Consider the following 57,671-nt stretch of genomic DNA (forward strand, 5'->3'; position numbering starts at 1 on the left):
CGTCCTCCCGTGGCGTCCTCGCCGCCCGACGGCGTACCGGCCCCGACGCCGGGCCCCGGTGTGCCTTGCCCCCTGCGGTTCGCCGAGACGACCAGCGCCGCGAGCAGCGTTGTCAGCGGCACCGAGGCGACCAGGCCGATGCTGCCCACCAGCGTGCGCACGATCTCGGTTGCGACCACCTCGCTCGACGCGACCGTACCGACGGTGCTCTGTGCGATGGAGAACAGCAAAAGCAACGGCAACGCCGCGCCCGCATAGGCCAGTACGAGAGTGTTCACGACCGATGCGATGTGATCCCGTCCGATCCGCATCGCCGCGCCGTACAGCTTGCGCCAACTCGCCGACGGATCCGCCTCCTTCAGCTCCCACACCGCGGCGGTCTGGGTCACCGTCACATCGTCGAGCACACCCAGCGATCCGATGATGATGCTCGCCAGCAGGAGACCGCGGATCTCGATGTCCGGGTACAGGCCGTGCACCAGCCCCGTCGTGTCGTCGACATTGCCGGTCAGCAACGCCCAGCCGATGAACACCGACCCGAGCAGGCCGATCAGCAGCAGTGACGCGAGCGTGCCGAGTACCGCCACCGAAGTCCGGGCCGTCAGACCGTGGCACAAATACAGCGCGATCAGCATGATCGCGCTGCCTCCGACCATCGCCACCACCAGCGGATTGGAGCCCTGCAGGATGGCCGGGAGGATGAACAGCGTCAGCACCCCGAAGCTCGCTGTCAGCGCCACCAGCGCGAGCACCCCGCGCAGCCGGCCGACGATCACGACGGCGAACGCGAAGATCGCGGCCAGCACCCACATCGGGAAGGACCGGTCCACATCGGTGACCGCGTACTGCAGATCCTTGGGGGCCTTTGGGGAGTATGCGACCACCACCTCCTGCCCGCTTGTGTAGTGCCGCGTGGCGTCGGGTGTCACCACGGTCTGGAAGGTCCGACCGGTGTCCTTCCCGGTGGTGACCTTGATCGTCGCCTGCTGGCAGTCCTTGCCCTGTGCCGCTCCCCCGGTCGGCGGTTGTCCCTGGGGCGGCGTCGGCTGTGGCTGTTGTTCGGCATGGACGTCGGCGCAGTTCACCTGCTCCACCTTGACCACGGTGGCTCGTTCGGTGGGCTGGTCGAAGCCGACGCCGGACGGCTTGTGCGAGGGCGCGCCGCCTGGCCACAGCACGACCAGACCGACCACCACCGCGGCGGCGAAGGGGATCAGTACCGCCGCGATGACCTTGCGCAGATGCCGGGAAACGGGCGCAGCGGGCCCATGGCCGTGCGCATGAGAGTGCGAGTGCGAGTGCGGATGCGTCTGGTGCTCGGGGCTGCTCACCGCCCGATCATCGCAAGAAGTCCTGGGGCCCCCTGTTCACCTCGCCACGCCGGCCGCTACCGTGGTGCCACCTTTGCAATCGCGGGAGCTCGGAGCACCGGGCTGAGAGGGCGCTGACCTCCATCCCAGCAATGTTTCACGTGGAACATCGCCGGATGGAAGCGGCTGCGTCGACCGCCGAACCTGTTACCGGGTAATGCCGGCGTAGGGAGTTGGGTCTTATGACTCTGCAGGATGCACGCACGCCCGAAAACGTGCCGACCGACCGGAAGATCGGCTGGCACAAGGGCTATGTCTCCGGTTCGCGCCCCGATCTTCGGGTCCCGGTCCGGAGGGTGCACCTCACCAACGGCAAGGACGTGACGCTCTACGACACGTCAGGGCCGTACACCGACCCCAGTATCGAAACCGACGTCCGCCGCGGTCTCGCCCCGCTGCGCGAGAACTGGATCATCGCCCGGGGCGACACCGAGGAGTACGCGGGCCGCCCGCTGCGGCCGGAGGACGACGGCGTCAAGCACACCTCGCCGCGCGGTGGCCTCAAGAACCTCGATGCGGTCTTCCCCGGCCGCCCCCGCCAGCCGCGCCGCGGCCGGGACGGCGCCGCGGTCACCCAGCTCGCCTACGCCCGGCGCGGCGAGATCACCGCGGAGATGGAGTACGTCGCGATCCGCGAGAACGTCACGCCCGAGTTCGTGCGCGACGAGATCGCGGCCGGGCGTGCGGTGCTTCCCGCCAACGTCAACCACCCGGAGATCGAGCCGATGATCATCGGCAAGAACTTCCTGGTGAAGGTGAACGCCAACATCGGTAACTCCGCGGTCACCTCCTCCATCGAGGAGGAGGTCGACAAGATGACCTGGGCGACCCAGTGGGGCGCCGACACGGTCATGGACCTCTCGACCGGCCGCAACATCCACACCACCCGCGAATGGGTGCTGCGCAACTCCCCCGTCCCCATCGGCACCGTCCCCCTCTACCAGGCGCTGGAGAAGGTCGACGGCAAGGCCGAGGAACTGACCTGGGAGATCTACAAGGACACGGTCATCGAGCAGGCCGAACAGGGCGTCGACTACATGACGGTGCATGCCGGTGTGCTGCTCCGCTACGTCCCCCTCACGGCCCGCCGCAAGACCGGCATCGTCTCGCGCGGTGGATCGATCATGGCCGCCTGGTGCCTCGCGCACCATGAGGAGTCCTTCCTCTACACGCACTTCGAGGAGCTCTGCGAGATCCTCGCCTCCTACGACGTCACCTACTCCCTCGGCGACGGCCTGCGCCCCGGCTCCATCGCGGACGCCAACGACGAGGCGCAGTTCGCGGAGCTGCGGACGCTCGGCGAGCTGAACACCATCGCCAAGCGGCATGGCGTCCAGACGATGATCGAGGGCCCGGGACACGTCCCGATGCACAAGATCAAGGAGAACATCGACCTCCAGCAGGAGATCTGCGAAGAGGCCCCGTTCTACACGCTCGGCCCGCTCACCACCGACATCGCGCCCGCCTACGACCACATCACCTCCGGCATCGGCGCCGCGATGATCGCCTGGTGGGGCACCGCGATGCTCTGCTACGTCACGCCCAAGGAGCACCTGGGCCTGCCGGACCGCGACGACGTCAAGACCGGCGTCATCACGTACAAGATCGCGGCCCATGCGGCGGACCTGGCCAAGGGGCACCCGGGCGCCCAGGAGTGGGACGACGCGCTGTCCGACGCCCGCTTCGAGTTCCGCTGGGAGGACCAGTTCAACCTGGCCCTCGACCCGGACACGGCCCGCGCCTTCCACGACGAGACGCTGCCGGCCGAACCGGCGAAGACGGCGCACTTCTGCTCCATGTGCGGCCCGAAGTTCTGCTCGATGAAGATCAGCCGCAGCATCACCGAACAGTTCGCCCCTGACCTGGCCGGCCCGGCCAGCGCCGAGGAGATCGAGGCCGGAATGCTGGAGAAGTCCAAGGAGTTCGCGGCGAGCGGGAACCGGGTGTATCTGCCGCTGGCCGACTGAGCCGAAACCGTGCGGCGCTGTCCCGGAACGGCCTTCCCGGGGCAGCGGCGCACGGGTCCGGTGGGCGATGAGGCGCGTACGCCGGCGCCCGCGCCTGGCCGGAAGGCGCACTGCCGCGGCGGCGGGGGGTGGGCCACGATGACCGCATGTCAGATCACCCGATCTCGCCTCTCTCACCTCGCCGTATAGCCGATGAGTACGTGGAACGGGTCGCCGCACTCGACCCGATGACCTCAGTGCGGCTGGGGCTGCATCCGGGGGACGACCGGCAGCCGGACCTGTCGCCCGAGGGTTTCGAGGCCCTCGCCGATCTCGGCCGCCGTACCCTCGCGGCTCTCGACACCGCGCCCACCTCCGAGACGCCGACTGAACAGGCCGGTGCCAAGCTGCTGCGGGAGCGGCTCACCGCCGAGCTCGCCGTGCACGAGGCCGGCGACAACTTCCGCCAACTGCGCAATGTCGATGCGCCCATTCACCGGCTGCGGGGGATCTTCACCCTGATGCCGACGGACACCGCCGAGGACTGGGAGGCGGTGGCCGGACGGCTGCGCAACCTGCCCGGCGCGCTGGACCGTTACCGTGCCACGCTCACCGAGGGGATCTCCCGGAGCCTGCTCTCCGCTCCCCGCCAGGCCCTCGCGGTGATCGGCCAGCTCGATGCCTGGACCGCGCGGGGCACCGGCGGCCCCGGCTGGTTCGCCGACTTCGTCTCGGACGGCCCCGAGCGCCTGCGTCCCGAACTGGACGCGGCAGCACTCCGGGCCACCGCCGCCATCGCCGAGTTCCGCGACTGGCTGCGGGACACCTACGTCCCCGCCGCGGTGGGCACCCCGGATGCCGTCGGCCGTGAGCGCTATCTGCGCGCCGCCCGCCACTCCACCGGTGCCGACCTCGACGTGGACGACGCCTACGCATGGGCCTGGGACGAGTTCCACCGGACGGCCGCCGAGATGCGGGCCGAGGCCGATCGCGTTCTGCCCGGCGCGACCGTCCTGGAAGCCATGCACCACCTCGACGCGCACGGCCACGCGATCAAGGGCGAGGAGGAGATCCGCGACTGGCTGCAGCACATCATGGACGAGGCGATCGACGCTCTCGACGGCCGGCACTTCGACATCACCGGGCCCCTCCGCAACGTCGAATCCTGTATCGCGCCGCCGGGAAGCTCCACGGCGCCGCACTACGCGAGCCCCAGCCTCGACTTCAGCCGCCCCGGCCGCACCTACCTCCCGACCCTCGGCCGGCAGATCTTCCCGACCTGGCAGATCGTCAGCACCTGGTACCACGAGGGCGTCCCCGGCCACCATCTGCAGCTCTCCCAGTGGGTCGCGGCCGCCGACCGGCTCGGCCGCTACCGGGTCACCCTGGGCAAGGTCACCGCCAACATCGAGGGCTGGGCTCTGTACGCCGAACGCCTCATGGACGAACTGGGCTTCCACGCCGACGACCCCGGCCGCCGACTCGGCTACCTGGACAAACAGATGCTGCGGATCATCCGGGTGATCATCGACATCGGTATGCACCTCCGTCTCGCCATCCCCGCCGACTCCGGTTTCCACCCCGGCGAGCGCTGGACCCCGGCGCTGGCCACCGAGTTCATGGCCGCCCACCACGGCAGCCCGGTCGAGCGGCGCAACGGCGAGATCAACCGCTACCTCGGCTGGCCAGGCCAGGCCATCAGTTACAAACTCGGCGAACGTGCCTGGCTACAGGGCCGCGAAGCGGCCCGGCGCCGACACGGCACCGCCTTCGACCTCAAGGCCTGGCACATGAAGGCACTCGCTCAGGGGTCATTCGGTCTGGACGATCTGGCGGACAACCTGGCGGGGTTGTAGGGCGGAGCGGGGCCGGGATGCCCTGAAAGGGGAGCCGCGTTCCGGCATGTGCTCGTGTATCGGTGCTCGCCGACCGATGAACCGCTACGGTTGGGCCTGGCCCGAAGCCGCAAGTTCTGGTTGCGACTTCGGGCCGGCCTGTCTTCAGTGAAGCCGCACTACACGCTCAACCGCGCGGGCGTCGGGGCACCCGCCGCGGTGACCGGTGCGGCGGCAACTCCACCTCGTACACCGGACTCCCATCCGGTGCCAGCCCGCACTGGCGGATGCACCGGTGCTTCTGCAGAAAGCGCAGGCAGGAGTGCACCTTCTGCTGCGTCAGGCCCGTCTTGGCGGCGAGTGACTCCAACGACTCCTCGGTCTGCCCGTCCTGGGCCATGGCAGGCAGGATGGAGATGGCCACGGCCCACACGTCCTCGGTGATGCTCAGCCGGGACTTCCACTGATCGAAGAGCTCTTCGGTCCTGACGCGTAACTCGCGTTTCCCGGGCCCGGGTTCATCGTCTGCCGGGCTCCGCAAGGCGTCGGCGATCTGTGACCATGCGTGCTCCGAGCGCCGCAGCGTGGCCAGCAGCTCGGTCTGGAAGCGCTCGTTCTGCACCTCCAAGCGCGTGATCGCGTTCACGATCTCGCCGGGAGACTCGGCCGGCCGGGGGACCGGTGGAGCCGGGGGCTGCGGGGCGGCGATTTCGGAGGGCTCCAGGGCGTAGGCGCCGTCGCGTTGGACGGTGGCGATCACCCTCGACACCCACTGCTTGAAGGGAAGACATGATGGTTTTGTGCAGCCGTTGACGAGCAGGATGAGCCCTTGCAGATCGACCATCTGTAAGTCTCGGCGCCACTCGCGACCTGCGGGAATGGTGAGACTGTGACTTCCAGTCACAGTCTCGAGAAACTCTCGGCGCCCCTCCGGAACATGATCGAGAAGAGCCTTGCGGGTCGTGGTGTAGCCGAGTTCGCGGCAGACGTCCGAGGCCGGGAACCAGTGTTCTCCGTTTGGCAGGGTGACTCTTCGGACACGGGCCCCCGTAGCCGCATAAACGAAATCATTGACGTCCATCGCATCCCGCCGGGCCGGATGTTCCGGCGGCACACTGTGTTCGCGCATATGCGCATCACCTCCGCCATGGAACGTATGCACCCCAGAGTGCGAAGTGCCGTGCAAAGAGCGGAAGTTCACCAGTTCGGGTCGGGCTCGGGCATTCCGCTACAACTCGGCACGTACGCCGCCGGTGCCCCTACTCCGCCCCATGATCCGGGCCCCCGTAATCCGGGCTGGTGAAGTCCGGGCTGGAGTAGCGGGGGCGGGACGCCGAGCGGCCGGTGTCGGGGCTGGTGAAGTCGGGGCGGGTGTAGCCGAGGGTGGGGATGCGGCTTTCGGGGGTGGAGGTGCGGCGGGGGACGTAGCGGGCCGGGTCCTCGTCCGGGGCGGGGGCGGGGTTGGTGAGGGCCTCGCGGAAGAACGGGAGCAGGCCGCGTTCCAGGAGGGCGTGCCGCCAGGCGTCGTGGGCGCGGTCGAGGTCCTCGGCCAGTTCGCCCGCTCTGGTGGACCGGGAGGACGAGCCGTTGCGCAGGGCGGTGATGACGAGGCAGGCCATGGCGACGAGGGTGCCCGCCGCGGCCAGGGCGGCGAAGATCCAGCCGACGCTGATCATCGGCCGCGCGACGGTCTGTTCGGGGCTGATGGTGCGCAGGACGTAGCCGATGAGGAGGAAGAGGACGGCGGCGATACCGGCGAGGACCGGTGCGAGGACGGTGATCATGGCGGCCAGTCCGGCGCCGGCCGCTTCCGTCGCCTCGCCCTCGGCCATGGCCGGTCCTGGGCTTTCGCCGGACGCAGCGTCCTGCTCCCCGCCACCCGCGTCGGCGCCGTACGAGGCGGACGACGGCGTACGCAGTTCGGCACGGAGCTGTACATAGCGCTCGTATTCGGCCGTGGCGCAGGCGGCGATCGCGGTGGTGGCGCTGAGGGCCATCGTGCGCAGTTGCTCGGTGCTGAGGTGGTTTCCTTCGCCGGAGTCGAGATCGTCCGGACGGTGTGCGGCGGTACGCAGCGCCTCATCAAGGATCCGCGCGAATTCCTCGCGGTCCTCGTTCAGCAGGTGCGGAGCGCTGTTCATGTGCATCCCCCGATGCTCCGTAGGGCCGTACGGCCGGCTGTGGCCGGGCGGTGGGCGGAAACGGAGGAGAGCCTGCTACGGATAGCCCGATGGTAGAGCGCCTCCGGCAGGGGGTGACAGGGAGTTTGCGGAAATTGAGTCCTGCCATGACCGGAATCCGCCCGGCCGCCGGCCCGCCGCCCCGCCCTCCGGCCTGGCGTACACCTGCCCGGAGAACGCTCAGCCAGTCAGCGGAAGTTGAACGACCAGCAACTTTCCGGCCATCGTGATCCCGCCGTCCATCGCGATGGCGAGGCCGTCGGCGTAGACATGCGGTCCTTCGACGGCGATACCGTCGCCCTCGCCGTCCTCCGTGCCGACCTCGCCCAGCAGATACGGGATCGGGCTGTGGCCGTGCACGACGCGCTCGCCGCCGTAGGCACCCAGGAGCTCGCGCGCGGCGTCCGAGCCGGACTCGTCCCGGAAGGCGAAGCGCTTGGTGAACTTGCGGAAGAGATCCCAGACTTCGTCGGCGTCGCTGCGCGTCAGTACGTCGTGGACGGTGTCGTTGACGGCCTCGATGGAGTCGCCGTATTCGAGGTAGGCGGTGGTGTCGGAGTGCACGAGCAGATGCCCGTCCTCCTCCATCACGGCGTCCAGGCGGGCCATCCACTGGAGATGGTGGTCCTCCAGACGGTCCATGTCGGTCTTCTGGCCGCCGTTGAGCAACCAGGCGGCCTGGAAGGAGGCGGTGCCGGCGCCGGACTGGACCGGGGTGTCGCCGAACCGTTTGGCACCCAGCAGCAGCAGTTCGTGGTTGCCCATCAGGGCCTTGCAGTAGCCGCCGGCCGCCGCGGCCTGTGCGGAGAGCTGCATGACGAGGTCGATGACGCCGATGCCGTCCGGGCCACGGTCGGTGAAGTCGCCGAGGAACCACAGCCGGGCGTTGCCGGCCGCCCAGTTGCCGTCGCCGTCGATCAGTCCTTCGACGGCGAGTGCCTCGCGCAGCTCGTCGTAGTAGCCGTGCACATCGCCGACGACGTACAACGGGCCCATGCCTTCGGGCGCGTCGGAGTCGGGCTCGGGCGCCGGCACGAAGCCGGCGGCCGGGCGGTCGATGAGGGTGTCCGTACGGCCGGCGCCGATGACCGGGAGGTCACGCGCGGTCGGGGTGTACTCCTCGGGCAGCTCGACCGGAGGGGCGGGCGGCGGCACCACAGGGGGCGCGGCGGGCGGCGCTGCCGGGGGCCCCGCGGGCAGGTGGATCGGCGGACCCATCGGCGGCATCGGGGGCGGCCCCGCGGGCGCGCCCGAGGGCGGTCCGGGCGGAGGAGGAGACGCCGGAGTTGGTCCTGCCATGGTCCACACCATGGATCCCTGACTGGCCCCCTGAGTCATCGACCCCTCCACCGTCGCGCCGCCGTGCACCTCTCGGACCTTTGCCTGGTCGACGGCGGTCCGCGGTGTCGTGCGCCCATCATAGGAATGCCGCTCGCGGGTTGTGACGCACCCGGGGGTGGTCAATCACACGGAGCCCGGCGTTCGCGGCTGATTTCTCCCGGGATCACCCTGTATTTTCCTGACGGAAGGGGGCGCCCGGCCGCCGCCGGTACGGCCGGTCCTTCGCTCACAGGGCACGCTCACTCCCCGGCAGGTCCCCGCGGCGGGCTGATGGTGGTCCGCGGGGACCGTCGCTGGGACGAGGTCCGGACGATCAGATCGGTCGGTATCACCTGTTCGACGGGCCGGCCGTTGTCGAGTCCCTCGATGGCATCGATGAGGATCTGGACGACGGCGGTGCCGATGCGGCGCGGCTTGAGGGACAGGGTGGTGATGGGCGGTTCGGTGGTGGCGTAGCCGGTGGACTCGCTGCAGCAGACCAGCAGCAGATCCTCGGGAACGCGCAGGCCGTAGCGCCGGGCGGCGGCGAGCAGGTCGGTGCCGTTGGGGTCGAAGAGCCCGTAGACGGCGTCCGGCCGGTCCGGGCGGGCCAGTAGCCGGTCGGCGGCGATGGCGCCCGCGCACGGGTCGTGTGCCGGGTAGGACTCGTACACCGGATCCTGGCCCACTCGGTCGCACCACCGCAGATAGGCGGTGGTCGACAGCCGGGTGTAGGTGTCGGTGGTGGTGCCGGTGAGCAGGCCGATACGGCGGGCGCCGGCGTCGGCGAGATGGTCGAGCAGGCCGAGGACGGCCGCTTCGTGATCGTTGTCGACCCAGCCGGTGACCGGGAGGGTGCCGCCGGGGCGGCCGTCGGAGACGACGGGGATGCCGTGCCGGACGAGTTCGGTCACCACGGGGTCGCCGTCGGCGGGGTCGATGACGACGGTGCCGTCCAGGGCGACGTTGGACCACACGTCGTGGCGGGAGGTCGCGGGGAGGATGACCAGCGCATAGCCGCGGGCCAGCGCCGCGGAGGTGGCGGCTCTGGCCATCTCCGCGAAGTACGCGAATTCGGTGAAGGTGAAAGGTTCATCCCCGTACGTGGTCACGGTCAGACCGATGAGTCCTGACTTGCCGGTACGGAGCGTGCGGGCGGCTGCGGACGGGCGGTAGCCCAGCCGGTCGGCCACCTCGCGGACATGGCTACGGGTGGCATCCGGAAGCCGGCCCTTGCCGTTGAGCGCGTCGGAGACAGTCGTGATCGATACACCGGCTGCGGCGGCCACGTCCCGGATGCCCGCGCGCCCCAGCCGGCGACCCGTCGACCGGCTCACCTGGTGCTTCCTTGCTGCTGTCATGGCGAGCCGATAGTAGGGCTCGGCAGAGCCATTCGCGGGGGCCCTCAGGCGCCTGTTGAGAGTCACGTTTCTGCATGGTGATATCCCGTCAATTTCCTTGGGATTGAAGGGAGTTACGGTGTGAAGCGTTCGTTTGATGGGTGGTTGATCGCCTTCGCCTGTCGATGGGTCCAGGTCTCGAAGCGGTCTCAAGTCACCTTCACGAGGGATGCGCGCCACGGCGCCCGCCACCGGCGCACGCCATGGTGAGGGGCGCCCCGTCGTTCCCACGCGCGGGGTTCCGGGAGCGGTCGGCGCCCGAGTGCGCCGGGGGCCGGTGCGTCCAGGACCGGTTGCCGGGCAGGGGCTGACACCCGGCGGGGGAATCCTCATAAGGTGTGCAGTATTGGAGTCGAGCGGGACGGTCGAGGAGGACCTGCGGTGAGCGAGAAGACCCCGAAGCTGCGTGCTGCGCTGGACGGCATTCCCACCTATAAGCCGGGGAAGCCGGCGGCCGACGGCCCCGCCGCGTACAAGCTGTCCTCCAACGAGAACCCCTATCCGCCCCTGCCGGGCGTCCTGGAGAGCGCGGTGACCGCCGCCGGGTCCTTCAATCGTTACCCCGACATGGCCTGCACGGGCCTGATGGCGGAGCTGTCCGAGCACTTCTCGGTGCCGGTGGAGCATCTGGCGACGGGCACCGGATCGGTGGGGGTGGCCCAGCAGCTGATCCAGTCGACGGCCGGGCCCGGCGATGAAGTGATCTACGCCTGGCGGTCGTTCGAGGCGTACCCGATCATCGCCCAGGTCTCCGGGGCCACCTCCATAAAGGTGCCGCTGACCTCCGGTGAGGTGCACGACCTGGATGCAATGCTCGCCGCGATCACCGACCGGACGCGGCTGATCTTCGTCTGCAACCCCAACAACCCCACCGGCACCGTCGTACGCCGTGCCGAGCTGGAGGCCTTCCTGGACCGGGTGCCGAGCGATGTGCTCGTCGTCCTGGACGAGGCGTACCGCGAGTTCATCCGCGACGCCGAGGTGCCGGACGGCATCGACATCTACCGTGACCGCCCCAATGTGTGCGTGCTGCGGACCTTCTCCAAGGCGTACGGCCTGGCGGGGCTACGGGTCGGCTTCGCAGTGGCGCATGAGCCGGTGGCGGCCGCGCTGCGCAAGACGGCGGTGCCGTTCGGGGTGAGCCAGCTGGCGCAGGAGGCGGCGGTGGCCTCGCTGCGCAGTGAGGCGGCGCTGATGGAGCGGGTCGACGCGCTGGTCGCCGAGCGGGCCCGGGTGTACGAGGGCCTGGTCGGGCAGGGCTGGACGGTCCCCGAGTCGCAGGCCAACTTCGTGTGGCTGCGGCTGGGGGACCGTACGTCGGACTTCGCGGCGGCGTGCGAGCGTGCCGGGGTCGTCGTGCGGCCGTTCCCCGGTGAGGGCGTGCGGGTGACGATCGGCGAGAGCGCGGCGATGGATCTGTTCCTGGAGGCCGCGGAGGAGTTCCGCAAGGCGCTCTGAGGCTCGTTCCTTCCTGAGGCCGTGGGTCTGCTGACCTGCGGCCTCAGGCTTTTTCGACGCGGATCGGGTCGCCGCTGCTGATGGTGGCGAGCGTGCGGGCGTCGCCGTCGATCCGGCCCAGCACATTGCAGGGGGAGGCGAGGCGGCACTCGTCTCCCCGGGATATCGGGGTGGGGCCGTACGGGAGCGCGAGGGCACTGCCCTCGGTCCAGAAGGCGACCGTGCCGGGTTCGACGACCTGGCGGGCGCCGGCCTCCAGAGCGGGCGTCAGCCCGGTGTCGAAGTAGACCTCCTCGCCCCAGGTGTGGGCGGTGCTGCCGAGCGGCAGTGCGGCGGTGAGCGCCGCGGCGGTCGGGGTGTCGTCGAGCGTGGCGGTCAGCTGCCCCGCGGGCCATGAGATCCGTATCTTCATGGCGCCGAATTCAACAATATGTTGAAGCGCGGGGGAAGGGGGTGCGTGCCATGGATTCCGGCGTGACCGCAGTCACGTACCCCCCGTAGGGAAGGCGGAACAGCCATAGGAGATAATTGCTTGTGAATGTGAACGCGTTCACAAGCGCGTCCCGGTATGTGCCGTTCTGTGCGGTGCAAAGGGGACAACTGCCGTAGTGCAACGGCGACGTAAGGAGAGCTCGACGTGGAACTGGCGTTGGCGCCAGAGACTCTGGCGCGATGGCAATTCGGCATCACGACCGTCTACCACTACCTGTTCGTTCCCCTGACGATCTCCCTCGCCGCTCTGGTGGCCGGACTTGAGACCGCATGGGTGCGAACGGCCAAGCAGAAGTACCTCAAGGCCACCAAGTTCTGGGGCAAGCTGTTTCTGATCAATATCGCGATGGGTGTCGTCACCGGCATCGTCCAGGAGTTCCAGTTCGGCATGAACTGGTCCGACTACTCGCGGTTCGTCGGTGACGTCTTCGGTGCCCCGCTCGCCTTCGAGGCGCTCATCGCGTTCTTCTTCGAGTCCACCTTCATCGGCCTCTGGATCTTCGGCTGGGACAAGCTGCCCAAGAAGATCCACTGCTTCTGCATGTGGATGGTCTCGATCGGCACGATCCTGTCCGCCTACTTCATCCTCGCGGCCAACTCCTGGATGCAGCACCCGGTCGGCTACAAGTACAACGCCGCCAACGGCCGCGCCGAGCTCACCGACTTCTGGAAGGTGCTGACCCAGGACACCACCCTGGTCGTCGTCTTCCACACGCTGACCGCCGCCTTCCTGACCGGCGCCGCGTTCATGGTCGGCATCTCCGCGTACCACCTGATGCGCAAGAAGCACGTCAAGGTCATGCGGACATCGCTGCGGCTCGGGCTGATCACTCTCGTCATCGCCGGCATCATGACCGCGATCAGCGGCGATGAGCTCGGCAAGGTCATGTTCAAGCAGCAGCCGATGAAGATGGCCGCTGCCGAGGCGCTGTGGGAGACGGAACAGCCGGCGCCGTTCTCCGTCTTCGCGTACGGCGATGTCGACAGGGGCCACAACAAGGTCGCCATCGAGATCCCCGGACTGCTCTCCTTCCTCGCCCACAACGACTTCAGCTCGCCGGTGCCCGGCATCAACGACGTCAACAAGGCCGAGCAGCAGCAGTTCGGGCCCGGCGACTACCGGCCCAATATCCCCGTCGCCTACTGGGGCTTCCGCTGGATGATCGGCTTCGGCATGACGTCCTTCGCCATCGGACTGGCCGGGCTCTGGCTCACCCGCAGGAAGTTCTGGCTCGCGCCGGAGCTGCGGACGGGCGACGAGGAACCACCCCGTCTCGCGCTCACCAAGAACAAGCAGCTCGGTGCCCGGCTCACCAAGTGGTACTGGTCGCTGGCCTTCGTCACCCTCGGATTCCCGCTCATCGCGAACTCCTGGGGCTGGATCTTCACCGAGATGGGCCGCCAGCCCTGGGTCGTCTACGGCGTGCTGCGCACCTCCGACGCGGTGTCGCCGGGCGTCTCGCAGGGTGAGGTGCTCACCTCGATGATCGTCTTCACCACGCTCTATGCGGTGCTCGCCGTGGTCGAGGTCAGGCTGCTGGTGAAGTACATCAAGGCCGGACCCCAGGAGCTCTCCGAGTCCGACCTCAACCCGCCCACCAAGATCGGCGGCGACCCCAAGGACGCCGACCGGCCGATGGCCTTCTCGTACTAGGAGGCGACCGTGCAACTCCACGACGTCTGGTTCGTCCTTATCGCCGTCCTCTGGGTCGGGTACTTCTTCCTCGAAGGCTTCGACTTCGGAATCGGCGTCCTCACCAAGCTGCTCGCCCGGGACCGGCGAGAGAAGCGCGTACTGATCAACACCATCGGCCCGGTCTGGGACGGCAACGAGGTCTGGCTGCTCAGCGCGGTCGGAGGGACCTTCGCCGCCTTCCCCGAGTGGTACGCCACCCTCCTCTCCGGCTTCTATCTGCCTCTGCTGCTCATCCTCGTCTGTCTGATCCTGCGCGGCGTCGCCTTCGAGTACCGGGCCAAGCGGAGCGAAGAGCGCTGGCAGCGGAACTGGGAAACGGCGATCTTCTGGACCTCGCTGATCCCCGCGGTGCTGTGGGGTGTCGCATTCGGCAACATCGTGCGCGGAGTGAAGATCGACGCGCACAAGGAGTACGTCGGGAGCCTTCTCGACCTGCTGAATCCGTACGCGATCCTCGGCGGCCTGGTCACGCTGACGCTGTTCACCTTCCACGGTGCGGTGTTCGCCTCGCTCAAGACGCTGGGCGACATCCGGGACCGGGCACGCAGGATGGCGACCGTCCTCGGGCTGATCACGGCCGTGCTCGTGCTCGGCTTTCTGAGCTGGACCCAGGCCGACAAGGGTGACGGCAGCAGCCTGGTCGCCATGATCGTCGCGGTGGTCGCGCTGCTCGCGGCGATCGGGGCCAATCAGCTCGGGCGTGAGGGATGGGCGTTCGCGTTCTCCGGGATCACCGTCGCCGCCGCGGTCGCGATGCTGTTCCTGACGCTCTTCCCGAACGTCATGCCCTCCTCGCTGAACGAGAGCTGGAACCTCACGGTCACCAATGCCTCCTCCAGCGCCTACACCCTGAAGATCATGACCTGGGGTGCCGGTATCGCCACGCCGATCGTGCTGCTCTACCAGGGGTGGACGTACTGGGTGTTCCGCAAGCGGATCGGCACCCAGCACATCGCCGATGCCCACTGACCGCGCCCGCTCCATCGGGTTCATCAGGACGGAATGTTTCACGTGAAACCGGTCGACCCGCGCCTGCTCCGATACGCCCGCGCCACCCGCGTCTTCCTTGTCGCGGTGGTGGTGCTCGGGCTTGCCGGAGCGGGCCTGGTCGTCGGCCAGGCCATGCTGATCGCCGAGATCGTGGTCGGTGCCTTCCAGCACGATCGAGGCCTGGGCGACCTGAGCACGCCGGTGCTGCTGCTCGCACTGGTCTCCGTCGGCCGCGGACTGATCTCCTGGCTCACGGAGCTGGCCGCGCACCGGGCGAGTGCGGCGGTCAAGTCCGAACTCCGTACGAGGCTGCTGGAGCGCGCGACCGCGCTGGGACCCTCCTGGCTCGGTACCCAGCGCACCGGCGAACTCACCACCATGGCCACCCGCGGTATCGACGCTCTGGACGACTACTTCGCGCGCTATCTGCCGCAGCTGGGCCTGGCGGTCGTCGTGCCCGTCGCCGTCCTGGCCCGGATTGTCACCGGTGACTGGATCTCGGCCGCGACGATCGTCATCACGCTGCCCCTCATCCCGCTGTTCATGGTCCTCATCGGCTGGGCCACCCAGGCCCGTATGGACCGTCAGTGGAAGCTGCTGGCGCGGTTGTCCGGGCACTTCCTGGACGTCGTGGCCGGGCTGCCCACGCTGAAGGTCTTCGGCCGGGCCAAGGCGCAGGCCGCGTCCATCCGTTCCATCACCGGCGAGTACCGCCGGGCGACGCTGCGCACCCTGCGGATCGCCTTCCTCTCCTCCTTCGCGCTCGAACTTCTTGCCACGATCTCCGTCGCCCTGGTCGCGGTCGGCATCGGCATGCGCCTGGTGCACGGCGAACTCGATCTCTACACCGGGCTGATGGTGCTGGTCCTGGCGCCCGAGGCGTATCTGCCGCTGCGGCAGGTGGGCGCGCAGTACCACGCCGCGGCCGAAGGGCTCTCGGCCGCGGAGGAGATCTTCGCGGTGCTGGAAACGCCGCTGCGGACGCCCGGCACGGCGCCCGCGCCGGTGGGCAGTGCGCTCGCCGTCGAGGGACTGGTGGTCCGCCACCCCGGACGGACCGCAGACTCGCTGCCTGCGACGTCTTTCGAGGTCAGGTCCGGCGAGACGGTCGCGCTGGTCGGCCCGTCCGGCGCCGGCAAGTCCACGCTGCTGAATGTGGTGCTCGGCTTCACCGAGCCGTCCGAGGGGCGCATCCTCGTCGATGGCCAGGACCTCGCGTCCCTCTCCCCCGACAGCTGGCGGCAGCGGATCGCCTGGGTGCCGCAGCACCCGTACCTCTTCGCGGGCACCATCGCTGAGAACGTACGGCTGGCGCGGCCGGACGCGGATGACGCGGCCGTGCGTACGGCCCTGGAGGACGCCGGGGCGCTGGACTTCGTCGACGCGCTCCCCGACGGCACGGCGACCCACCTCGGCGAGTCCGGCGCCGGGCTCTCCGCGGGGCAGCGTCAGCGCATCGCGCTGGCCCGCGCGTTCCTCGCCGACCGCCCGGTCCTGCTCCTGGACGAGCCGACCGCGAATCTGGACGGCGAGACCGAGGAGGCGATCGTGGCGGCCGTCCGGCGGCTCGCGGTGGGCCGTACGGTCCTGCTGGTCGTCCACCGGCCGGCGCTGCTGGCGGTGGCCGATCGCACGGTGCGGCTGGCCGGGGCGGGGGAGGCGGCCGGCTCGGGGGCCGATGCCGGGAATGACGAAGCGGTGCCGGGCGACGGCGCTGCCGAGGTCGTCGCGGCTGATGAAGGCTCGCGCGCAGCCTCGGGTGAGGCGCGTCCGGACTCCGGTGAGGGCGAGGGCACCATCCCCTCCCGTGGTCCGGCGCTCGCCCGGCTGCGCCGGATGGCCCGCGCCCATCGTGCCCGCTTCATGCTGGCGCTGCTGCTCGGGAGTCTCGCGCTGGGCAGCGCGGTGGGCCTGATGGCGACGTCCGGCTGGTTGATCTCGCGGGCCGCGCAACAGCCGCCGGTGCTGTATTTGATGGTGGCGGTCACCGCGACCAGGGCGTTCGGCATCGGGCGCGCGGTCTTCCGGTACGCCGAGCGGCTCGTTGCGCACGATGCGGTGTTCCGGATGCTCGCCGACGTACGTGTGGCCGTCTTCCGGCGGCTGGAGCGGCTCGCGCCGGCCGGACTCAAGGAGCGCAGCCGCGGCGATCTGCTGTCGCGGCTGGTGGCGGATGTCGACGCGGTGCAGGACCACTTCCTGCGCTGGCTGCTGCCCGTCGGGGCGGCGGTGCTGGTCGGCGCGGGCGCCGTCGGCTTCACCGGATGGCTGCTGCCGGAGGCCGGCGCGATCCTCGCGGCCGGTCTGCTGCTGGCGGGCGCGGGTGTGCCGGTGCTCTCCGGCGCGCTGGCCCGCCGAGCGGAGCGGCAGCTGGCACCGGCCCGCGGTGTGCTCTCCACCCGGGTCGTCGATCTGCTCACCGGTACGGCCGAGTTGACGGTCGCCGGTGCCCTCGCGGCCCGTACGGACGCGGCGCGGCGCGCGGACCGTGAGCTGACCCGGATCGCGTCCCGCTCGGCCGCCGCGGCCGGGATCGGCGCCGGACTCTCGGCGCTGCTGTGCGGCCTGACCGTCGCCGCGGCGGCAGTGGCCGGCGTACAGGCGGTGCACGCCGGACGGCTGGACGGCGTGACGCTGGCCGTCGTGGTCCTCACGCCACTCGCCGCGTTCGAGGCGGTGACGGGGCTGCCGCTCGCCGTGCAGTACCGCCACCGCACCCGGCGCGCCGCCGAGCGGATCTTCGAGGTGCTGGACTCCCCGGCGCCGGTCCGCGAACCGGCCGCTCCGGCCGCCGCTCCGGCCACGCCGTTCCCGCTGGTCGTACGGGATCTGACGGCACGCCACCCGGGCCAGGCCGAGCCGGCGCTGGACGGCGTCGGCTTCACCCTGACGGCCGGCCGGCGGCTGGCCGTCGTCGGCCCGTCCGGCTCCGGCAAGACCACGCTCGGGCAGGTGCTGCTGCGCTTCCTGGACCGGGAGGCGGGGGCGTACACGCTGGACGGGACGGATGCCCAGTCGGTGGACGGCGACGCGGTCCGGCGGCTGGTGGGGCTGTGCGCGCAGGATGCGCACATCTTCGACAGCTCGCTGCGGGAGAACCTCAAGCTCGCGCGCCGGGACCATCGGGATGCGGCGGACGGCGCTGACCCGGACCCGGCGGGCTCCCGCGATCAGGACCTGTGGGACGCGCTCGGCCGGGCGCGGCTGGCGGACTGGGTGCGCGGGCTGCCCGACGGGCTGGACACCATGGTCGGGGAGCACGGTGCGCGGCTGTCCGGCGGACAGCGCCAGCGGCTCGCCCTGGCCAGGGCGCTGCTCGCGGACTTCCCGGTGCTCGTCCTGGACGAGCCCGCCGAGCACCTCGATCTGGCCACCGCGGACGCGCTGACCGCCGATCTGCTGGCCGCGACCGAGGGCCGTACGACGGTCCTGATCACCCATCGGCTCACCGGTCTCGACGCGGTCGACGAGGTACTGGTCCTGGACCGTGGCCGGGCCGTGCAGCACGGCGGATACACGGAGCTGGCGGCGGCCGACGGCCCGTTCCGGCGGATGCTGGAGCGCGAGCGGGCGGTGGACACGGCGTACGGCGGTCCGGGCGTGCTGCACGGTATTCCGGAGCAGGCCCCGACCCCGGTGCAGGCCCCGGCTCGCGCTCCAGCCCTCCCCGCATAACCGAACTTTCCTCGGAAATGAGCCCTTATTAGGCTCATGGCATGGCAGCCACGGCAGGACCCTCAGACCCCATGGACGCGGGAAGCACCGGCGTCGGTGCCGATCCCGCGGACGTGGGGGGCGACGGCACCCGACGCGACCCGATGGCCGCCGCCACCGAAGCCACCCGCAGCCTTCAGGGCCTGTCCGCCGAGCTGACCGCCCGGGTGCCGCAGTTGCTGGAGGCGATGCGTACGGTCGGCGCGGGGCTGGATCTGCACATCACCCTCGACCGGATCGCGGAGACCGCCGCCGAACTCGCCGACGCCCGCTATGCGGCCATCGGGATCATCGACGACGCCCGTGAGGGACTGGCGGACTTCGTGACGTACGGCGTCACCGGGCAGGACCACAGGCGGATCGGCGCACTGCCGGACGGCCACAAGGGCCTGCTCGGCGCGCTCATCCACGACCCGAAGGCGCTGCGGCTCGCCGACCTCGCCCAGGATCCGCGCTCGGCCGGATTCCCACCGGGGCATCCGCCGATGCGGACGTTCCTGGGTGTGCCGATCCGGGTTCAGGGCGAGATCTTCGGCAATCTCTATCTGACGGAGAAGCACGGCGGCGGGGAGTTCAGCGAGGAGGATCTGCACATGGTGCGGGTGCTCGCCACCGAGGCCGGTATCGCCATCGGCAACGCCCGCCTGTACGCGGCGACCCGGCAGCGGGAGCGCTGGATCGACGGCTCGGTCGCGGTGACCACCGAACTCCTCGCGGGCAGCGATGTCGACGATGCGCTCGCGGTCGTCGCCGAACAGGCGCGGAAGTTGGCGGAATCGGCGGCCGGCATCGTGCTGCTGCCCGACGACGAAGGCGGCCTGGAAATCGTCGCGGTGTCGGCGGACGACCCCACCGGGATCATGGGCACCAGGATTCCGCCCGACAGCCCGGTGGCGGAGCAACTCCTGGCCGGGGAGCCGGTGTTCGTGGACGATTCGGCCACCGATCCGCGGATGGTCACGGCCATCGCACCGCGCTTCGGCCCGAGCATGATGCTGCCGCTCAAGAGCGGCGGCCGGGTGCTGGGCACCCTCGCGACCCCACGGGTCCGTGGCGCGCGCCCGTTCACCGGCGCCGAGCGGACGATGGCCACGCAGTTCGCGACACAGGCGGCGCTGGCCCTGGTGCTGGCCGACGCCCAGCGCGACCGGGAGCGGCTCGCGGTGTTCGAGGACCGCGACCGGATCGCCCGGGACCTGCACGATCTCGTCATCCAGCGGCTGTTCGCGACCGGGATGATGCTGGAGAGCGCACAACGCAGGGCCGTCGTACCGGAGGTGACCCACGGCGTCGGCAAGGCCGTCGACGAACTGGACATCACCATCCAGGAGATCCGGACCGCGATCTTCGCACTCCAGCAGGGGCCGGCCGAGGCGCCGTCCGGGCTGCGGACCCGGGTGCTGCGCGAGATCGGCACGGCCGCCGTACCGCTCGGCTTCCAGCCGTCGGCCAACTTCATCGGCCCGGTCGACTCCCGCGTCGGCGAGCTGACCGGGAAGAACCTGATCGCCGCGCTGCGTGAGGCGCTGTCGAACGCCTTCCGGCACGCCCGGGCCACCCGGATCGAGGTCGTCGTCGACTCGACGATCACTTTGCCGGACGGCACCGAAGGCGTCCGGCTGACCGTCGCGGACGACGGCACCGGCATCCCCGAGGGCGGCCGCCGCAGTGGCCTGAAGAACCTCGCGAAGCGGGCGGAGTCCCTGGGCGGTTCGAGCTCGTACGGACCCGGGCTGGGCGAGGACGGCGCCGGGACGATGGTGACGTGGGAGGCGCCGTTGTGAGGGGGGCTCAGGGACGCCTGGGCCGTCGCCCGGGGCGGGTGCCGCGTTGGGCCGTTCGGGGCGTTGGGTGGCCGGCAGAGACCTGAGATCCGGCGATCCCGGACCTGTTTAGGTGATTATCGGGCCATGTGTCCATCTGTGTGCCGGCGGGGATGGGGGTGGCGAAGGGGGCGGCTCCGGTGCGCCGGTGCGCGCGTGGTGCGTGTGGTCTCCGTGGTGTGCGCGATTGGCCTGATTGTTTCGGTGGCATCGGGGGCGGGTGCGCCCCTCCCTGGGACCGATGCGCCCCTCCCGGGGGCGGCTGGGCAGCCCGCTTACGCCGCTCATCCCGGCGCGCGCCTCGCCCGTCACGCTGCCGCGCCCCGGCAGCCTGTAGGCGCCCGGCACCGACAGTTCGGCGCTCCCCGCCGTGTCCAGCGCAGCGCCGCTCAGCAGCTCGCCGATGTGAGCTTTGCCGTGATCAGGCTGGGCGAGGCGGCGCGCCGCGCGGGCCGGTTGTACGCGCAGGAGCGCCGCGCCGTGCGGGCGCTGCGCATCGAGCGCGACCGGTTGCGTACGGTGCTGCGCCGCGAGCGCCGCACGGCCGCCGCGCTGCGCCGTGCGGCCGGTTCGATCGCCGGCGCGCAGTACCGCGCCGGCAGCATCGTGGCGTACACCCTGCGCATGGCGGGCCCCGGCACGGGAAAGCCGCTGGGCAGAGCGTATGAGGAGGCGGACCGGAGGGAGCGCGCGCTGGTGGCGCGGGCGCGTTCCGCAGACCGGGAGAGCCGCGTGCTGGCGGGCGAGAGCGCGACGGTGACCGCTCGTGCGGTCGTACGTGCCGAACGCCGCGACCGTCTCAAGGCGGCACGCGCGCGGGTCAAGCGCGGGCTGCGAGCGGCCCGTGGCGAGCTGCGGAAGCTGGCGGTCACGGCGTCCCGGAGCGGTTCCTGCGGTGGGCTGCCGCGCGCGGTGTCCACGGCCGCCGGGGCCGTCGCCCCGGTGCCCGCCCCGGGCAGGAGATGGACCCGCCCGGTGGAGCGCTACGAACTCTCCGCACCCTTCGGGGGGCCGGGCGGCCACTGGGCCGACAGCCACACGGGCCAGGACTTCGCGGTGCCGGTCGGCACCCCCGTACGGTCCGTCGGATCGGGCCGCATCATCAGCCTGACCTGCGGTGACGGCTTCGGTATCAGCATGCTCGTACAGCATCGGCGCGGCGTGTACTCGCAGTACGCGCATCTGTCCGCGGTGCTGGCGGTCCCCGGCGAGCGGGTGGGGCCCGGAGAGCGGATCGCGCTCTCCGGCGACACCGGCAACTCCACCGGCCCGCATCTGCACTTCGAGGTGCGACGGACGCCCGCGCTGGCGTCGGCCGTCGACCCCGTGTCATGGCTGCGGAAGCGGGGCGTACGGCTGTAGGCACGGCTGGTCGGCGGCAGGAGGGGAGACGCTGCCGAAGGATGCGTCAGGCCCTGTCCGATGGGCCAGGGTCGGAAAGGCCCTAACGCCCCTCAAGAATGCGCTCGATGACCGCCGCGACGCCGTCTTCGTTGTTGGATCCGGTACGGCGCGAGGTGGCGGCAAGCACCTCCGGATGGGCGTTGGCCATGGCATACGAGGTGCCGGCCCAGCTGAGCATCTCTATGTCGTTGGGCATGTCCCCGAAGGCCACGACCTCCTCCGGCGCGATACCGCGCTCCGCGCAGCAGCGGGCGAGGGTGCCGGCCTTGCTGACGCCGGGCCCGCTGATCTCCAGGAGGGCGGTGGGGCTGGACCGGGTGAAGGAGGCGAGACCGCCCGCCGCCTTACGGGCCAGCGCGAGGAAGGCGTCCGGGTCCAGGTCGGGGTGGTGCGCGAGCAGCTTGAGTACGGGCTGGTCGAGGCCGGTGGGGCGGACGGGGTCTGAGGCGGCGCCGGCGCCCGTACCGGCGGCCGCATCCGGACCGGCCACCACCGGCGGTGCGAAGCCTTCGGCGAGCAGCTTCTCCGCCGGGGCGATGACCGCCATCGGGTCGGCGTGGAAGGGCGGGTACTGCGGCTCGTAATGGAAGCCGCCGGTGCGCTCGACCGCGAACGAGGTGCCGGGTGCGGCACTGCGCAGCGTGTCGACGACGGCGAGAGCGGCCGCGGTCTCCAGGGGGCTGACCTCCACGATGCGCCCGCCGCGGTGCAGGTCGACGACGGCCGCGCCGTTCGCGCAGATGGCCAGGCCGTGGCCGTGCACATGGTCGCTGACCACATCCATCCAGCGGGCCGGGCGCCCGGTGACGAAGAAGACCACGATGCCGGCCTGCTCCGCGGCGGCGAGCGCTGCGATCGTCCGGTCGGAAACCGTCTTGTCGTCGTGCAGCAGGGTGCCGTCGAGATCGGTGGCGATCAGCCGGGGCGCAACGGCCGGCTCGGGCGCCTGGGGCGGTGTGGCGGGGGCATCAGTCACGGGGCCATCTTCGCGTACCGCTGTGCACAGTCGTGCGCTGGGTCGCGCGTATGAGCCGGGGCGCACACAGGCGATGTGGGGAGTTTGCGGCGATGTGGGATGTGATGTGCCTGTAGAGCCGGACCGTACGGGGGCCTGGGCTCGGAGAGCGGCGTCACGGCCGCCGTAGGCTCGGGGGTATGCGACTGAGTACCTTGATCCTTCCCGTCCGCCGTTGGTCCGAAGGCGGACGGGAGGTGTGGCAGCGCGCCGAGGAGCTGGGCTTCCACGCCGCGTACACCTACGACCACCTCTCCTGGCGGAGCTTTCGCGACACGACCTGGTTCGGCGCCGTCCCGACGCTGACCGCGGCCGCGACCGCGACCTCCCGGCTGCGTCTGGGCACCCTCGTCACCTCGCCGAACTTCCGGCACCCGGTCACCCTCGCCAAGGAACTGCTCACGCTCGACGACATCAGCGGCGGCCGGATGACCCTCGGCATCGGCGCCGGCTCCCCCGGCTTCGACGCCACCGCGCTCGGCCAGGAGCTGTGGTCGCCGCGGGAACGGGCCGCGCGCTTCGGCGAGTTCGTGCCGCTGCTGGACAAGCTGCTCACCCAGGACGTCGTCACGTACGAGGGCGAGTACTACTCCGCACACGAGGTGCGCAATATCCCCGGCTGTGTGCAGCGGCCGCGACTGCCCTTCGCGGTGGCGGCAACCGGGCCGCGCGGCCTGAAGCTGGCGGCCCAGTACGGCCAGGCGTGGGTGACGACCGGCGACCCCAAGGTCTCGAACGGGGGCGGTACGTCGGCCGATTCGCTGGCGGCGGTCCGCGGGCAGACGGAGCGGCTCGGGAAGGCCTGCGCCGACATCGGCCGGGACCCCGGCGAACTGCGGAAGATCATGCTGAGCGGATTCACCCCGGACCGCCCGCTGGACTCCTTCGACGCCTTTGTGGACTTCGCGGGCGCCCACGCCGAGCTGGGCATCGACGAGCTCGTCATCCACTGGCCGGTCGCCGATTCGGTCTTCGAGGCCGATGTCGCGGTCTTCGAGCGGATCGCCACGGAGGGGCTGGCGCAGCTGGGCGACTAGGTCTGCCCGACCCCGCTGGCCTGGGCTTTATCCCGCAGATAGGCGATTAGAGGGACAATCGGGGTAGCGGCGCAGTGTGCAGGGTGCGGCGCGCGCGGTCGAGAGACGGCGTGCGAGGCGGTCCGGCGCACTGCGCGAAGCGAAGCGGTGCGTTGTGGAGGTGCCATGGCACGGACCCGATTCGCCCCCGACCGCGGGCTGACCTCGCGCATGGTCACGACGATGTTCTTCATCGGTCTGCTGTACGTCGTGGTCGTCGGCGTCCTTGTGGTGCTGCTCAAGGGCGCCTGGGTTGTGATCATGCTCCTGGCGGGCGGCCTGTTCATCGCGCAGTTCTGGTTCAGTGACCGGATCGCGGCATTCAGCATGGGCGCGCGTGAAGTGACGCCGGAGCAGGCGCCCGAGCTGCACGGTGCCGTCGACCGGCTGTGCGCGCTGGCGGACATGCCCAAGCCGCGGGTGGCGATCGCCGAGTCGGATGTGCCGAACGCCTTCGCGACCGGCCGCAACCAGAAGAACTCGATGGTGTGCGCCACGACAGGGCTGCTGCGCCGGCTGGAGCCGGAGGAGCTGGAGGGGGTGCTCGCCCACGAGCTCTCGCATGTCGCGCACCGCGATGTCGTGGTGATGACCATCGCGTCGTTCCTCGGCGTACTGGCCGGAATCATCACCCGGGCCGCCCTGTGGAGCGGCGTCGGACGCGACAGCCGGGACCAGAACGCGGCCATTGCCGTGCTGATCGTCACCGCCGTCAGCGTCGTCGTCTACGCGATCAGCTTCCTGCTGACCCGGTTGCTGTCCCGTTACCGGGAGCTGTCCGCCGACCGTGCCGCCGCGATACTGACCGGCCGCCCGTCGGCGCTCGCGTCCGCGCTGACCAAGGTCACCGGGCAGATGGCGCGGATCCCGACCCGCGATCTGCGCAAGGCGGAGCCGTTCAACGCCTTCTACTTCGCCCCGGCGTTCAACAAGGAGAGCTTCAGCCGGCTGCTGTCCTCGCACCCGACGCTGGAGCAGCGGCTGGACCAGCTGGGCCGGATCGCCGCGCAGTTGGGGCGGTCGTGAGGAGTTGGGGCGGTCGTGAGGAATTCGCAGGCAACGGCTCGGCGGCTCGTCGGCTCGACGGCTCAATGGATCAATGGCTCAACGGGCCGGCTGATCGAATCGATCATGGAGTAACGATCAAGGAGTAAGTCGCGCATGGGTTTTCTGGACGCCATCCTCGGCCGCAGCAAGCCGGTACGCCCCGATCTCGACCAGCTCTTCGCGCTGCCGTCCGCCGCCGTCACCCTGCAGGCCGCGGCCGGGTTCGTACCCACCGGCTGGGGATCGGTGTGCTTCGCGAGCGTCGAGGGCGGCGCGTTCTCGCGGATCCAGGAGGAGGCGCGGGCACTGCTGGACGGCCCGGTGGAGTTCAGCCAGGACGCGTACGGCTATACGTGGCTGCTCGTGCGGCATGCCCCGGAGGACGTGGCGGGCCTGGTCAACGACCTGCACGCGGTCAATACGTCCTTGGAGGAGGCGGGTTTCGGGCCGCAGCTGCTGTGCTCGCTGATCGGTTTCCGCGATGCGCGGGAGCGGCCGCTGGCGCTGGTCTACCTCTACAAGCGCGGCACGTTCTACCCCTTCGCGCCGCAGCCGGACGGTGGCGAGAAGCGCGACAACCCGATCGAACTCCAGGTACGGGCGATGCTCGGGGACGATCTGACGATCGAGAACGATCTGGCGCGATGGTTCCCGGTGTGGGGGGCTCCGGGGTTCTGATGGGCCTGATCTGCCTGATCTGCCTGATCTGCCCGGTGGGCCTGATAGGGCTGATGGGGCACGGTCGGCCGCCGGCCGGAAAGCCGCTAGCCGGGGAAGCGGAGGAACTCCGGCGGTACGTGGCCGGTGAGCCAGACCCCGTTGGCGCTGACCCGGAACACATGGCCGCCCCGGTGCATCGCCCCTGCGTCGACCGTCAGGACGACGGCCTTGCCGCGCCGTGAGCCCACCCGGGTCGCGGTTTCGCGGTCGGGAGAGAGGTGGACGGCGTGCCGGGACATCGGCCGCAGCCCCTCGTCCCGGATGGCGGGGATGCTGCGGGCGACCGTGCCGTGGAAGAGCTGCGCGGGCGGTTCGGTGGGCGGCAGATCGAGCTCAACGCGTACGGAGTGGCCCTGGTTGGCGCGAATCCGGCCGTCCTCGATGGCGTAACGCTGCTTGTCGTTGTCGGCGACCACCGACTCCAACTCGGCCCGGGAGAAGCGGAACCCATGCCGCGAAGCCGCTTCGATCAGCTCCGTCACCGGCACCCAGCCCTGGGCGTCGAGGGTGATGCCGATCCGCTCCGGTTCATGGCGCAGATGTTTCGCCAGATACTTCGAGATGCGCACCGAGCGCTGGTCGTTCATGCATCCAGGGTGCCGCGGCCGGGAGCCGGGGGCACCTGAATTCCCGTCCGGACGTGCTCCCTCCGGGCGGCCCGGTCTTCACTCCTCCTCCGCGGTCGTCCCGGGCTTCGCCCCACGTCCTCCCGCATGCTGCTTCCTGGCGAGCTCGCTCGCCTTCCTGGCTTTCGCGCCGGAGACCTCCTCGGCTGCCCAGCGGGCCCATTCCTCCTGAGCCGCGGTCATGCGCAGGCCGTACTCCAGCGCGATCCGTCCGTAGACAGAGATCATTTCCTCATCCCACCGGTTGGTCTCGTCGATCTGCTCGTACGCGGCATGGGACCGGGCCGCGGCCTCGGCCTGATGCAGGAGGAAAGTGCGGGCTTCGAGCGGGGTGACTATGCCGAGGAAGAAGACGCGCAGCAGGCCGTCATGGCGCTGGGGGCCGCTGGGTTCGACCTCGGTGAGCCAGTGGCGCAGCTCGGCCAGGCCGTCGTCGGTGATCGCGTATTCCTTGCGGCCGCGGGGGCCTTGGGCGGCGACCTCGACCAGGCCCGCGGTCGTCAGCTTGCTGAGCTCGCCGTAGACCTGGCTCTGTGTGGCGGGCCAAGCGTTGGCGAGCGAGGCGTTGAACAGCTTCATCAGGTCGTAGCCGCTCGCGGGGGCTTCCGCCAGCAGGCCCAATACGGCATGTCTCAGGCTCATGGTCAGTACTTTACCTTCCACTCTTGACACGTCAAAGATGTACCTTCTATCTTCGACATGTCTAAGTTGGAATGTGCGGAGCCGGCTCGGCGCATGAAGAGGGGGAATCATGAACTACCTGCGGAGCTTCATTCCGTGGCTGGCCTTCGCGGGGGTGTCCACGGCCGGCTGGCAGTGGGGAGCGCTGGCCGGTCTGGCGCTCTCGGTGGTGTTGCTCATAGCGGACCGCGCCGCGGGTCTTTCGCTGGATTGCCGCGTGCTGGAGTACGGCACGATCGTGTTCTTCGCGGCCCTCCTGGTCCTGGCCTTCGCCCGGCCGGAAAGCGGTCTCCGGATGTACGGCGGTGCGCTCGCGACGGGCTGGCTGGCGGTCGTCGCCTGGGTGTCGATCGCCGTCCGGCGGCCCTTCACGATGGCGATCGCGCGCCGGGTGGCGCCGCCAGAGGTCTGGCACACCCCGCTGTTCCGCCGGATCAACGTCGTGCTCACCGCGGCGTGGGCGCTGTCCTTCACCCTTGCCGCGACCGCCCAGGCGCTCGTCACCGCCTATGAGCTGAACCCACTCTTCTCGATCCTCATTCAGATCGCCGGATTCATCCTTCCCGCGCGCTTCACCGCCTCCTACCCCGAGCGGGCCAAGGCCAGCTTCCTGCAGGAGTCCGGTGTGCGCCCCGACGTCCTCCAGGGAGGCCTGGCCTCATGACCACGACGTCAGCCACCACCGCATCCGAATCCTCAGCCCCCGCACCGCACATGGCAGGCAACTTCGCCCCGGTGACGGACGAGCTGACCGCCTACGATCTGCCGGTCACCGGCAGCATCCCGGCCGAGCTCAGCGGCTGGTATCTGCGCAACGGCCCCAACCCTCGGGACGCCGCCTCGCGGCACTGGTTCTTCGGCGACGGCATGGTCCACGGCCTGCGGCTGGAAGGCGGCCGGGCGGTTTCCTACCGCAACCGCTGGGTCCGTACCTCTACTCTCACCGACGGCGCGCGTGCCGTCGATGAGCAAGGGCGCCGCGATCTGTCGGCGGGTGTGGCCAACACCCATATCGTCCGGCACGCCGGCCGCACCCTTGCTCTGGTCGAGTCGTCGTTCCCGTACGAAATCGACTGCCGCTCCGGCCATGAGCTGGAGACCATCGGCACCCATGACTTCGGCGGCCGGCTCACCACCGCCATGACCGCCCACCCCAAGACCTGTCCCACGACCGGCGAACTGCACTTCTTCGGTTACGGCAGCAGCACCGCGCCCTACCTCACCTACCACCGTGCTGACGCGGCAGGGGAGTTGGTCATCAGCCGCCCCATCGACATTCCGGCGCCAACGATGATGCACGACTTCCATCTGACCGCCGGCCACGTCATCTTCATGGACCTCCCGGTCGTCTTCGACCGCAGCCACCCGGGCATGCCGTACGGCTGGCAGCCCGAGCGCGGCGCCCGGCTGGGCGTGCTGCGCCGCGACGACCCGTACGGCGAGGTGCGCTGGCTGCCCATCGACCCCTGCTACGTCTTCCACTCTCTCAACGCCCACGACGACGGCGACCAGCGGATCGTCCTCTACGTATGCCGCTACGCCGAGTACGGCGACAGGGCCCCGGCCCACCTCTGGCGCTGGACGATCGATCTCGCCTCCGGCACGGTCGCCGAGGAACAACTCGACGACCAGATGAGCGAGTTCCCCCGGGTGGACGATCGCCTCGCCGGGCAGCCGGCCCGCTTCGGCCACGCCACCATCGGCGAGCTTCCCGGTTCCGGCCCGATCCCCGGCGCCCTGCTCCGCTACGACCTGGAGACCGGCGCGGTCGTCCGGCATGACTTCGGGCCGGGGCGCACCCCGGGCGAGGCGGCCTTCGCGCCCGCCGACGACCGTCCGGGCGGCCCCGGCTGGCTGATCACCTACGTCTATGACGCGGCCACCGACACCAGCGATCTCGTCGTGCTCGACGCGGAGGACATATCCGCCGACCCGGTGGCCACGGTCCATCTCCCGCAGCGGGTGCCATACGGATTCCACGGCAACTGGCTCCCGGATACGGGCAGCTGATGTACCTCAGGGCGCGCGTGTGCGTGTTGCCGCGCTCAGCCTGAACCTTGACAACTGAAGAGAGGGCAGGACGGCGGGGGGGCGGAGGCTGCGTCCGGTGGTCAGCGATGGGTGGTGCCGGGCGCTTTGTGGCCGGTGGGCGCGCCGTGGCTGGGCGCTTCGTGGCCGGCGTGCGCGTCGTCCGTCGCTGACATCTCGCGGAAGGTCATGGTCAAGGTGTCCATGGTGCGTGCGTGGACCTCGCGTTGTGCGGCGGCGGCAACAAAGGCGGCCGTGTTCTCCGGGCCCACCAGGGCCCGCACGGCCTGCACGGTTTCGGCGGGGAGAACCAGCGGCTCCGTGCCGGCCGCGGGACGGGGGTCTGCGACGGGCACGCTGGCCGGGGCCGAGGCGGAGGCCGGGGCGGCCCCGGCCCGCTCCCCATCGCCTGCGCCCGCCCGCTCGTAACCGTCCGCCGTTGCCACCACCCCGGCCCTCCCCCGGGACGCCGGAGGCAGTGCTTCGGTGAGGTGGTGGCGGAGGTAGCGGGTGGCCAGGGTGCGCATGGCGCGGGCGAGTTCGGCGTCGACCGTCTGCTGAGCCAGGGGGCGCAGCCGTCGTACGAGGACGGCGGCCTCCTCCGCTTCGGCTTCCGTCGGCGAGTGGTCAAGGAACTGCCGGAAGATGTGTTCGGTGGTGAAGTCCAGGAAACGGGCGGCTATGTGCTCGACCTGGCCACGCAGCTCGCGCAGATGCCCGGAGATCGCCGACAACGGGACGCCCGCGGAGTGCAGTTCGGCGGCGACCGCGAGCTCCTGGGGGCTGGGGACATGGAACTCGTCGTCCCGGCCCGGGACGCGTTCCAGGACACCCAGGTCGACGGCCTCGGCCACCGCCGCCTCGTCGGAAGTGCCGCCGAAGGCGGTGTCCAGGTCGGCGCGGCTGATCCGGGACGCCTTCTCGTCGGTCCACGGCCCGTCGATCTCGGCGACCAGGCCGAGGACGCCGCCGAGATCGAGTCCCGCGTCCCAGGCCTCCAGGAGTTCCTTGATGCTGGCGAGGGTGTAGCCGCGGTCGAGCAGATCGGCGATCTGGCGCAGCCGGGCCAGATGGGCGTCGCCGTAGACGTTGGCCCGGCCGCGGCGTTCCGGGCGGGGCAGCAGCCCGCGGTCCTGGTAGGCGCGGATCGTGCGGACGGTGGCGCTGCTGATGTGGGCCAGGTCCTCGATGCGGTATTCGGCCGTCGGCGGCTGCTCGGTCACTGCGGTGCTCCTTACGAGATGGCCGCGCGCTACGAGATGGCCGCGCGGCCCAGCGCGCCCGCCGCGGCCCGCGCGGCCGGGGAGGAGGCCAGATAGGCGACGGCCGCGCGCAGCGACCCTTCCTGCGAGGGATGGTACGACCGCCGCAGATAGCGCGGGACCGCCGCTCCCAGCTCGCGCCAGGTGGGCAGCAGTCCCCTGCGGACGGCGCGGTTGTGCTCGCGCAGCGTGTAGCGGGAGCGGGTGGCGAGCTGCGGGTCGTGCCGGAGGAGGTAGGCCGCGCCCCAGGCCCACAGGTAGAGGAGGACCGGGGCCGTCACGGACATGCCCAGGATGCGGCGGAGATAGCGGGCGGGCTCTTCGCCGCCGGTGTGCTGGTACATGTCGAAGGCGACCGCGCGGTGCTCGACCTCTTCCGCGCCGTGCCAGCGCAGCAGATCGAGCATGACCGGGTCGGGGCCGGAGCGGTCCAGGCCGTCGGCGTCCAGGACCCAGTTGCCGAGCACGGCGGTGAACTGCTCGATGGCGGCGATGAGGGAGAGCCGGAAGCGCAGCCACTCCTGCCCGGGGACGGGCATGCCGAACGGCGGTTTCTCGCCCAGCAGGTATTCGAAGAGGAAGTCGACGTGCCGGGTGTAGGGGCCGGTGTCCAGGCCCTGGTGGGCAAGGTGCTCCAGGACGTAGGAGTGCTGGACGCTGTGGGTGGCCTCCTGGCCCATGAAGCCCTTGACGTCCTTGAGGAGCTCCTCGTCGCGGACCAGGGGGAGGGCCTCCTTGAAGACCTTGACGAACCATCGCTCGCCCGCCGGCAGCAGCAGGTGCAGCACGTTGATGACGTGGGTTGCGGTGGGCTCGTCCGGTATCCAGTGCAGGGGCGTCTCGCGCCAGTCGAACGAGACCCGGCGCGGTGCGATCGGGTGATGCTCCTGGGGGCGTGGCGTGCTCATGCCGATACCTCCTCCGGGGCTCGGTGGGGGCGCGCCTGGGCCGGGTGGCTCTCCGGCCCGGGGCGCCATGCGGTGGGTGTGGGAAGGACGTTCGGCGCTACTGGGGCGGCTGGATGCGGGCGATGGCGCGCAGCGCTCGCGGGGTGAAGCGGGACATCAGGTGCGCGCCGCGTGCCTCGGGGGTGACGGGCACCACCGCCTGGTTGCGGACCACCGCACGCAGGATGGCGTCCGCGACCTTCTCCGGCGGGTAGTTGCGCCTCCCGTACAAGCGTGCGGCCTCGGTCTGGCGGCGCTTCTCCTCGTCGGCTGAGGCACCGGCGAACCGCGCGGTGCTGGTGATGTTGGTGTTGACGAAGCCGGGGCAGATGGCCGAGACGCCGATGCCCTGGCCCGCCAGCTCGGCCCGCAGGCACTCGCTGAGCATCAGGACCGCCGCCTTGGAGGTGCTGTAGGCGGGCAGGGCCCTGGACGGCGAAAAAGCCGCGGCCGAGGCGGTGTTGACGATATGGCCGCCCTGTCCGCGGTCGGCCATCCGCTTGCCGAAGGCCCGGCAGCCGTGGATGACCCCCCACAGATTGACGTCCAGGACCTTCTTCCATTCCTCGGTGCTGGTCTCCATGAAGGAGCCGGACAGCCCGATGCCGGCGTTGTTCACCAGCACGTCGACGGTGCCGTACTCGGCGTCGACCTTGTCGGCGAGCTTCTCCATCGCCGCCTCGTCCGAGACGTCGACGACCTCGCCCCAGGCCTGCGGGGCCCCGATCAGCCGCGCCATGTCGGCCGTTCGCGCGGCTCCCTCCGCGTCGCGGTCGACGGCGATGATCCGTGCGCCGGCCTCCGCGAAGGCGAACGCCGTCGCCCGGCCGATGCCGCTGGCCGCGCCGGTCACCAGCACCAGCTGTCCGCCGAAGCGGTCGGCATACGGGCCGGAGGCCACGATCTCCTTTGCCGGATCGCCCTCCTCCTTCGCGGTGACGAACTCGGTGATCCAGGAGACCAGTTGGTCGGGTCGGGTACGCGGCACCCAGTGCTTGGCCGGCAGGGTGCGGCGCACCAGCTGGGGCGCCCACTGCTCCAGGTCGTCGTAGAGCCGCTGGGAGAGGAACATATCGCCGGTCGGGGTGATGAGCTGGACCGGGCAGTGCGCGTAGGCGTCCGCGCGGGGGCGGCGCAGCCGGGCGCGGACGTTGTCGCGGTAGAGCCAGGCGCCATGCGCTGCGTCGGTCGGCAGTGACGGGGTCGGATAGCCATCGCCCGGCACCTTCTCCACCCGCTGCAGGATGGCCGGCCAGCGCTTGCCGAGCGGGCCCTTCCAGGCCAGCTCGGGCAGCACGGGGGTGTGCAGCATGTAGACGTACCAGGACTTGGCGCCCTGGTTGAGGAGCTGGGCGGTGCGCCGGGGGGTGGGGCGCGCCAGCCGCTGCTTGATCCAGTGACCGAAGTGGTCCAGGGACGGACCGGACATGGAGGTGAAGGAGGCGATCCGGCCCTCCGTACGCCGGACCGTGGCGAACTCCCAGGCCTGCACGGACCCCCAGTCATGGCCCACCACATGGACCGGTCGGCCGGGGCTGACGGCGTCCGCGACGGCCAGGAAGTCGTCCGTCAGCTTCTCCAGCGTGAAGCCGCCGCGCAGCGGCTTCGGGGCGGTGGAGCGGCCGCAGCCCCGGACGTCGTAGAGCACCACATGGAAGCGGCCGGCCAGGCCGCGGGCGACCTCGGACCACACTTCCTTGCTGTCCGGATAGCCGTGTACCAGGATCACCGTCGGCTGCGCCGGGTCCCCCAGCTCGGCGACGCACAGCTCGACGCCGCCGGTGTGCACCCAGCGCTCCCGCGCCCCTTGGAGCCCGGCACCGGGCGCGGGGCCGGCCCCTGATCCCCGCCCGGAGCCCGGCCCCTGCCCCTTGTCCCGTCCACGTCCCTGTCCACGTCCCGTCTTCACGCGGCCTTCTCCTCCTGCCAGCGCCGCACATGCGGCAGATCGTCGTCCAGCCAAAAGGCGCTTTCCTGCGGGTCCTTGGAGTCCGTGACGACCAGGATCTCCTCGAACTTCGCGCCCGTGCCCCGGAATCCGAGGTGGGGTTCGACCGCCCACAGCCCCGGCTGCGGCGGGTGGTCGGAGAAGGTGTACGGGCTCCACAGCGGGGACCAGCCGTCACGGTGACCGTGCAAGGCGTCGGAGGCGAGCCCCTTGAGGGACTGGGTGCCGAACCCGAAGAGGGTGGGGGACCAGCGGCGCTCCCTGACCCGGTCGATCTTGTGGGCGATGACGCCGAAGGGATAGGCACGGTGGCGGTTGGCGTACCCCTGCCGCACCATCAGCCGGTCGACGTCCTCGTAGATCTCCCGCAGCGGCCGGCGCTCGCGCACCTCGCGCAGGATCAGCTCGCGGTGCGCTTCGAGATCGGCGAGCAGCCGGTCGTGCACAGGGTTCAGGCCGAGGCAGCCCGAGTAGCCGATATCGGCCGTGAACCCCTTGTAGACCGGCGCCATGTCGAGGATGAAGGCCATCCCCGGTTCCAGCTCGCGGTTGGTGGGGAAGAACTGCAGCGGAATGCGGAAATTGACGAAGGCCGTGCGGTCGCCGAACCAGGCGAACGGCAGATGGAACCAGTCCCGCACGCCGCGCTCACGCAGCCACTCGCGCTGCATCCGCGCCGCCGCGCGCTCGGTGACCCCGGGCTTGAGCTGGGCGGCCACTGCCTCCGCGCAGGCATAGGCGAGCCGCTGGACCTCCCTGAATCCGGAGAGCTCGGCGGTGCGTTCTCCGGCTCCTGCTGAGGTCGCTGAGGTGACTGAGGCCATCGCCAACCGTCCGTCCGTGAGCAGTTCATCGCGGTACGCGCCCGTAACTTGACACTGATGAATGTGACAATGACCGACGGCTGCGTCAAGGGGTGTGCACGGGGCGGGCGTACCTCACTGTGATCCGACGCCGATCCGGCCCGACCCTGACTCCAGGGCCACCGTGAGCAGGACATCCCCTACGGGCTTGTACTCCCGGAGAGGTAGGGAGCATCCAGCCTCAGGGTTGACGACCGGTGTGGCGGCCGCCACTACCGTCGAAGGCGTGACAGTGATCGTGACCGAAAGCCTGAGCAAGCGGTTCCCGCGGGTGACCGCCTTGGACCGGCTCTCCGTTGACATCGCCCCCGGCGTGACCGGCCTGGTGGGTGCCAACGGCGCCGGCAAGTCCACCCTGATCAAGATCCTCCTCGGCCTGGCCCCCGCCACCGAAGGGACCGCGCATGTCCTCGGCCTGGACGTGACCAAGGACGGTGGCACCATCCGTGAGCGGGTCGGCTATATGCCCGAGCACGACTGCCTGCCGCCGGACGTCTCGGCCACCGAGTTCGTCGTGCACATGGCCCGGATGTCCGGCCTGCCGCCGACCGCCGCCCGCGAGCGCACCGCCGACACCCTGCGCCACGTCGGCCTGTACGAGGAGCGCTACCGCCCCATCGGCGGCTACTCGACGGGTATGAAGCAGCGCGTCAAGCTGGCCCAGGCGCTGGTCCACGACCCGCAGCTGGTGTTCCTGGACGAGCCGACCAACGGCCTGGACCCGGTCGGGCGGGACGAGATGCTCGGCCTGATCCGCCGAGTCCACACCGACTTCGGGATCTCCGTCCTGGTGACCTCCCACCTCCTCGGCGAGCTGGAGCGCACCTGCGACCATGTCGTCGTCATCGACGGCGGCAAGCTGCTGCGCTCCTCCTCCACGGACGAGTTCACGCAGGTCACGGCCTCGCTGGCGGTGGAGGTCACGGACTCCGACGCACACCCGGACGGCACCGCCGCGCTGCGTGCGGCGCTGGTCGGCGCCGGTGCCGCGGTGACCACCGGCGCCGGCGGCACCACCGGCTCCGGGAGTCTCGCCACCCCCGGTCACGTCCTGTACGTCGAGGCGGTCGGCGAGGAGACCTACGACCTGGTGCGGGACACCGTCGCCGGCCTCGGCCTCGGCCTGGTCCGGATGGAACAGCGCCGCCACCACATCGCCGAGGTCTTCCGCGACACGGACGCCAACCCGGGAGCCACCCCCGCCCAGACCGCCGCCCAAGGCGCTCCGAGCGCCCCGCACGCCATCCAGGACGGAGGCGCCCCCGATGTCGCCTGAGCCCACGACGTCCGTATCCGCGACGGCACCCGGACCAGCAGCATCCGCAGCGACGCCCGCCGCGGCGCAGAACGCCCCGTCGGGTGGGGCCTACATTCACAACATCGGCTACCGGCATTACGACGGCCCTCGCCTGGGCCGCGCCTACGCCCGCCGGTCGCTCTTCTCGCAGAGCCTGCGCGGCGCCTACGGACTCGGCCGTTCGGCCAAGACCAAGGTGCTGCCGATGCTGCTGTTCGGGGTGATGTGCCTGCCCGCCGGGATCGTGGTCGCGGTGGCCGTGTTCACCAAGGCCAGCAGCCTCCCGGTCGACTACACCCGCTACGCCATCTATCTCCAGGCCGTCATCGGCCTCTACCTCGCCGCACAGGCCCCGCAGTCCGTCTCCCGCGATCTGCGCTTCAAGTCCGTCCCGCTGTATTTCTCCCGCCCCATCGAGCGGGGCGACTACGTCGCGGCGAAATTCGCGGCCATGGCGAGCGCCCTGTTCATCCTCACCGCAGCTCCCCTGCTGATCCTCTACGTCGGGGCGCTGCTGGCGAAGCTGGACTTCGTCGACCAGACCAAGGGGCTGGGCCAGGGGCTGGTGGCCGTCACGCTGCTCTCGCTGCTGTTCGCCGGAATCGGCCTGGTCATAGCCGCACTCACGCCGCGCCGCGGGTTCGGCGTCGCCGCCGTTATCGCCGTCCTCACCATTCCGTACACCGCCGTGAGCGCCATCCAGGGCATCGCCTCCGTCCAGGGCAGCGAAGCCGCCGTCGGCTGGCTCGGGCTGTTCTCCCCCATCACGCTCATCGACGGGGTGCAGACGAAGTTCCTCGGCGCAAGCAGTTCCTTCCCCAACGGCCTGGAGCCGTCGACCGCCGCCGGATTCGTCTATCTCCTCGTCACGCTGATCGTCATCGCCGGCTGCTACGCCCTGCTGATGCGCCGCTACAGGAAGGCCGGGCTGTGACCTCCATCCACATCGACCATGTCTCGCGCTGGTTCGGGAATGTCGTCGCCGTCAACGACATCACGATGACCATCGCCCCAGGGGTCACCGGCCTGCTCGGCCCCAATGGCGCCGGTAAATCCACCCTCATCAACATGATGGGCGGCTTCCTCGCGCCCTCCAACGGCACCGTCACCCTCGACGGCACCACCATCTGGCGCAACGCCGGCATCTACCGCCACATCGGCATCGTCCCGGAGCGCGAGGCGATGTACGACTTCCTCACCGGCCGCGAATTCGTCCTCGCCAACGCCGAGTTGCACGGTCTCGGCCGGGCCGAGGTGGCCAGGGCGCTGGCCACCGTCGAGATGGAGTACGCCCAGGACCGCAAGATCTCGACATACAGCAAGGGGATGCGGCAGCGCGTGAAGATGGCCTCCGCGCTGGTCCATGATCCGTCCGTGCTGCTGCTGGACGAGCCGTTCAACGGCATGGACCCGCGCCAGCGGATGCAGCTGATGGAGTTGCTGCGGCAGATGGGCGACGAGGGCCGTACGGTTCTGTTCTCCTCGCACATCCTCGAAGAGGTCGAGCAACTGGCGTCGCACATCGAGGTGGTGGTGGCCGGCCGGCATGCCGCGTCCGGTGACTTCCGCAAGATCCGCCGACTGATGACCGACCGACCGCACCGTTATCTCGTGCGGTCGGACAACGACCGGGCGCTGGCCGGAGCGCTGATCGCCGACCCCTCGACGGCCGGCATCGAGGTGGACCTCGCCGAGGGCGTCCTGCACATCCAGGCCATCGACTTCACCCGCTTCACCGAACTCCTGCCGAGGGTCGCCCGCGACCACGGCATCCGCCTTCTGACGGTCTCGCCCTCCGACGAGTCGCTGGAATCCGTCTTCTCCTACCTGGTAGCGGCCTGAGGCCTGAAAGGAGCCCTGACGCATGTCCACGACCTCTCCGACGACCTCGCCGAAGGCCATGACCCCGCCGAAGCCCTCGTTGTTCAACCCCACCGTCGCCCGGCTCACGTACCGCGCCCTGCTCGGCCGGCGCCGTGCCATGATCCTCTTCGCGCTGCCCGCCCTCCTGGTGGTCATCGCCGCTGCCGTCCGCTACCTGGCCGGCGCCGACGACACCACCGCCAACGGCATCCTGGGCGGCTTCGCACTCGGCACGATGGTGCCGCTGATCGGTGTCATCGCTGGAACGGGTGCGATCGGCCCGGAGATAGACGACGGCTCGGTGGTCTATCTGCTGGCCAAGCCGGTGCCGCGGCCGACGATCATCTTCACCAAACTCCTGGTCGCGATCGGTGTGACAGTGGTCTTCTCCGCCGTCCCCGTCCTGATCGCCGGCTTCGTCCTGAACGGCAACAGCCAGCAGATAGCGGTGGCTTACGCCCTGGCGGCGGCCATCGCGTCGATCGCCTACAGCGCGCTGTTCCTCTTCTTCGGCACGGTCACCCGGCACGCCGTCGTCTTCGGCCTGGTCTACGCCCTGGTCTGGGAAGCCCTCTTCGGGAACCTCGTCCCTGGTGCGAAGACTCTCAGCGTCCAGCAGTGGGCGCTGGCGGTGGGCCAGAAGATAGGCGCGGAGGGCGCGATCACCTCCGAGGTCCAACTGCCCGTCGCGCTATGCCTGTTGGCGGCCGTTACGGCCGCCGCGACCTGGTACGCCGGGCGCCGGCTGAAGTCCCTGACCCTGGCGGGCGAGGAGTAAAGGAGGGGCAGGAGACCAGCGGGGCCCGCCCGGCCCCGCCGGCTCCGGGCGAGGAGGCGGTTCGCCTACGCGCCCGAGTCGCCCTCGCCGGCGCTCTTCTGCTGGTCGTTGAACTCGCGGACGTTCTCCAGGTGCTCCTGGTAGTCGGCGGTGAAGCGGGTGTCGCCCGGCTTGATGGTGACGAAGTAGAGCCAGTCGCCCTTGGGCGGCGCGCCCGCCGCCTTCAGGGCGTCCGCCCCGGGGTTGTCGATCGGGGTGGGCGGCAGGCCCTGGTGCTTGTAGGTGTTGTACGGGCTGTCGGTCTTGGTGTCGGAGTGGCTGGTGTTGAGGGTGTTGCGGCCCAGCGCGTAGTTGATCGTCGAGTCCATCTGCAGCGGCATGTTCTCGGCGAGCCGGTTGTCGATGACCCGGGCGACCTTGCCCATATCGTCCGGCCGGTCGGCCTCGGCCTGGACGATGCTGGCGATCACGACGGTCCGGTAGGAGATGCCGTCCCCGGCGAGCCGCTGGTTGGCGGTGCGGACCATGTAGGAGAGCAGGGATGCCGGGGTGACGTCGTCGCTGATCGGATATGTCGCCGGGAAGAGGTACCCCTCCGGATTGCCCTTTGCCTCTTTCGGCAACGCGAGCCGCGCGGTCTTGGCGGCCTTGGCGGTGGTCCCGGCGGTCACATGCAGGGCCTTGTCGGCGGCGGCGTAGACCTGGGCGGCCCGCAGCCCTTCCGGGACCGTCAGCCTCTCCTCGCGCTCCGGCCCGCCGCGCAGCAGCCGCGGCAGGACCAGCACGGCGACAACGGCGAGGACACACAGAACGGCCGCAAGAATGAGCCAGCCGGTGCGGGAGAACCGCGGGCCCGGCCGGCGAACGGTGCGCTGAACATCGCTCATGAGGGCACGGTAGGCCAGTCCCCGCGGATACGGCGCGGCCACCCCCGGATCCGGACCGCCGTCGGCGGCCTCCCCTGGGCCCGGATCGCTGCCGCGGACCCGCCGGCCACCGCGCCCCGCCCGCGGCCTGCCCATGCACCCGTACGCGCTACGCCCAGTGCCCCGTGCCCGTGCCCTACGCCCCGTCCCCGATCCGTCGGTCGCGGCCCGCGCCCAGGGCCAGGAGCGCCAGGCCGGAGCAGACGGCGAGCAGAAGGGCGATCGGGACGGTCCAGCCGCCGGTGGTCTGGTGGACCGCGCCGAGGGCCAGCGGGCCGGCCGCGGCCAGGAGGTAGCCGCCGGTCTGGGCCATGCCGGAGAGGCGGGCGGCGGTGTGTGCGTCGCCGGAGCGGAGCACCATCATCGTCAGGGCCAGGCCCAGCGCACCGCCCTGCCCGGTACCGAGGAGCGCGGCCCACAGCCAGGCGCCGGCCACCGGCGCCACCAGCAGTCCGGTGACACCGCAGGCCATCAGCCCGGAGACGGCCACGCCCAGCAGCCGCTGACGGCGCATCCGTCCCGCGAGAATCGGCACCACGAACGACCCCACCATCTGCACCAGCGTGCTGAAGGCGAAGACCAGGCCCGCCTCGCTCTTGCCCATGCCGTGATCGGTGAAGACCGTCGGCATCCAGGCGATGATCACGTACGCGATCAGCGACTGCGAGCCCATGAAGAGCGTGACCTGCCAGGCCAGCGGGGAACGGCTCAGCCGTGGGCCGCGCTCCTCGGTGGCGTGCACGGGCGTGGCCGCGGCTTCGCCCAGATGGGTGCCGCGCCGGGCGATGACCGCCTGCGGGATCCAGACGACCGCGGCGACGGCGGCCAGCAGCGACCAGGAGACCAGCGAGCCCTGCCAGCCGCCGAGGGCGTTCTCCAGCGGTACGGCGGAGGCGGCGGAGACGGTCGCGCCGAGGATCATCGCCGTGGAGTACAGCGCCGTCATGCCGGCGGCCCGCTCCGGGAAGTCCCGCTTGATCAGGCCCGGCATCAGCACGTTCAGCAGGGCTATGGCTGTACCGACCACCGCACAGCCGACGAACAGCGCGACGACGGGCGGGGCGATCCGCAGCACGATGCCGCCGCACAGCAGCACCAGCGCGGCGCACAGCACCGTCTCGGTGCCCCAACGGCGGGCCAGCTTGGGCGCGACGATCGAGCCCAGACCCATGAAGATCAGCGGGATGGTCGTCACCAGGCTGCTGGCGGTCGCGGCCAGGTGGAAGTGCCCGCCGATCTCGCTGAGCAGCGGCGAGACACCGGCCAGCGCCGCCCGCATGTTGAGCGCGGCGAGGACGATACCGGCCAGCACGAGGACCGGGTGGGCCCGCAGCCGGCGGCGGGCCGCGACGACCTGTGGTGCCGCGGCCAGATCCTCCTCGGCGTCGATCAAGGGGGCTTCGGACCTGGTCCCTGGCATGCGTGTGTACCTCGCCAATCGTGCGGTGCTTAGGGGGAGTTGGGGCGCTGAGGGGTGCGCGGCGGGAATGGAAGGGGAAACGAGAGGTGGGCCGGGGCTTGTCTCAGCGGGCGGCGAGCAGCGCCTCTACGGCCCGTTTCGGCTTTTCGAGGAGCTCACGGGTGGCCCGCTCCGCGCCCTCCGGGTCGCCCGACGCGATCGCGTCCATGACGCGGCGGTGATCGCCGTGCACGACCCTCGGCATCGCCTGGTCGTCGAGCGCGCTGACCAGCGCCTCCCGCACCGAGCTGCTGAACCAGCCGTACGTCGCCGTCAGCGCCGTGTTGTGCGCGGCCTCGACGACGGCCTTGTGGAAGGCGATGTCGTGATCGGCGTAGAGCTCAATGTTGCCGGAGTCGGGTTGCCCGTCGGCGTCCGCCAGCCCGGCCTGGGCGTCCAGGGCCGCCCGCATCCGCTCCAGGTCGGCGGGCTCATGCCGCAGCGCGGCGAGCCGGGCGGCCTCCGCCTCCAGCGCGATCCGCAGCTCCAGGACGTCCCGGATGCCGGCCCGCTGGATGCCGCGCATGATGTCGCCCGGGTCGGCGGTGGACACCACGAACGTGCCCTCACCCTGCCGTGAGCGCAGCATCCCGGCGTGTACGAGCACCCGGACCGCCTCGCGGACGGTGTTACGGCCGACCTGGAGTTGCTCCGCGAGGGCGTGCTCGGTCGGGATGCGGGCGCCGACCTTCCACTCCCCCGCGGCCAGTTGGGATCGCAGGGACTCGACGACGGTGTCCACGAGGGAGTGCCGTCCCGCTGCCTGCAGTGCCATGACCGTCCGTCCTTCGTGTCCGCGCGTCTCGCCCGCCTGTCCGGTTGCCCAGTCATCCTACAACTTGGCTTCAGCGTACACGTATAACGGAAGCGGGGGTGTGCGGGGCGGGGTGCGGGCTCCGCACACCCGCACCCCGCCCCGCACCCTCCTCACAACCCGATATCCCGCTCCTGAATGTCGGCGAAGGATTCGCGGCGTACCAGGAGCCGGGCCTGGCCGCCGGCCACCGCGACGACCGGAGGGCGGCCGACGAGGTTGTAGCCGGAGGCCATCGAGAGGTGGTACGCGCCCGCCACGGGGACACCGAGCAGGTCGCCGGGCCGGATGTCGCCGGGGAGTCGGACGTCGGAAGCGAGGACATCGCCCGCCTCACAGTGTCGGCCGACGACGGTGACCGCTTCCGGCGTGGCGGCCGAGCGGCGGCCGACCAGGCGGGGCGCGTAGCGCACCCCGTACAGCGCCGGCCGGGGGTTGTCGCTCATCCCGCCGTCCACCGCCACGAAGGTGTGCGTCCCGGTCCGCTTGACGGCCAGCACCCGGTAGAGGGCGACACCGGCCGGGCCGGCGATGGCGCGGCCGGGCTCGACGGCGAGTCGCGGCACCGGCAGTCCGGCCGCCGCGCAGCCGCGGGCCAGTTCGGCGCGGACCTTGGCGGCGAGGCAGGCGATGTCGAGGGTGGGCTCGCCGGGCCGGTAGGCGATGCCGTGGCCGCCGCCGAGGTCCAGCTCGGGCAGCGTGATGCCGTGCTGCTCATGGACCCGGGCCAGCAGCCCCACCAGCCGCCGTACGGCCGACAGATACGGCTTGACGGTGGTGATCTGCGAGCCCAAGTGGCAGTGCAGGCCCACCAGTTCGAGGTGCGGCTGGCCCAGTACCCGGGCGATGGCGTGCTGCGCGGAGCCGTCCGCGACCGACAGCCCGAACTTCTGGTCGTCGGTCCCGGTACGGATCTTGGCGTGGCCGCCCGCGGCGATCCCCGGCACGACCCGGATCAGCACCTTCTGGCGGCTGCCCGCCGGGACCGCGGCGGCCAGCCGGGCGATCTCCGAGGTGCTGTCGATCACGATCCGCCCGACGCCGAGCCGCAGCGCGGTGCCCAGGTCGTCCGGGCTCTTGGCGTTGCCGTGCAGCACGATCCGCTCGGGCGGGAAGCCGGTGGTCACGGCCAGCTCCAGCTCACCGGCGGAGCAGACGTCGAGGCCGAGGCCCTCCTCGCGGACCCAGTGCGCCATGGCGCGGCACAGGAACGCCTTGGCCGCGTAGAGGACATCGGCGTCTGGGAAGGCGCGCAGATAGGCGCGGCAGCGGCGCCGCACCTCGTCCTCGTCCAGGACGTAGGTGGGTGTGCCGAAGCGGTCGGCCAGCTCGGTGAGGGGGACTCCGCCCACGGCAAGGTCGTCGTGCGGGAGGGGGACCGCGGACCCGGGCCAGATGGCGAGCGGCTCATCCCCCAGAGGCACGCTCGGGGCGTCGGGCTGCGTGGCGGGGGCGCTGGACCGGGCCCTCTGTGGCGGTGGCGCCACCGGCGCGGTGGCGCCATGCGACGTAGCAGGCGCAGCGGCCGCCACGGCCGCCCCGGCCTGGGGCAGCGTGCCGTGGCTCATGCCATGGCTCATGGAGTGACTCATGGTGCGTGCCCCTTCCTCAAGCGGCCCGTACGTGACGAACCTGGGAGAAGTCAGGGGCGAACCGTGGGTCGACGGTTACGACTGTCGTCCCTAGGGGCTCGGTCAGCGCGCGCAGCGCGGGCTCGGAGAGCGTGACCCAGGACTGGCCGCCGCCGAGCGCCGCGGTCAGTCGCTGCTTCGAGGTGAAGCCGACAGCGGTACGGCTGCCGAGGGGAGTGCGGAACAGGCGGGCCGTGCAGCCCGCTGGACCCGACCGGACGGGGACGAAGAGAGGCCCGGCCGGGACGCGATCGGCGGGTTCGGGATCTTCCGCGTACAAGGTGTTGTGGGACACGGCATTGCTCCTTGGGCAGGACGTCGGCCCCGGACCGGTGGAAGACGCGTGCGCCGGGGCTCGTCTCTGACGCTATTCCCGGAAAACCGGAGAGCTCCGTCCCCTCTGACGCATCATTGACGATTCGTGGACAGGACTTGACGCGATACTGCCGCCCAGTGGCCGAGGAGCAACGCTCTGTGACGCGCCATCGACGACTGGTGAACGAAGTGCAACGATTCGTGTCCGATGCCCACCACAGAAATTCACGTTCCGTAGGTGAATCTCCACCCTCAGTGAATCCTCACCCATGCTCCAGGAATCGCCATCCACCGTCCGTGGACCGCCGCACTTGACCTTGACGTCGCGGCAAGCACTCCACCGGAAGGCGTCCACAGGGCGCGCGTGACCGCTTACGTGCACACCCACCGGCCTCTCTCACCCCCAACGGGAGGGGCCGGACCGCAGGACGAAGTCCGGAGGCCCGGAACCGCACCCGACAGCCCCGCGCAGCGGCAACAGCCCGCCGCAACCATCACGGCGGGACAGCCAAAAACGGCCCCGGCAAAGCGCAGCGAATCGGCAGCGGACCGCCGGCGCCCCCTCAAGCAAGCGGCGCACGCAAAGCGCAGCGAACCGTCTCCGCGAACTCCACGGCCGCCGGGCTCAGCGCCTCCCATTGGCGTACCGCCCAGCCCGTCGCCAGCGGGGGCAGTGAGGGGATCGGCACCAGCCGCAGCGCCGGGGTGTTGGCGGCCCGGCGACCCGGCAGTTCCGGTACCACCGCGTGGCCGACGCCCAGTTCGGCCAGCAGCAGGGCGGTGTCCCAGTCGGCGACGCTGGTGGTGCTAGGCGGCGGGACGGGGCCGGTTTCCCGGCGGTTCAGGTGGCCGTCGAGCCGCATTCGGGACGTGGAGTTCTCCGGCAGCCGTATGTGCCGGATGCCGGCCAGTTCCTCGGGCTCGATCCGCTCCCGTGCGGCGAGCGGATCGTCGGCGCGTACGGCCAGCACCCACGGCAGATCGATCACCGGATGCTGCTCGATGCCGCGCACCGGCGGGCCGATGGTGATCCAGGCCAGCTCGGAGGTACCGTCCGCGACCGCTCCGAAGCAGCGGCGGCTGGAACTCTCGGTCTGGAACTCCAGGTTGACCTGCGGATGCCGGGAGCGGAAGTCGACGACCGCGTCGGACATGAAGTGCCGTACGGTCGTGGCGCCCGTGGTCACCCGGACCGTGCCGCCGTCGCCCTCCCGCATATCGGCCAACGTGCGCAGTGCCAGATCCAGCCCGCCGAGGCCGTCGGCCGCCGCGCGATGCAGGATCCGGCCGGCCTGGGTCGGCGCGACACCGCGCGCCCGGCGCTCCAACAGGCCGATGCCCGCCTCGCGTTCGAGCCGCTTGACGCGCTGGCTGACGGCCGACTGTGTGCAGCCCAGGTCCCGGGCGACGGCGCTGAGATTGCCCGCCTCGCAGACGGCCACGAAGGCGCGGAGGTCGTCGAGAGTCATGGGCTCACGCTAACCTCTCAACCCAAGCTATCCCTAAGAGATCTGAAAGGAAATCAGAGGATTGACTTGGGTATGGATGCGGCGCGAAGATCGTCACAGGGCCCAGGGCGGCAACCCGGAACCCCGTACGGCCGTACGGATCCGGGTGCCGACCCGCCCCACCCCCGTCGTGCACTCCCACCCGCGCTAGCCTCTAACGGTGAGAACCGACGGTGAAGCCGACGGGAAGGCCCACTCCACCCGCGCCCCCCTCCGCCGGGCGTCCGCCTGGGCACTGGCCTGGATCCGTTCCACTCCCGGCACACACATCTGGCTGCTGATCATCGGCATCACCAGCCTCGTCATCGCCTCGGCCTCCGAGGGACTGGGGCAGTTCCTCCTCCACCGCACCAGCAGCAACATCCACGAGCTGAACGAGCATCCGCTGCCCTCGCTGCTGATCAGCGGATTCTGGATCGAGCGACCCGAGTCGTTTCTGCTCTACGTGGTGATGTTCGAGCTGCTGCACGCCAACGTCGAGCGCTGGATGGGAACTTGGCGCTGGCTGCTGACCGTCGGCGCGGCGCATGTCGCCGCCACCCTCGCCAGCCAGGAACTCGTCCTGCTGGCCATCGAGGGACACCAGTTGCCGCGTTCGATGACCCATGTCGTGGACATCGGCGTCTCCTACGGGCTGGCGGCCGCTGCCGGTGTGCTGACGTACCGTCTGCGGCCGCCCTGGCGCTACGGATACCTCGCCGGAGTGCTGGTGTTCTTCGGTGTACCCCTGCTGACCGGCGCGACCTTCACCGACATCGGCCACGCTCTCGCACTGGTCCTCGGCTTCGCCGCCTGGCCGCTCACTCCGGCGGCCCGGGACGAGCCGGACCCCCGGGAACCGTCTCCGGAAGCCCCTCAGATCGAGTAGAGCCGCTCCAGTACCCGCGCGATGCCGTCCTCCTCATTGGAGGCGGTGATCTCGTCCGCGACGGCCGTCAGCTCGTCATGGGCGTTGGCCATCGCCACGCCGTGCGCGGACCAGGCGAACATCGGGATGTCGTTGGGCATATCACCGAAGGCGAGCGTCTCCTTGGCCTTGAGGCCCAGGCGGCGGGCGGCCAGCGACAGCCCGGTGGCCTTCGACAGGCCCAGCGGCAGCAGTTCGACTATGCCCTCGCCGGCCACCGTCACCCCCACCAGATCGCCGGCGACCTCGCGCGCGGCCTGCGCCAGGGCGTCGTCGTCGAGGGTGGGGTGCTGGAGGTAGACCTTGTTGAGCGGGGCCGCCCACAGCTCGGCGGGGTCGTCGATCACGACGGTCGGCAGCGGGCCTTCCTGGACCCGGTAGCCGGGGCCGACCAGCACCTCGCCCTCCAGGCCGTCCCGGCTCGCCGCCAGATACAGCGGGCCGGTCTCCGCCTCGATCTTGGACAGTGCGAGGCCGGCCAGCTGCCGGTCCAGCGTCACCGACGTCAGCAGCCGGTGCTCTCCCGCGTGGTAGACCTGCGCGCCCTGCCCGCACACCGCCAGGCCCTGGTAGTCCAGGGCATCGAGGATGTGCCGGGTCCAGGGCACCGACCGGCCGGTGACGACGATATGCGCCGCGCCCGCCGCGGTGGCCGCGGCGAGCGCCGCACGGGTGCGCTCGGAGACGCTCTCGTCCTGACGCAGCAGCGTCCCGTCGAGATCCGTCGCGATGAGCTTGTAGGGGAGTGAGGCTGCGGCGGCGGTCACTTGGAGACGGGCTCCAGGACCTCGCGGCCGCCCAGGAAGGGACGGAGCATCTCGGGGACGCGCACCGAACCGTCCGCCTGCTGATGGTTCTCGAAGATCGCCACGATCGTGCGCGGTACGGCGCAGAGCGTGCCGTTCAGCGTCGCCAGCGGCTGGACCTTCTGCTTGCCGTTGACGGTCTCGCGCATCCGGACCGAGAGCCGGCGCGCCTGGAACTCGTCGCAGTTCGACGCCGAGGTCAGCTCGCGGTACTTGCCCTGGGTGGGGATCCAGGCCTCGCAGTCGAACTTGCGGGAGGCCGAGGCGCCGAGGTCACCGGTGGCGACATCGATCACCTGGAAGGGCAGCTCCAGGCCGGTCAGCCACTGCTTCTCCCAGTCCAGCAGCCGCTGGTGCTCGGCCTGCGCGTCGTCCGGCGCGACGTAGGAGAACATCTCCACCTTGTCGAACTGGTGGACCCGGAAGATGCCGCGGGTGTCCTTGCCGTACGTACCGGCCTCGCGGCGGAAGCACGGCGAGAAACCGGCGTAGCGCAGCGGCAGCTTGGCCGCGTCGACGATCTCGTCCATGTGGTACGCGGCGAGCGGGACCTCGGAGGTGCCGACCAGGTAGTAGTCGTCCTTCTCCAGGTGGTAGACGTTCTCGGCCGCCTGGCCGAGGAAGCCGGTGCCTTCCATGGCGCGCGGGCGCACCAGGGCGGGCGTCAGCATCGGCGTGAAACCGGCCGCCGTGGCCTGCGCGATGGCGGCGTTGACGAGGGCGAGCTCCAGGAGCGCGCCGATGCCGGTGAGGTAGTAGAAGCGCGAGCCGGAGACCTTGGCGCCGCGTTCGACGTCGATCGCGCCGAGCAGCTCGCCGATCTCCAGGTGGTCCTTGGGCTCGAAGCCCTCGGCGGCGAAGTCGCGCGGGGTACCGAGGGTTTCGAGGACGGTGAAGTCCTCCTCGCCGCCGATCGGCACGTCCGGGTGGACGATGTTGCCGAGCTTCAGCAGCAGCGCCTGGGTCTCGTCCTTGGCCTCGTCCTGCGCGGCGTCGGCGGCCTTGACGGCGGCGGACAGCTCACCGGCCTTCTTCAGCAGCGCGGCCTTCTCGTCGCCGGCGGCCTTGGGGATGAGCTTGCCGAGCGCCTTCTGCTCGGCGCGCAGCTCGTCGAAGCGGACGCTGGACGACCTGCGCCGCTCGTCGGCGGAGAGAAGGGCGTCGACGAGCTCGACGTCCTCTCCACGGGCGCGCTGGGAGGCGCGCACACGGTCGGGGTCCTCACGGAGCAGGCGAAGGTCAATCACCCCACCAGGCTACCGGGGCCGTGCACCGGCGCTCGACGTGATATTGCCCCGTGCCGACCTTTGTCCGTTTTGGGTTATTTATTCCATGAACGGGAATGGCGGTCTTGCGGGATTTCGGGATTGCGGGATCGAGGGAATGCCGGGGCCGCACGGGAAGGGGTCGGGTCCGCGGTCGCCGCGTCGGTCGTTGTGGAATTCCTTGTTCATTTCCCGGGACGGTCGTGGTGTTCGGTATCCGGTATGCGGCATTCGCGCTGTGGATCCACGGAGCCACCCTGGGTCACCGTCCGGACCCCGTTCCGGGGCCATCCCCCGGGTTGTCCACAGGGGTTGGGGGTTCCGGGAGTCTTATCCACAGGCTGTGTGCGAGATCTGTGGAAGTCGGAGGTGATCATTCCGTTCCCGGAATGTTCCACTATGGATTCCTTGTTCAAACCACCTTCCCGCACTCTTTCGTGTGGGATTGCCTCGCCCTAAAGGATTGATCGCGTAAATTATGCTGACGCGGCCCAGGGTGGGGCTCTGTGGAGAGGTGTGAGGTCGGTAGAGGTATTTGTCGACTCTGTCCGGCTCTTGTGTCGACTTACCCACAGGTCGAGAACCAGCCCTGTGGATAACTTTGTGGAAAACTCCCGGCCGCCAAAGACGCAGGTCACAGGATGTGCCCCGATCTGGACCGGGCAGCGGCCCCGGCCGTCCGTCGTCAGCTCCGCCCGTCCTGGCAGCGCGTCAGCCAGTCCGACGCCTCCACGAACGCCGCGTCGGTCATCTCCGGCCGTACGGTCGCCGTCACCTCGTCCGCCCGCGGATACGAACCGAGGAACCGCACCTCGCGGCAGATCCGCTTGAGGCCCATCAGCACCTCGCTGACGCGGCGGTCGGTGATGTGCCCCTCGCAGTCCACCGAGAAGCAGTAGCGGCCGATGCCCTCACCGGTCGGCCGGGACTCGATCCGCATCATGTTGACGCCGCGGATCGTGTACTCCTGCAGCAGCTCCAGCAGGGCGCCGGGGTGGTCCTCGCGCAGCCACAGCACGACCGAGGTCTTGTCCGCGCCGGTGGGCGCCGCGGGCCGGGCCGGCCGGCCCACCAGCACAAAGCGGGTGGCCGCGTTCTGCGCGTCATGGATGTCGGTGACCAGCGGCTCCAGGCCGTACGTCGCCGCCGCGAACTCACCCGCGAACGCACCGTCGTAGCGCCCCTCCTGCACCAGCCGCGCACCGTCGGCATTCGAGGCCGCCGACTCCCATACGGCCTCCGGGAGTTGGGCTGCCAGCCACTTGCGCACCTGCGGCTGGGCGACCGGGTGGCCGGTCACCGTCTTCACGTCGTGCAGGGCCGTACCGGGCCGTACGAGCAGCGCGAAGGCGATCGGCAGCAGCACCTCGCGGTAGATCATCAGCGGCTCGCCGGAGGCCAGTTCGTCGAGGGTGGTGGTCACTCCGCCCTCGACGGAGTTCTCGATCGGCACCAGCGCGGCGGCGGCCTCTCCGCCCCGCACCGCATCCAGGGCGGCCGGTACCGACACCATCGGCGCCAGCTCCCGGGTGGCCGCCTCGGGAAGCGTGCGCAGCGCGGCCTCCGTGAACGTGCCCTCGGGGCCGAGATAGGTGTAGCGGCTGGCCGACATGCAGGTGACTCCTCGCGTGACTGCGGGGGCGCCCCGCCGATCTTCTCCCTGTCCTGTCACGATACCGAGCCCGCACGGGCCCGGACCGGGCTGCGCTCTCACCCCTCCAGCAGCGGCTGCCCCACGTAGTCGCCGGACGCTGCGGCGGGCGGCACCGCGTACAGTCCGCTCGCCTCGTGCCGCAGGAACGGGGAGAGCGCATCGCCGCGGTCCAGCTTCCGCTGGACCTGGGTGAAGGCGCGGAGCGGATCGGCCTGCCAGCAGATGAAGAGCAGGCCCGCGTCCGGTGCGCCGTCGTCGCGGAAGCCGTCGTGGAAGGAGAACGGGCGGCGCAGCATCGCCGCGCCCTGGTTGGACTCCGGCGCCGCGATCCGCGCATGCGCGTTCGCGGGGATCACCGGCAGCCCGTCGGGGTCGTTCTCGTCCAGCCGCATCGGGGTGGTCTCCGAACCGCCGGTCAGCGGCGCCCCGTTGCTCTTCCGCCGCCCGATGACCTTCTCCTGTTCGCCCCGTGAACGCTTCTCCCAGTCGTCCAGCAGCATCCGGATCCGGCGGACGACGGCGTACGAACCGCCGCGCATCCACTCCTGGTCGGCGTCCCGCCCCACGAAGATCCGCTCGTCGAAGTCCTCGTCGGAGGGCTTGGGGTTGTTGGTGCCGTCGATCTGGCCCATGAGGTTGCGGGTGGTCATCGGGTGCGCGGTGGCACCCGGTGTGCGGTGGAAACCGTTCATCTGCCAGCGCAGACGCGCGCTGCCGGCCGCGTCCTTCTGGAGTGCGCGCAGCGCGTGGAAGGCGACCAGTGCGTCATCGGCGCCGATCTGGATCCACAGATCGCCGTTGCTGCGCTTGCCGTCCAGCGCGTCGGCGGAGAAGTCGGGCAGCGGGTCGAGCTGTACCGGGCGCCGCTTCCGGAGGCCCGTACGGTCGAAGAAGCTGTGGCCGAGGCCGAAGGTGACGGTCAGCGAGGACGGTCCGGCGTCGAGCGCGACCCCGGTGTCGGCGTCCGGCGTCCGCCCGGCCATCAGCTCCTCCGCCGTCCGCGACCAGCGGCGCAGCAGCGCGGCGGCAGCCTTGCGGTCCGCTCCCGGGGCCAGGTCGAAGGCGACGAGATGCCCGTTGGCCTGCAACGGAGTGGTGATGCCCGCCTGGTGCTTGGTGCGTTCCTCGCGGAACGGGACCTCGGTCGAGCCGACGGTGGTGAGCGCGGTGGGTGCGTCGGACTGCTCGGCGGAGGCCGCGATGGTGCCCCCGGCCCCGCCGACGACCAGCCCGGCCGCACCCGCCGCACCGACCGTGCCGAGCAGCCGGCGGCGGGAGAGCTCCAGGGAGGTCTGCGGATCCGGGGCCTGCTTGGGTTGCTTGCTCATCAGCCGATCTTCACGTTCTTGGTCTCGGTGACCTGGTCGATGTCGGAGGTCCGTACGAGCAGCGAGAGCTGCCACTGCCCGGGGACCGGCAGCTGCACGCCGTGCGCGCTCCAGCGGCCCGTACCGCTGTGCTTGGGGACGACCGGCAGCGGCCCGAGTTTCTTGGCCTTGAGGGTGAAGGAGACCTTCACCTCCGGGACGTCCATGGCCTTGCCCGACGGGTCGGAGATCCGCAGCCGCAGCTCGTTGGCGCTGCCGCTGCGTCCGGGGTCGAGGTCGAGCCGGGCGGTGCCCTTGCCGCGCGGGCCGCCGGTGTCGAAGGGGATGGACAGCACCTGAGGCTGGTTGGCGTCGGCGGACTGCCCGGCCGCGGCCTTGACCGCCGCTTCCGTACGGGCCGGTTCGGTGGCGGTCAGCACGGTGGTGACCGCGAGCAGTACGACGGCGACCGACGCCTCGGCGAGCACGGACCGCCGCAGCCCCAGCCGCTCCGGGTCGGCGTCGCGGATCCGCTTGGTCCGGGCAGTACTCAACGCGGCCTGCTGGCGGGCCAGTTGAGCGGCGCGGGCGGGGTCGGGGGTGGGTTCGGGGTCGGGGGCGGTGTCGGCGCCGGTGTCGGCGTCGGCGCCGGATGTGGAGTGGGCGTCGGATGTGGAGTGGGCGTCGGTGGTGGCTACGCGTTCGAGCTCCCGCTCCGGTTCCCGCTCCGGTTCCCGCTCCGACTCCCGCTCCGGCTCCGATTCGGTGTCCGCTTCGGTGTCCGCTTCGGTGTCCGAGGACCCCGCCCCCGCCGTACGGACCTCCGCGAGCCGGGCCGTCCACCGCCGCGACGTCCAGCCGATGCCCACGAGCACCACGACCAGACCCGCCTTGACCAGCAGCAGCTGGCCGTACGAGGTGTCGGTCAGCGCGCGCCAGCTGCCGACCTGCCGCCAGGACTGGTAGATCCCGGTGGCCACCAGCACCAGCACCGAGCCGAACGCGATCCGCGAGAAGCGGCGTACCGCGCTCCGCTCCACGGACGGGCCCCAGTACAGGGACACCAGCAGGGCCGTCAGCCCGCCGAGCCAGGCGGCGACGGCGAGCAGATGCAGGACGTCGACCGGCATGGCGATGGCGGTCTGCAGCCCGGTCGAGGCGTGTTCGGCCATCGCCCAGGTCGCGGCGAGACCGGCGGCGACGATCACCCCGCCGAAGGAGAGGCCGAAGGTGAGATCCCGGCGCCGCTTGGCGCCCTCGTCGGCGGTGGCGGTGCTCGTATCTCCCGTGGCGCCCGCCTTGTCGGAAGCCGAATCCGACGCCGAAGCCGATTCGGATTCAGAATCGGACTTCGAATCCGAGCCGTCCGCCGCCTCCCGCCCCCTCTCGTGCGCCTGCGCATACGCCCCGAAAAGCACCGCCACAAACACCGCCGAGGCGGCGAGCAGCAGCAGCCGGGAGACCAGCGCCGCCCCCGGCTTGGTGTTCAGGACGTCCTTGAGGCCGCCGAGGTCGAAGACGTCGGCGAGTTCCCCGGACCCGGTATACGGGGCGCGCAGCAGCAGCATCGCAATGGTGGCGGCGGTCAGCACCGCCCAGCCCTGGACGACCAGTCGCTGGACGGACCGTACGCAGGATGCGGCCGGGCGGCAGGCGACCACGAAGGCGGCGCCACCCGCCAGCAGCACAAAACCGGCGTACGCCAGATAGCGGGCGATGCCGTAGAGCGCGCCCACCAACCCGCCGCCGGCCTCCTGCTGCGGCACTGCGGCGGCGGTCTTGGAGGGCGCGCCGATGGAGAAGGTGAAGGCGCCGGAGACCGGGTGGCTGTCGGCGGAGACTGCCTGCCAGGCGACGGTGTAGGTGCCGTCGGCGAGTCCCGGCGGCAGCCCCACGCCGTATTTGACGGTGCTGCCGCTGCACAGATTGCGCAGCTTTCCGCGGTCCACCCGCTTGCCCCGCGGATCCAGCACGCGGATCGAGTCATCGCCCATGGCCACGCCCTCGGAGAAGGTCAGTGTGACCTCCTCGGGGGCGCGGTCCACCACCGAGCCCTGTGCCGGCGTGCTGCCGGTCAGTGCGGCATGCGCGGACGCCGGGGTGGCGCCGCCGAACAGCGCGCCGGCCAGCGCCACCATGACGACCAGCAGCCGCAGTCCGGCGGACCGTCGCGGCCGTAGCCCGGTGGTGACCATAGTGATCGCTCCCCTAACTGCCGTCGCTGTGACGGTTTGACTGCTGTACCTGTGCCGCCCGTTACTTCTTCGGCTCGTAGTTGATGGCCTTGACCGGGAGGTTCACATTGACGGGCTCGGCGTGGGCGAAGTGCAGCTGGATGCCGATGATGTCGCCCTTGGCCGGCTTGTCCTTGAGGCCCATGATCATCAGGTGGTTGCCGCCGCGTTCGAGCCGGAGTTCGCCGCCCGCCGGTATGGGCAGGGAGGTGACCTGCTCCATCTTGTTGCCGACCGTCTTGTGGATCGTGACGTCCTTGGCCAGGTTGGTGGTGACCGAGGTGAGCTTGTCGGCGGCGCCGCTGTTCTTGATCGTGAGGAATCCGCCGGCCATGTCCTGGGTGACCGGCTGCGGCATGTACGCGCCGTCGACCTTGAGCTGCGGGGCGGCCTCCCCGGTGTCGCAGCCCGCCAGGGCGAGACCGGCGGTGAGGGCGAAGGCGGCGGTGAGGGTGGTGCGGCGGTTCACGGGTTCTGCCCCTTGATGATCTTCGGAATTGCTTTGGTGTAGTCGTCGGAGGTCGCCTCCTGCATGCCCAGCCAGTGGATCCGGTCGTCCTTGGGGGACGACATCAGAACCTGGGCACCATGCGTCGACACGACATCGCCGTTCTTCTTCTTGACGGGCTTCTCGATGCCGATGTTCACGCTGCGCGCGCCGGCCTGAATCGTGTCGAAGTCGCCGGTCAGGCCGGTGAAGTCGGTGTTGATTCCGCCGAGCCACTTCTTGAGAGCCGCCGGGGTGTCGCGCTCGGGGTCGGAGGTGACGAACACGACCCGGAGATCCTTCTGTTCGGCCTTCGGCAGCTGCTTGACCGCCACCGCGATGTTGGCCATCGACAGCGGGCAGACGTCCGGGCAGTTGGTGTAGCCGAAGTAGATCAGGGTCGGATGGCCCTTGGTCTTCTCCAGCAGGTCGTACTTCTTGCCGTTGGTGTCCGTCAGGACGAGGTCCGGCTTCTCCATGGGGTTGTCGAGCTTGACGATCGGCTTGGGGGCCGTGGCGCCGGAGACATCTGCGACGGGCTTGCCGTCGTCGGCGCCGCAGGCGGTGAGGGTGAGGGCCGCGGCCGCCGCGACGGCGGAGGCGAGCACGGTCCTTCGGCGCAGTGCGCCAGGCAGTGCGCTGGGCATGGCACTACGCCTTACAGAGCTACGCATTACAGAAATTCCCGTTGGTCCAGAGATCCCGGTGGTCCGGGAAATGAGGTGCCGGGCCGGCGCCGGTCGGGCGTCGGCCCGGTCGGTGATCAGGCGCTGCGGCGCCGGCCGGCCAGCACACCGAAGCCGACACCGGCGATGCCGACGACGATGCCGACGACGGCCAGGATGCGCGCGGTGGTGTCACTGCCGGACGCCTCGGCACCCCCCGCGTTTGCGATCGCGTCGCGCGTGGCCTTGGCGTCGCTCTTGGCGTCCTTGTTGCCGGTGCCGCCGTGGTGGCCGTCACCGCTCGGCTCGCTGAGTTCGAGCACCGGCGCGGGGTTCTCCGGCTCCGGGCCGCCCTCCTTCGTCGGCTCGATCCAGCGCACGACCTCCTTGTTGGAGTACGTCTGGAGGGCCTTGAAGACGACGTGGTCGGCGTCCTCGGGAAGCTGTCCGACGGAGACCGGGAACTGCTGGAACTGGCCGGGCTCGACGCCCTTGCCGTCGGCGGTCCAAGTGATCTTCGAGGGCGCCTCGTTGATCTTCTCGCCGTGCATTTCGAGGGGCTTGTCGAGCTTGGCCTTGGTGACCTTGACCTTCCAGCCCGGCACCGGCTCCGGCATCACGGACGCCAGCGGGTGGTCGGCCGGCAGGGTGACCTCGAGCTTCACCGTCGAGGCGTCGTCGCGCTCGTTGGGCACCTTGAAGTTGACGGTCGCATAGCCGCCCTTCTCGGCCTGACCGGCGGGCTGCACGCTGACGTGCGCGAAGGCCGGGACGGCGAGCAGCAGCACGCTGCCGGCGGCGATCCCGCCGACGACGGGCAGCCGGCGGACGAGCCGACGCGCGGCGTTCTTCGAGTGGGTCTTGTTGGTCATATCCGACATGGCGGAAACGCTCCACAGGGAAGAGGTAACGGTGATCTGGCGCGCGTGCGGCGACGGCGCGAGAGCCCGTACCCGTCCTGTGGGGGCGTGCTTCGCGTGACGTCAGGCCGCGAGGGCCAGGGCGGGCGGCCCTCGCCTGACGACACTGTGGTGGAGCGCGAGGTCGTTCGGGCCGGGTTTGTCATCTCCGTACGAAACGAGGGGGCGCGGAGCGTCATCGTGCACCGAGCCGAGCCCCGTGAGCAGGGCACGTACGAGCGAGAGCGCCCCGCGCAGGGCGCCGACGAGCGCCTCGGCAGCGACCTCACGCGCCGCCGGAGCGGACAGCCTGACCAGCCGCCACAGCGCCGCCTCGCCGCGCCGCAGCAGCCACCCGACGGCGAGCGCCGCGAGCAGGTGGCACAACAGCATCGGCAGTGACGGCGCGAGACAGTTCGCCATCGTCGGGTCGCCGACCGCACCGCCGGCCATGTGGTGGGTCGTTTGGAAGCCGCCGGAACCGAGGATCCGGCGCGCCGCGTCACCGTCCAGCCGCCCGGCGCCGAGCCCGCAGGTCACCTGCCGGGCCATCGCGATCGCTGCCTGGTCGGAGAGCCCGTTGACGCCGCCGCTGCCGGCGGCGAGGGGCTGCTGCCCCATGGCGAACAGCGAGTGCAGTGCGAGCTGCCCCACAGCGAGTCCGGCCGCGATCCCCGGCAGCGAGCGTTCCCGCCCGGCCAGTGGGGCTGCGACCGCGAACACCACGGCGCAGGCGACGCCCAGCGTCCACAGCGGGACCGTGGCGTAGGAGGCCGCCATGTGCCCGGCCGCGGATAGCGCGACACAGACCGCGGTGAACACCGCGGCCCTCAGCAACCGGAGATCGGCGGCTGCGCGCGCGGTGGTGGCGGGCGGGGCATTCATGGCGGCGCCATCATGCCACTGCCCCGAAATGCCGCCTACGGCAGGGCGCCGCTCAGAGCCGCGTCCCGGGGCCGCACGGTGGGCGGCAGGGGCGCATGGGGGCGCGCAAGAGGGCGCTGCCTACACCCATGCGCTCTGTGCCCGCATCCGCCGAATGAGCGGTGTCACGTCCCGGACATGCTTACGGACCTTGGCGCGCGGCAATAGGTATCGGTATGTCGAGCCGTGGCCAGGAGGCTGGAGCGATGAGCATCTGGTGGTCCCTCCATCTGCGGCGCGAGGCCGCGAGCGTGCCGCTCGCCCGGCGTCTGCTGCTGGGCACGATGGAGACGGCGGGCGTCGACCCGGACATCTGTTACGACCTGTCGGTCGCCCTCTCCGAAGCCTGCGCGAACGCCGTCGAGCACGGCGGCGACGCCGCCACCGAGGACTACCGCGTCACGGCCTTCATCGACGGTGACACCTGCCGCATCGAAGTCACCGACTCGGGCCCCGGCTTCCGCCGCCCCCAGACATCCGCCCCGCCCCATCCTCCGACGGACCGCGCCCCCGTGCCGGCCGCCGTCCCCACCCCCACGCAAGCCCCCGCATACGCCGAGGACGGCCGGGGGCTCTTTCTGATCGAGGCCCTCACCGACCACGTCCGCTACCGCAACCGCACGGGCCGCCGGGGCGCGGTGGTCAGCTTCGACAAGATCCTCAAGTGGCGCGAGGGGGCGGCGCTGCCGATGGCGTCGTGAGGTGTACCGCCGGTCGCCGGTGATGAACTCGTCGCCCGCCCAAGGTCCTTGCCGACCTGGGATCCAGGGAAGACCATACGGCGGCCGTTCTGTCGACCCACGGCGAACATCGGCAGCCGGAAGCTGGCCGGAAATCGCCCTTGAAGGGTGGTGTGCAGCGCGGTCTCGGGGCGAGAGAACCTCCCCCGCGGCGTCCCCTGTCCCGCGAGACCGGCGCGCACCGAATTAACGCGAAGTTGCTCGTGTTAATCAGTCTTGGACAATACTTGGCGTGAACCCGCCACGCAATACGGAGTCGCCGTGATGACAGGGCATCATCCTCCGGGAGAGACCCGCCCGGGAGGGCGTACGGCCAGGACCCGGCAGGCCGTATTGGCCGCCGTCTTCGAGGAGTTGGGCGATGGCGGATTCGCCGCGATCACCATGGAGAAGATCGCCCAGCGCTCGGGAATTCACCTTGCGACGCTCTACCGTCGCTGGCGCTGCATCGAGGGGATGGTCTGTGAGCTGCTGTCGGACCTGAGCGCCGATGTGCTGCTGCCCGACACCGGCTCACTGCCCGGGGATCTGCGTGCGCTGGCCCGTGCGATAGGCGCCTTCTACGGGGATGCGCGCAGGCGCAGCCTGATCGAGGCGGGGGTCTCCGCCGCGGCCCGCGATCCGGAAGCGGCGGCGGTACTGCGGGAGTTCTTCGACGCGCGGCTGGCACTGGCCGGCCAGATGGTGGAGCGCGCCATCGAGCGCGGCGAACTGTCCGCCGACACGGATCCGAAGGAAGTGATGTCCGCGCTGGGCGCGCCTTTCTACTACCGGATCCTGATCGCCCGCCGCCCCGTCGACATGGCGCTCGCCGAGTCCGCGGCCACCGCGGTCTGGGCGGCGGCCCGCGCGGGCGCGTATGCGAGGCCGGACAGCGCGCCTCCCGGGGCGGAGTGAGACGACGCGGGGCCGGACGGCAGCGTCCGGCCCCGCGTTTGCCCTCGGCGCTACTTGGCGAGCAGGCCCGCCATCCACTCCTCGACCGCGGTGGACGTACGCGGCAGCGCGGCCGACAGATTCCGGTTGCCGTCCTCCGTGACCAGGATGTCGTCCTCGATGCGGACGCCGATGCCGCGGTACTCCTCGGGCACCGTCAGATCGTCGGCCTGGAAGTACAGGCCGGGCTCGACGGTGAGGACCATGCCGGGCTCCAAGGTGCCCGCCACATACGCCTCGGTGCGGGCCGCCGCGCAGTCGTGGACGTCGAGGCCGAGCATGTGGCCGGTGCCGTGCAGGGTCCAGCGGCGCTGCAGCCCGAGCTCCAGCACCCGCTCGACCGGGCCCTCGACCAGGCCCCATTCGACGAGCTTCTCGGTGAGCACCCGCTGGGCGGCGTCGTGGAAGTCGCGGA

The 57,671-nt window shown here is 70.6% G+C and carries 49 protein-coding genes and 1 riboswitch (1 of these 50 running past the window's edge); of the genes, 20 read left to right on the forward strand and 29 right to left on the reverse strand.

Translation table 11 applies throughout. The features are described from left to right. On the reverse strand, positions 1-1,331 hold a 1,331-nt coding region (locus AB0I10_RS25110; protein WP_363154857.1), incomplete at its 3' end, for a YibE/F family protein. Positions 1,332-1,402: 71 nt separating this feature from the next. Further along, positions 1,403-1,559: riboswitch (TPP riboswitch) on the forward strand. Between AB0I10_RS25110 and thiC the strand changes: the two genes are divergently transcribed. After that, positions 1,553-3,337 (forward strand): phosphomethylpyrimidine synthase ThiC, encoded by a 1,785-nt coding sequence (gene thiC, locus AB0I10_RS25115; RefSeq protein WP_363154858.1) that lies wholly within the window; start codon positions 1,553-1,555, stop codon positions 3,335-3,337. Its footprint overlaps the riboswitch before it by 7 nt. 146 nt (positions 3,338-3,483) lie before the next feature. Beyond that, complete coding sequence (locus AB0I10_RS25120) at positions 3,484-5,172, forward strand: DUF885 domain-containing protein (RefSeq protein ID WP_363154859.1); 1,689 nt, start codon at positions 3,484-3,486, stop codon at positions 5,170-5,172. Positions 5,173-5,338: 166 nt separating this feature from the next. Here the strand turns inward: AB0I10_RS25120 and AB0I10_RS25125 are convergent, their stop codons facing one another. The 4 genes from AB0I10_RS25125 to AB0I10_RS25140 form a co-directional block, all read right to left on the reverse strand. Then, entirely contained in the window at positions 5,339-6,280 is a 942-nt protein-coding gene (locus tag AB0I10_RS25125; protein ID WP_363154897.1) for a Bro-N domain-containing protein, read from the reverse strand. Positions 6,281-6,410: 130 nt separating this feature from the next. Beyond that, a complete protein-coding gene (locus AB0I10_RS25130; protein ID WP_363154860.1) occupies positions 6,411-7,298 on the reverse strand; it encodes a hypothetical protein in 888 nt (295 codons plus the stop codon). 213 nt (positions 7,299-7,511) lie between these two features. Then, complete coding sequence (locus AB0I10_RS25135) at positions 7,512-8,558, reverse strand: metallophosphoesterase (RefSeq protein ID WP_363154898.1); 1,047 nt, start codon at positions 8,556-8,558, stop codon at positions 7,512-7,514. A 353-nt stretch (positions 8,559-8,911) separates the two neighbouring features. Further along, positions 8,912-10,012: a LacI family DNA-binding transcriptional regulator gene (locus AB0I10_RS25140; RefSeq protein ID WP_363154861.1), complete on the reverse strand. Its 1,101-nt coding sequence runs from the start codon at positions 10,010-10,012 to the stop codon at positions 8,912-8,914. A 420-nt stretch (positions 10,013-10,432) separates the two neighbouring features. Between AB0I10_RS25140 and hisC the strand changes: the two genes are divergently transcribed. After that, a complete protein-coding gene (gene hisC, locus AB0I10_RS25145; RefSeq protein ID WP_363154862.1) occupies positions 10,433-11,509 on the forward strand; it encodes a histidinol-phosphate transaminase in 1,077 nt (358 codons plus the stop codon). Between the two features lie 43 nt (positions 11,510-11,552). Here the strand turns inward: hisC and AB0I10_RS25150 are convergent, their stop codons facing one another. Further along, positions 11,553-11,921: a cyclophilin-like fold protein gene (locus AB0I10_RS25150; RefSeq protein ID WP_363154863.1), complete on the reverse strand. Its 369-nt coding sequence runs from the start codon at positions 11,919-11,921 to the stop codon at positions 11,553-11,555. A gap of 225 nt (positions 11,922-12,146) precedes the next feature. On the opposite strand from AB0I10_RS25150, the gene AB0I10_RS25155 reads away from it, so the two are divergent. The 5 genes from AB0I10_RS25155 to AB0I10_RS25175 all read left to right on the forward strand — a co-directional run bounded on the left by AB0I10_RS25155 (position 12,147) and on the right by AB0I10_RS25175 (position 21,586). Further along, entirely contained in the window at positions 12,147-13,655 is a 1,509-nt protein-coding gene (locus tag AB0I10_RS25155; protein ID WP_363154864.1) for a cytochrome ubiquinol oxidase subunit I, read from the forward strand. A gap of 9 nt (positions 13,656-13,664) precedes the next feature. Continuing rightward, complete coding sequence (cydB, locus tag AB0I10_RS25160; protein ID WP_363154865.1) at positions 13,665-14,666, forward strand: cytochrome d ubiquinol oxidase subunit II; 1,002 nt, start codon at positions 13,665-13,667, stop codon at positions 14,664-14,666. Between the two features lie 33 nt (positions 14,667-14,699). After that, positions 14,700-18,362, forward strand: coding sequence for a thiol reductant ABC exporter subunit CydD (gene cydD / locus AB0I10_RS25165; RefSeq protein WP_363154866.1), 3,663 nt, complete (start codon positions 14,700-14,702; stop codon positions 18,360-18,362). A gap of 143 nt (positions 18,363-18,505) precedes the next feature. After that, complete coding sequence (locus AB0I10_RS25170; protein WP_363154899.1) at positions 18,506-20,185, forward strand: GAF domain-containing protein; 1,680 nt, start codon at positions 18,506-18,508, stop codon at positions 20,183-20,185. Positions 20,186-20,629: 444 nt separating this feature from the next. Further along, positions 20,630-21,586 (forward strand): M23 family metallopeptidase, encoded by a 957-nt coding sequence (locus AB0I10_RS25175; RefSeq protein WP_363154867.1) that lies wholly within the window; start codon positions 20,630-20,632, stop codon positions 21,584-21,586. An 82-nt stretch (positions 21,587-21,668) separates the two neighbouring features. Here the strand turns inward: AB0I10_RS25175 and AB0I10_RS25180 are convergent, their stop codons facing one another. Next, positions 21,669-22,604: an HAD hydrolase family protein gene (locus AB0I10_RS25180; protein WP_363154868.1), complete on the reverse strand. Its 936-nt coding sequence runs from the start codon at positions 22,602-22,604 to the stop codon at positions 21,669-21,671. A gap of 179 nt (positions 22,605-22,783) precedes the next feature. Between AB0I10_RS25180 and AB0I10_RS25185 the strand changes: the two genes are divergently transcribed. From AB0I10_RS25185 to AB0I10_RS25195, 3 genes are all read left to right on the forward strand, one after another. After that, positions 22,784-23,680, forward strand: coding sequence for an LLM class flavin-dependent oxidoreductase (locus AB0I10_RS25185; RefSeq protein WP_363154869.1), 897 nt, complete (start codon positions 22,784-22,786; stop codon positions 23,678-23,680). 165 nt (positions 23,681-23,845) lie between these two features. Next, entirely contained in the window at positions 23,846-24,745 is a 900-nt protein-coding gene (htpX, locus tag AB0I10_RS25190; RefSeq protein ID WP_363154870.1) for a zinc metalloprotease HtpX, read from the forward strand. Positions 24,746-24,880: 135 nt separating this feature from the next. Next, positions 24,881-25,444, forward strand: a complete 564-nt coding sequence (locus AB0I10_RS25195) for a hypothetical protein (RefSeq protein WP_363154871.1) — start codon at positions 24,881-24,883, stop codon at positions 25,442-25,444. An 86-nt stretch (positions 25,445-25,530) separates the two neighbouring features. Here AB0I10_RS25195 and AB0I10_RS25200 read toward each other — a convergent pair whose 3' ends face one another. After that, positions 25,531-26,073, reverse strand: coding sequence for an RNA 2'-phosphotransferase (locus AB0I10_RS25200; RefSeq protein WP_363154872.1), 543 nt, complete (start codon positions 26,071-26,073; stop codon positions 25,531-25,533). A 78-nt stretch (positions 26,074-26,151) separates the two neighbouring features. After that, positions 26,152-26,754, reverse strand: coding sequence for a PadR family transcriptional regulator (locus tag AB0I10_RS25205; protein ID WP_363154873.1), 603 nt, complete (start codon positions 26,752-26,754; stop codon positions 26,152-26,154). Positions 26,755-26,863: 109 nt separating this feature from the next. Between AB0I10_RS25205 and AB0I10_RS25210 the strand changes: the two genes are divergently transcribed. Beyond that, positions 26,864-27,457, forward strand: coding sequence for a hypothetical protein (locus tag AB0I10_RS25210; RefSeq protein ID WP_363154874.1), 594 nt, complete (start codon positions 26,864-26,866; stop codon positions 27,455-27,457). Then, positions 27,454-28,803 (forward strand): carotenoid oxygenase family protein, encoded by a 1,350-nt coding sequence (locus AB0I10_RS25215; protein WP_363154875.1) that lies wholly within the window; start codon positions 27,454-27,456, stop codon positions 28,801-28,803. Before AB0I10_RS25210 ends, AB0I10_RS25215 begins: the two co-directional genes overlap by 4 nt. Before the next feature lie 101 nt (positions 28,804-28,904). On the opposite strand, the gene AB0I10_RS25220 is transcribed toward AB0I10_RS25215, so the two are convergent. The 4 genes from AB0I10_RS25220 to AB0I10_RS25235 all read right to left on the reverse strand — a co-directional run bounded on the left by AB0I10_RS25220 (position 28,905) and on the right by AB0I10_RS25235 (position 33,802). Next, on the reverse strand, positions 28,905-30,044 hold the full coding sequence (locus AB0I10_RS25220; protein ID WP_363154876.1) for a MerR family transcriptional regulator: 1,140 nt from the start codon (positions 30,042-30,044) through the stop codon (positions 28,905-28,907). 29 nt (positions 30,045-30,073) lie between these two features. After that, the gene (locus AB0I10_RS25225) at positions 30,074-30,991 is read right to left on the reverse strand and encodes a metal-dependent hydrolase (protein WP_363154877.1); all 918 of its coding nucleotides are present in this window, start codon (positions 30,989-30,991) and stop codon (positions 30,074-30,076) included. Positions 30,992-31,088: 97 nt separating this feature from the next. Continuing rightward, on the reverse strand, positions 31,089-32,819 hold the full coding sequence (locus AB0I10_RS25230) for an SDR family oxidoreductase (protein WP_363154900.1): 1,731 nt from the start codon (positions 32,817-32,819) through the stop codon (positions 31,089-31,091). 116 nt (positions 32,820-32,935) lie between these two features. Then, positions 32,936-33,802, reverse strand: coding sequence for a M24 family metallopeptidase (locus AB0I10_RS25235; RefSeq protein WP_363154878.1), 867 nt, complete (start codon positions 33,800-33,802; stop codon positions 32,936-32,938). Positions 33,803-34,067: 265 nt separating this feature from the next. On the opposite strand from AB0I10_RS25235, the gene AB0I10_RS25240 reads away from it, so the two are divergent. The 4 genes from AB0I10_RS25240 to AB0I10_RS25255 all read left to right on the forward strand — a co-directional run bounded on the left by AB0I10_RS25240 (position 34,068) and on the right by AB0I10_RS25255 (position 37,779). Then, positions 34,068-35,117, forward strand: coding sequence for an ABC transporter ATP-binding protein (locus AB0I10_RS25240; protein ID WP_363154879.1), 1,050 nt, complete (start codon positions 34,068-34,070; stop codon positions 35,115-35,117). Further along, entirely contained in the window at positions 35,107-36,072 is a 966-nt protein-coding gene (locus AB0I10_RS25245; protein ID WP_363154880.1) for an ABC transporter permease subunit, read from the forward strand. The genes AB0I10_RS25240 and AB0I10_RS25245 overlap by 11 nt, the downstream gene beginning before the upstream one ends. Then, entirely contained in the window at positions 36,069-36,980 is a 912-nt protein-coding gene (locus tag AB0I10_RS25250) for an ABC transporter ATP-binding protein (RefSeq protein ID WP_363154881.1), read from the forward strand. Before AB0I10_RS25245 ends, AB0I10_RS25250 begins: the two co-directional genes overlap by 4 nt. Before the next feature lie 79 nt (positions 36,981-37,059). Continuing rightward, positions 37,060-37,779 (forward strand): ABC transporter permease subunit, encoded by a 720-nt coding sequence (locus AB0I10_RS25255; RefSeq protein ID WP_363154901.1) that lies wholly within the window; start codon positions 37,060-37,062, stop codon positions 37,777-37,779. 65 nt (positions 37,780-37,844) lie between these two features. Here AB0I10_RS25255 and mltG read toward each other — a convergent pair whose 3' ends face one another. The 6 genes from mltG to AB0I10_RS25285 form a co-directional block, all read right to left on the reverse strand. Further along, on the reverse strand, positions 37,845-38,666 hold the full coding sequence (gene mltG, locus AB0I10_RS25260) for an endolytic transglycosylase MltG (protein WP_363154882.1): 822 nt from the start codon (positions 38,664-38,666) through the stop codon (positions 37,845-37,847). 175 nt (positions 38,667-38,841) lie between these two features. Then, positions 38,842-40,125 carry an MFS transporter gene (locus AB0I10_RS25265; RefSeq protein ID WP_363154883.1) on the reverse strand — a complete coding sequence of 428 codons (1,284 nt, stop codon included), beginning with the start codon at positions 40,123-40,125 and terminating at the stop codon, positions 38,842-38,844. 103 nt (positions 40,126-40,228) lie between these two features. After that, positions 40,229-40,939, reverse strand: a complete 711-nt coding sequence (locus tag AB0I10_RS25270; protein ID WP_363154884.1) for a FadR/GntR family transcriptional regulator — start codon at positions 40,937-40,939, stop codon at positions 40,229-40,231. Positions 40,940-41,091: 152 nt separating this feature from the next. After that, positions 41,092-42,546 carry a diaminopimelate decarboxylase gene (lysA, locus tag AB0I10_RS25275; RefSeq protein WP_363154902.1) on the reverse strand — a complete coding sequence of 485 codons (1,455 nt, stop codon included), beginning with the start codon at positions 42,544-42,546 and terminating at the stop codon, positions 41,092-41,094. Between the two features lie 40 nt (positions 42,547-42,586). Then, entirely contained in the window at positions 42,587-42,904 is a 318-nt protein-coding gene (locus AB0I10_RS25280) for an SAV_915 family protein (protein ID WP_363154885.1), read from the reverse strand. Positions 42,905-43,487: 583 nt separating this feature from the next. Beyond that, positions 43,488-44,393 carry a LysR family transcriptional regulator gene (locus AB0I10_RS25285; protein WP_363154886.1) on the reverse strand — a complete coding sequence of 302 codons (906 nt, stop codon included), beginning with the start codon at positions 44,391-44,393 and terminating at the stop codon, positions 43,488-43,490. Positions 44,394-44,667: 274 nt separating this feature from the next. Between AB0I10_RS25285 and AB0I10_RS25290 the strand changes: the two genes are divergently transcribed. Further along, positions 44,668-45,300, forward strand: coding sequence for a rhomboid-like protein (locus AB0I10_RS25290; RefSeq protein WP_363154903.1), 633 nt, complete (start codon positions 44,668-44,670; stop codon positions 45,298-45,300). On the opposite strand, the gene AB0I10_RS25295 is transcribed toward AB0I10_RS25290, so the two are convergent. The 9 genes from AB0I10_RS25295 to AB0I10_RS25335 all read right to left on the reverse strand — a co-directional run bounded on the left by AB0I10_RS25295 (position 45,288) and on the right by AB0I10_RS25335 (position 55,541). Then, the gene (locus tag AB0I10_RS25295; RefSeq protein ID WP_363154887.1) at positions 45,288-46,106 is read right to left on the reverse strand and encodes an HAD family hydrolase; all 819 of its coding nucleotides are present in this window, start codon (positions 46,104-46,106) and stop codon (positions 45,288-45,290) included. The genes AB0I10_RS25290 and AB0I10_RS25295 overlap by 13 nt on opposite strands. Continuing rightward, entirely contained in the window at positions 46,103-47,392 is a 1,290-nt protein-coding gene (gene serS, locus AB0I10_RS25300; protein WP_363154888.1) for a serine--tRNA ligase, read from the reverse strand. The genes AB0I10_RS25295 and serS overlap by 4 nt, the downstream gene beginning before the upstream one ends. A gap of 703 nt (positions 47,393-48,095) precedes the next feature. Further along, the gene (pheA, locus tag AB0I10_RS25305; protein ID WP_363154889.1) at positions 48,096-49,022 is read right to left on the reverse strand and encodes a prephenate dehydratase; all 927 of its coding nucleotides are present in this window, start codon (positions 49,020-49,022) and stop codon (positions 48,096-48,098) included. Between the two features lie 98 nt (positions 49,023-49,120). Then, positions 49,121-50,392, reverse strand: coding sequence for an iron uptake transporter deferrochelatase/peroxidase subunit (gene efeB / locus AB0I10_RS25310; RefSeq protein ID WP_363154890.1), 1,272 nt, complete (start codon positions 50,390-50,392; stop codon positions 49,121-49,123). Beyond that, positions 50,392-52,566, reverse strand: a complete 2,175-nt coding sequence (locus tag AB0I10_RS25315) for a copper resistance protein CopC (protein ID WP_363154891.1) — start codon at positions 52,564-52,566, stop codon at positions 50,392-50,394. The genes efeB and AB0I10_RS25315 overlap by 1 nt, the downstream gene beginning before the upstream one ends. Before the next feature lie 61 nt (positions 52,567-52,627). After that, entirely contained in the window at positions 52,628-53,074 is a 447-nt protein-coding gene (locus AB0I10_RS25320; RefSeq protein WP_363154892.1) for a copper chaperone PCu(A)C, read from the reverse strand. Further along, positions 53,071-53,715 (reverse strand): SCO family protein, encoded by a 645-nt coding sequence (locus AB0I10_RS25325; RefSeq protein WP_363154904.1) that lies wholly within the window; start codon positions 53,713-53,715, stop codon positions 53,071-53,073. The genes AB0I10_RS25320 and AB0I10_RS25325 overlap by 4 nt, the downstream gene beginning before the upstream one ends. 140 nt (positions 53,716-53,855) lie before the next feature. Next, entirely contained in the window at positions 53,856-54,629 is a 774-nt protein-coding gene (locus tag AB0I10_RS25330; protein ID WP_363154905.1) for a YcnI family protein, read from the reverse strand. Between the two features lie 111 nt (positions 54,630-54,740). Beyond that, the gene (locus AB0I10_RS25335; RefSeq protein ID WP_363154893.1) at positions 54,741-55,541 is read right to left on the reverse strand and encodes a hypothetical protein; all 801 of its coding nucleotides are present in this window, start codon (positions 55,539-55,541) and stop codon (positions 54,741-54,743) included. 245 nt (positions 55,542-55,786) lie between these two features. On the opposite strand from AB0I10_RS25335, the gene AB0I10_RS25340 reads away from it, so the two are divergent. Together AB0I10_RS25340 and AB0I10_RS25345 are read left to right on the forward strand one after the other, a co-directional pair. Beyond that, a complete protein-coding gene (locus AB0I10_RS25340) occupies positions 55,787-56,281 on the forward strand; it encodes an ATP-binding protein (RefSeq protein WP_363154894.1) in 495 nt (164 codons plus the stop codon). Positions 56,282-56,584: 303 nt separating this feature from the next. Then, positions 56,585-57,217, forward strand: a complete 633-nt coding sequence (locus AB0I10_RS25345) for a TetR/AcrR family transcriptional regulator C-terminal ligand-binding domain-containing protein (protein ID WP_363154895.1) — start codon at positions 56,585-56,587, stop codon at positions 57,215-57,217. 50 nt (positions 57,218-57,267) lie between these two features. Here the strand turns inward: AB0I10_RS25345 and AB0I10_RS25350 are convergent, their stop codons facing one another. Further along, positions 57,268-57,671: the final stretch of an aminopeptidase P family protein gene (locus AB0I10_RS25350; protein ID WP_363154906.1), read on the reverse strand. Its footprint extends 1,066 nt past the window's final position; the window shows 404 of its 1,470 coding nt (coding positions 1,067-1,470); its start codon lies off the right edge, out of view; it ends in the stop codon at positions 57,268-57,270.

It is taken from the genome of Streptomyces sp. NPDC050636, from assembly GCF_040654775.1.
GTDB lineage: Bacteria > Actinomycetota > Actinomycetes > Streptomycetales > Streptomycetaceae > Streptomyces.

What these genes read in the sequence shown, in the direction of transcription:
- AB0I10_RS25140 (WP_363154861.1), bottom strand. Translation starts at nt 10,012, where the DNA reads ATGACAGCAGCAAGGAAGCACCAGGTGAGCCGGTCGACGGGTCGCCGG.
- lysA (WP_363154902.1), bottom strand. Translation starts at nt 42,546, where the DNA reads ATGAGCCACGGCACGCTGCCCCAGGCCGGGGCGGCCGTGGCGGCCGCT.
- AB0I10_RS25335 (WP_363154893.1), bottom strand. Translation starts at nt 55,541, where the DNA reads ATGAATGCCCCGCCCGCCACCACCGCGCGCGCAGCCGCCGATCTCCGG.
- AB0I10_RS25345 (WP_363154895.1), top strand. Translation starts at nt 56,585, where the DNA reads ATGACAGGGCATCATCCTCCGGGAGAGACCCGCCCGGGAGGGCGTACG.
- efeB (WP_363154890.1), bottom strand. Translation starts at nt 50,392, where the DNA reads ATGAGCAAGCAACCCAAGCAGGCCCCGGATCCGCAGACCTCCCTGGAG.
- AB0I10_RS25265 (WP_363154883.1), bottom strand. Translation starts at nt 40,125, where the DNA reads ATGCCAGGGACCAGGTCCGAAGCCCCCTTGATCGACGCCGAGGAGGAT.
- AB0I10_RS25330 (WP_363154905.1), bottom strand. Translation starts at nt 54,629, where the DNA reads ATGACCAACAAGACCCACTCGAAGAACGCCGCGCGTCGGCTCGTCCGC.
- AB0I10_RS25170 (WP_363154899.1), top strand. Translation starts at nt 18,506, where the DNA reads ATGGCCGCCGCCACCGAAGCCACCCGCAGCCTTCAGGGCCTGTCCGCC.
- AB0I10_RS25205 (WP_363154873.1), bottom strand. Translation starts at nt 26,754, where the DNA reads ATGAGCCTGAGACATGCCGTATTGGGCCTGCTGGCGGAAGCCCCCGCG.
- AB0I10_RS25215 (WP_363154875.1), top strand. Translation starts at nt 27,454, where the DNA reads ATGACCACGACGTCAGCCACCACCGCATCCGAATCCTCAGCCCCCGCA.
- AB0I10_RS25195 (WP_363154871.1), top strand. Translation starts at nt 24,881, where the DNA reads ATGGGTTTTCTGGACGCCATCCTCGGCCGCAGCAAGCCGGTACGCCCC.
- cydD (WP_363154866.1), top strand. Translation starts at nt 14,700, where the DNA reads ATGTTTCACGTGAAACCGGTCGACCCGCGCCTGCTCCGATACGCCCGC.
- AB0I10_RS25245 (WP_363154880.1), top strand. Translation starts at nt 35,107, where the DNA reads ATGTCGCCTGAGCCCACGACGTCCGTATCCGCGACGGCACCCGGACCA.
- thiC (WP_363154858.1), top strand. Translation starts at nt 1,553, where the DNA reads ATGACTCTGCAGGATGCACGCACGCCCGAAAACGTGCCGACCGACCGG.
- AB0I10_RS25225 (WP_363154877.1), bottom strand. Translation starts at nt 30,991, where the DNA reads ATGAGCACGCCACGCCCCCAGGAGCATCACCCGATCGCACCGCGCCGG.
- AB0I10_RS25285 (WP_363154886.1), bottom strand. Translation starts at nt 44,393, where the DNA reads ATGACTCTCGACGACCTCCGCGCCTTCGTGGCCGTCTGCGAGGCGGGC.
- AB0I10_RS25150 (WP_363154863.1), bottom strand. Translation starts at nt 11,921, where the DNA reads ATGAAGATACGGATCTCATGGCCCGCGGGGCAGCTGACCGCCACGCTC.
- htpX (WP_363154870.1), top strand. Translation starts at nt 23,846, where the DNA reads ATGGCACGGACCCGATTCGCCCCCGACCGCGGGCTGACCTCGCGCATG.
- AB0I10_RS25340 (WP_363154894.1), top strand. Translation starts at nt 55,787, where the DNA reads ATGAGCATCTGGTGGTCCCTCCATCTGCGGCGCGAGGCCGCGAGCGTG.
- AB0I10_RS25200 (WP_363154872.1), bottom strand. Translation starts at nt 26,073, where the DNA reads ATGAACGACCAGCGCTCGGTGCGCATCTCGAAGTATCTGGCGAAACAT.
- AB0I10_RS25185 (WP_363154869.1), top strand. Translation starts at nt 22,784, where the DNA reads ATGCGACTGAGTACCTTGATCCTTCCCGTCCGCCGTTGGTCCGAAGGC.
- AB0I10_RS25125 (WP_363154897.1), bottom strand. Translation starts at nt 6,280, where the DNA reads ATGCGCGAACACAGTGTGCCGCCGGAACATCCGGCCCGGCGGGATGCG.
- AB0I10_RS25315 (WP_363154891.1), bottom strand. Translation starts at nt 52,566, where the DNA reads ATGGTCACCACCGGGCTACGGCCGCGACGGTCCGCCGGACTGCGGCTG.
- AB0I10_RS25120 (WP_363154859.1), top strand. Translation starts at nt 3,484, where the DNA reads ATGTCAGATCACCCGATCTCGCCTCTCTCACCTCGCCGTATAGCCGAT.
- AB0I10_RS25270 (WP_363154884.1), bottom strand. Translation starts at nt 40,939, where the DNA reads ATGGCACTGCAGGCAGCGGGACGGCACTCCCTCGTGGACACCGTCGTC.
- AB0I10_RS25210 (WP_363154874.1), top strand. Translation starts at nt 26,864, where the DNA reads ATGAACTACCTGCGGAGCTTCATTCCGTGGCTGGCCTTCGCGGGGGTG.
- mltG (WP_363154882.1), bottom strand. Translation starts at nt 38,666, where the DNA reads ATGAGCGATGTTCAGCGCACCGTTCGCCGGCCGGGCCCGCGGTTCTCC.
- pheA (WP_363154889.1), bottom strand. Translation starts at nt 49,022, where the DNA reads ATGTCGGCCAGCCGCTACACCTATCTCGGCCCCGAGGGCACGTTCACG.
- AB0I10_RS25130 (WP_363154860.1), bottom strand. Translation starts at nt 7,298, where the DNA reads ATGCACATGAACAGCGCTCCGCACCTGCTGAACGAGGACCGCGAGGAA.
- AB0I10_RS25235 (WP_363154878.1), bottom strand. Translation starts at nt 33,802, where the DNA reads ATGGCCTCAGTCACCTCAGCGACCTCAGCAGGAGCCGGAGAACGCACC.
- AB0I10_RS25135 (WP_363154898.1), bottom strand. Translation starts at nt 8,558, where the DNA reads ATGCCGCCGATGGGTCCGCCGATCCACCTGCCCGCGGGGCCCCCGGCA.